The following is a 56,572-nucleotide window of genomic DNA, read 5'->3' on the forward strand; positions in this document are numbered from 1 at the left end:
AGGATCACCGCTATCGGGAATAATGGAGAGAGATTCATCGAGACAAAGAAAATGCTCGAGTTGAAATGACTTCGTCAATTCGACGAGAGTCCGCCGAAGTCCGCCCCTGGCGGACGCAGGCAGAAACGCCGGAAGATTCAACGAGACAATAAACATGGACAGGTATGCCAGCGGAGTGTATTTCTATCGAATCACTGCGATTGGAATCAAAAGTGAGAAGTTCGTCTCGATAAAGAAAATTGTGCTCGCGAAGTAAAACCGAAAAGAGAAGGCTTCCAAAAACAGTCCCACCATGAGCGATCAAGGCGGGACTTTTTTGTTATCGCAGTTTTACATGTCCGATTAATTAGATGAGCGAATCAACCGTAAGAATATTTTCACCTCTCTCAATTTTCTTGCAGATTATGGGAAATTTGAGGATCAAGAAGTTGGTAGAATTGGGTGGACCGAGGACCAAATGGATATAGGTTTCGCCCGACGAATTGCCATGGGTTGTAGGAATCTGGATCGGCCAGACCATTTGTGTTACAGATACGTGGCTTGTCAGAATCGTCTCCCGGTTTCTACTCTTCTCTGACCATCAAGCCCAGAGGTCTGGCACTTGATGCCGGCGGAAGGGTTTCCGGATAAGACAACTTGGACTAAATCCAGTCAATGAAGAGGGCATGGTCTGAGGGAGGGTGGACTTGCTTTTGGGTTAGGCCTTGGGTATAATTTCCGGAAATGTTTTCTCCGGAATGAGTGATTCGTAAGGACCTCATGTGGAGCCAGGTGCTGGCACACAGAAGCAGGGTAAAGCTGGTACACATTCGGACTATGAACCTAAATGCGGTCACGCCTGCCTGTCATGCCCGGAGTTTGTCGTGCGAAACAATCGGACTTCTAAATTGGGAGGCTGTCAATGGTCATAAAGCAGCGGGGCAATCTTACTCTAATAATCCCGGTCGTCTCCTTTCTGGTATTCTCCGTATCAGCTGAGAAGTTTTCGTTCGGGCAGGAGAGAAGCGGATACGTCAGCACCGGCCGCGATTCGCTCTACTACGAAGTCTATGGTCGGGGATTCCCGTTAGTTGTTTTGCACGGCGGCCCCGGGCTGGACCACACTTACCTGCTGCCGCAAATGTTGAGTCTCTCTAAGAAGTGCGAACTCATTTTCTATGACCAGAGAGCGAGTGGCAAGTCCGGCGGAGACGTGGACTCAGCATCGATCACGATAGAGCATTTTGTGAACGACCTCGATCGTCTAAGGGAGGGCCTTCATCTGAAACGGATAAATATCCTCGGCCACTCATGGGGCGGGCTTCTTGCGATGGAGTATGCAATTCGATATCCAGTGAGAGTGCGGAAGATAATTCTTGTCAGCTCGATAGGGCCGACGCCAGAATGGGAAATTCCATTTACGAGCAACAGGGAGGGCAGGAGGACTCCCAACGACAGTGCAGCACTTGCAGGGATCATGGCTTCTGGAGCCTTTATCAACCGGGTCCCTCCTGTCATGGAACAATTCGCCCGACTTTTCTTCCGCAGTTATTTCTACAATCAGAACCTCGCCGACAGTCTCACAATAACTTTCTCCCCTGAAACCTCGAAGAATTTTCTAGCCATCTTCGCCCTAATGTCAAGAGAGTTTGCCCGTTATGACATCAGCTCCGAACTGAGCAAGCTGACCTGTCCTGTTTTGATACTGCACGGCGAGGAAGACCCTATTCCTCTGGAGACTGCGAAGCTGATTCAATCCTCGATACCTGGCTCGAAACTTGTCGCCTTGAAAAAATGCGGCCATTTCCCGTTTGTTGAAGCGCCGGTGCAGTTCTTCAGAAATTGCCAGAAGTTCCTGGTGAACGGGCGGTAATCGACAATGACGGCCGAATGTGAGCATAGGAAAATCAGCCCGGGTCTGTCTTCGCTCCTGTTGGTAATCGCTCTCCAGTGGGCATTTGTCCTTCAGAGGCCGGCGTACGCGGAAGATGCGCATTCTCAGACCTCTGATGCGGCACAACAAATCACTGTCCTTCGTGACGCAAGGAAGCCATATCTAATTGGGCCGCGGCTTGAACTTCTTGAGGACCGTAACGGTCGCCTGACGATTAACGATGTCGCATCCGAAGCGGTATCCAAGCAGTTCCTCCAGGCAAACAGCCCGGTTCCGAACTTCAGCGCTACGAAGTCGGCAATCTGGGTTCGATTTACCGTCGTTGATTCTACTAAAGAATACGACTTATGGCTCCTGGAAGTAGGCTATGCGATGCTGGATCAAGTAATACTTTATAGTGGGTCACTCGCAACCGGATTCACGGAGACTATTTTGAACAGCTCGACGCCGGTTCAAGAAAGAACGATTCGTCATCGACTTCACTACTTTCAACTTCCACTGCAGAAAAATGTCCCGCAGCAATTCTACCTTCGCATCACCGCAAGGACTTCAATACCTTTGTCTCTTACTATCCGGCACGTTCGGGCGTTTATGGAGTACGACCACAACACGCAGATAGTCCTCGGCATCTTCTATGGCGCCATGCTCGTGATGATTCTATACAACCTGTCCCTTTTCTTCTCAATAAGGGATAAGACGTATCTCTACTATGTCCTTTACGTCAGCGGCTACACGATCTATCAGCTGGCTCAGGACGGATTGGTAAAGGAGTACCTTATCACAGAAGGTGAAGTCTTCTTCTATGTGGCCTACGCCGCTATTGGTTTCTTCATTCTTTTCGGTGTGCAGTTCACGCGTACCTATCTGGCGACGGACCGGAGGACTAAGCTGCTCGACCATGTCCTCAAGGTGATCGGCGCAGGTGCATTAGCCAGCTTCATACTCTCACCGGTTCTTGCTGGAGGTCCGATGAATTTCATTGCCGGCATACTTGCCATTTCATATGGTGTCACGGGCTTTACGGCTGCCGTCTTGTGCCGGAAACGGGGATTTCGCCCGGCGACGTTCTATATGATCGCACTTTCCGGTTTCTTCGTGGGGTTCGTATTCAGGGTCTTGCGCGTTGAGGGGCTCGTGCCTATGAATTTTTTCACGCAGAACGCCTTCCAGATGGGGGTCCTGTGGGAGGTAACAATGCTTTCTCTTGCACTGGGAAACCGTGTTAATACCTTGAAGGCTGAGTACGATCGCGAACGCGAGATGACACGGCACCGTATCTCAAATGATCTGCACGACGAGATCGGCAGCAATCTCAGCAGCATTGCAGTCGCTAGCCAGATGATGAAATCGCGGTCTCATCTGAATACAGAAGATAGGGAACAACTTGACGACATCACTTCTGCCGCCCGTAAGACCTCCGAGGCTATGAGGGATATCGTGTGGTTCGTCAACCCGGAACATGATACACCGCATGAGATGGTGGAAAAGATAAGGGAGACTGCGACGATGCTCCTTCAGGACATCGATGTGATATTTGAAATGGACGAAAAAGCAATCGAAGGCGTGAGGGAACTTCAGGCTCGCAGAAACATCTTTCTGATCCTGAAAGAGGCACTTAATAACATTGTCCTTCACGCAAAAGCTACAGCTGTCGAGGTAAATGCGCGGAGAGAGGGAGGTAGTCTTCTCCTTTGCATAAACGACAATGGCGTTGGATTTAACTTGTCTGATGTGAAAGAAGGGAACGGACTCAGGAACATCCGCAATCGGGCCCGGCAAATGGGTGCCCACCTTGAGGTCAAAAGCATTGCAGAGAAGGGGACGGAGATTTGTCTTTCGTACAGAATACCATAAACAAGGTATTGTATCGGCGTATCAGGATGGTGTACTTCTCAAGTGAGTAAAGTTGGGTTTGAGTTATCACGGGCGAAACATGAGAAGGTCAATGTCTGGCTTGTGGAAGACAACGACTATTTCCGCAGGACCATGGAGAAGCTGATTAATGCCACCGTGGAAATGAAATGTGTCGAAGCATTCAGCTCATGCGAGGAGGCGATCGAGGCGTTTCGTGCCGAACCGCCGCCCGAAGTGATCCTCCTCGATATCGGCCTGCCCGGGATGAGTGGACTCCAGGGTATCGCAAAATTCAAGGCGTTAAGCGCATCGACACACATCGTCATCCTAACCGTGCACGACGATGATGCCGACGTGTTCGACGCGATATGCGCAGGGGCATCGGGATATTTGTTGAAGGATTCCCCGCCTGAGAAGGCGATCGCTGCTGTCAAGGAAGTGCTTTCCGGTGGGGCACCCATGAATCCGCGAATTGCCCGACGAGTTCTTGAAATGTTCGCGAGGCAGGGAACTCCAAAGGGAGAGTACGGTCTAAGTGAACGCGAAAAAGAAATCCTGACACTACTGGTAGACGGCTTCACCCAAAAAAAGATAGCGAATGATCTATTCCTCAGTTTTCACACTGTGAACACCCATCTGAAAAATATTTATATTAAACTCCAGGTTCACTCCCGCACTGGAGCCCTCTCAAAAGTCTTCAAGGAAAAGCTGCTTTAGTCTACCCGTCTCTGCCATTTTAACCGTTTCCATCTCCGCAGCCTGAAGATCAGTCATAGTTGCAGTTGTCCATCCTGAACGTGTCGATCTTCAAAATACCGCAAACGCGGGATTGTGCAGGAGATGACTGAGCCTCACATTTGTCATCGTCAATTGGCGTCGCTGTGACTGAAGAGTCATCCGAAGCGCGTTGGCGACCATAAGTGTATCTCACAAAAGCTCGTGCAAAATCAAAGGGAGGCTGAAAGGTGAGGCGTTTGCGCCAATTCCATGTTACAATTCTTTCGATGTCATTCATCTGTAATCTCTCGCTCGTGCAATGGGTACAATGCAATATTGATGTGCCGAACGTTACCGGTGATGCCCTTGCCGTTTCAGCCACGAATGTTTTTGTGGGAACTGCACGTGGCCACTTTCTTTCCACGATCAACGGCGGAAGACTGACAACCGACATTACAGGCATACCAGATACCTACTTAGCTCATGCGTGTAATCGCACAATCATGATGAACCCAGATCAAAATGCAAACGAGAGTCTGACATGTTGTGTAACATTCGTCGTGCGTATACCGGCAATTCCCGACCGACACTTCTTGACGTTTTCCTCTAACAATGAAAAATGGAATGTCGATACCAGGAACCATATTGAAACAGGGGGCAAAACCGAAAAGCCTTACAAGGAAGGAGAAATTAAATGTGTACTTCAATGAATAAGATAATTTCAGGATCATTTGTTGCCTTAATCACTGCAATATTGATCTCAAGCTGCTCATCACCAACATCTTCGACGCCCGCACCCGTAACACCTCCCGTGCCGGTATCTTCATTCAACATTGGTTACCTTTCGTCTTCAGGAGGGGTTTCATTTACGAATACCTCCACAAATGCTTCCTCATATTCATGGGATTTTGGTGATGGAACTACAGACGACTATTTGACTTCACCGACCAAATATTACAGCAAAAACGGAACATACAATGTCATGCTCACTGCGACTGGGAGTGGAGGTTCTGCAAACTCAACTCAAACCGTGACAATTGATAATGTTCCCTTTATGACGGCTGATATCACTGGTAGTGGAACATTTCCGTTCGAGGCAACTTCAGTAGCGGGTAGTAAAAATTCAAATGCAATATCTGTTACGGGTATAGCGTCATCTAATCAAAGCTTAATGATTAATCTCCCACCAAACCCAGTTGCAAATACAAGCTATGATATCAGTTTGGGCTATCCTGTTGGTTTTGTATACACCAGCCCCCAGGGGGTTTTGACGGCGGACTCTCAAACTCCACGCTCAACTGGAAATATTCTGGTAACGTACATTTCATCAACTGAAATACGGGGGACATTTTCTGCTGTAGTAGTCGTTAATTTCGCCAACGGTAGCGGTGGTTCTTATACAATAACAAACGGCACATTCTATTACAGATTTTAGGATGCGATTTCGCAATTTCAGTTCAACTGGGAAAAGGCCTCGGTCTGTATGAGATTATCTTCCCTGGTAATGATTTATTGAAGCAAATAGGAGACAATATGAAGAGCAAGATACGATTATCCATATTATCGCTGGTGTTCGTCCTATTAGTGCCCTCGATCTTGGCTGCTCAATGGGTACTATCCAATTCCAATTACTGCGACGCTTTTGCGGTTTCGGGCACGAATCTCTTTGCGGGAGCCGTCAACGGCGGCAACACCGGCGGTATTCTTCTTTCCACAAACAACGGCACAAGCTGGACTGCGGTCAATACAGGCTTGTCGGTCTATGGTCTCGATGTCCAGGCCCTTGCGGTCTCGGGCACGAATCTCTTTGCCGGCACCTATGGCGGCGGCGTCTATCTTTCCACAAACAACGGGACAAACTGGACTCCGGTCGACAGCGGCTTGGGGCAATATGAGAGTATTTTTGCCCTTGCTTCTTCCGGCACGAATCTCTTCGCCGGGACTTATGATAACGGCGTCTATCTTTCCACGAACAACGGCGCAAACTGGACTCAAGTTGTTTCAGGCATTCCTGTAGCCGGCTACGGATTCTTTGACGAGGCTCTTGCGGTTTCGGGCACGAATCTCTTTGTCGGCACTTATGGCGGTGGTGTTTTTCTTTCCACGGACAACGGCACAAGCTGGACGGCAGCGAGTACTGGCCTGACCGACTGGTCTTTGAATGTTCTTGCTCTTGCCGTCTCGGGCACGAATCTTTTTGCCGGGACGGCAGGCGGTGTTTTTCTTTCCACGAACAACGGCACGACCTGGACTGCAGCGAGTACCGGCTTGACGAATATGAGCCTGACTGTTAATGCGCTTACCATCTTGGGCACGAATCTCTTTGCCGGGACAGATGGCGGCGTTTTTCTTTCCACGGACAACGGCACAAGTTGGACTGAGGTGAGCACCGGCTTGACGGGCTCTTCTTTATATGTCTATGCTTTTGTCGTCTCGGGCACGAATCTTTTTGCAGGGACTCAATACGGCATATGGCGTCGCCCTTTATCAGAGATGACGGGATCGCCAAACTCTTCACCTGGATGGACGGTGCAAACCTCCGGCATCACCACGGGTCTCTATGCGGTGAAGGCTGTTTCAAATTCGGTTGCGTGGGCAGCGGGCGATTCCGGGAAGGTCCTTGTTACGACGGACGGCGGTTCGAGCTGGAAGTCGGTCGGCGGAGGTAATCTCTCCACGAATAACCTCTTTGAGATTGAAGCGCTCGACGCAAGCAATGCCCTCGTATTTTTCAACGAGGTTTCCCCTGGCTGGGGGGCATACATCTGCCGCACAACGGACGCCGGAGGTACGTGGAGCACAGTGTATGGCGGTCTCACCAATATTATTTTCGGAATGAAGATGTGCGATGCGAGCAACGGATTTGCTCTGGGTGAACCCGATGTCGCGGGAGGAAAGTGGATCATCCTGAAAACGACGAACGGGGGCGCAATATGGAATAATGTCGCAAACGGCCCCGCGGAAGGATCGCAACTGGGTTCGGCCATGGCCACTGTCGGGACGTCGAATATCTGGTTTGGAGCCTGCGATGCAACCACAGGATCTATCTATCGCTCCACAGATGGTGGAACTTCCTGGTCATCGAAAGCGATAAGCACCTCTCAGCCGATGTCTCTTGCATTCAGCGACGAACAAAACGGTTTTGCTTCATGCTATGATAGTTCGGTAGTGCGCACAACGGACGGCGGCGCTACGTGGACATCTGTGACGATTCCAGGAAGCGGCGGAACTATGATATACGCTTGTGGTAATGACGTGTTTGCTTCCACCGGTCCCAACATCTATAGAAGCACCGACAGGGGGGCAACATGGACCATCTCCTTCACCGGATCGATCGGTGAGTTCTATACTTGTAGCTTCATTTCCTCGGGATCGACACTCGCAGGATGGGCCGTCAGCACAACCGGCAAGATTGTGCGGTTCGCCGGAACGGCAACCGATATACGGGATAATAACGCAAGCAGGCCGAGCTCATTTGGATTATCTCAAAATTTTCCGAACCCTTTCAACCCCACGACCACGATCAACTATCAACTTCCAAAGAGAAGTCGCATCACGTTGAAAGTTTACGATGCACTCGGAAGAGAAGTGGCGACGCTTGTTGACGGACAGAAGAATGCTGGAGAGTACAAAGTCACATTCGACGGCAGCCGATATGCAAGCGGAGTCTATTTCTATCGCATACAAGCAGGCACGTTCACGGCGGTGAAAAAAATCATGCTGATGAAATAGCATCGGAGACACCGGGTGAACCAACCATAGATTGTGCAGCAGTGTCCCGGAAAAGCAAGCCACGCTTATCCGGATTGTGTCAATAGAGAGCAAAAGAAAGGAACAAAATGAGAAAGACTGGCATGCTTACAGGCTTCATACTTTTCTTCGTATCGCTGGGCAACGTTGTTCACGCACAGGGCTGGCAACAATACGGATATGGAGGAACACTCCCTTCATTCTATTCTTTATCTGCGGTGAACGATTCTGTCTGTTGGTTTGGAGGAGACCTTATGTTAACCGTACTTATGCAGCTTCACTACAATGGCAACTCCTACGGCTGGAGCCAAAATGGCTTAGAGCCGGCAGCATACACTGCGATTTATGGTCGTAGTTCGCTGCTGGCATATACGGGGAGTTCCAACGGTAAGCTTTTCAAAACAACGAATGGAGGAACGTCCTGGACAAAACAGTTCACACAATCGAACGGTGCATTTATCGATGGAATATATTTTTGGACTGACAGCGTCGGTATAGCGTACGGTGATCCTACTGCTTTTCCTAGCACAGGTCCTTTCACCGTAATTCGAACAACCGATGGAGGCACAACGTGGAACGATGTTTCTTCCACCTTGCCTACTGTCATTGCACAATTCGGTTACACTCAAAGTTATGATGTTGTTGGAACTCACCTTTGGTTTCCATCCTTTTCTAATGGTGATACCACAGTGGCCCGCTATCTTTTTCATTCGCGTGATCTTGGCTTGACTTGGGAAGAATTGAATGTCCCGCCGAATTTTGGAGACTTCAGCGTCTCATTTTCGGATTCATCGAATGGACTCATTACAAATCATTACGGCAAAATCGCTCGAACCACCGACGGCGGAAGAACATGGTCTGTAAAACAAAATGGTGTTGGATGGGGACCTCTGCAATTTCAAAAAGGAACAAGCAATGTCTGGATCCAAGGATATTACGATTCTCAAGCTCAGAACAACCCCATATTCTACTCGACAGATTTCGGTTCAACCTGGGGCAAGCAAACGAGGAATTCGCCGGTATCTATTATTGGATTCTCCGTTGCAAGCCAGCATGCGGTATGGGCTTGCGGCTACAATTATCTTGTGCTGCGCAATACAACACCTAACGTTGTAACATCGGTTGTTTCTCAAACGAATGGACCTTCCGTACCCGCTTTATTTGAATTGAGCCAAAACTATCCCAATCCCTTTAACCCAACAACGACAATAAAGTATCACGTTGAAAAAGCCGGAAGCACAAAACTTGTGGTGTATGATGTTTTAGGACGAAACGTCCGGACACTTATCAATGATGTTCAGACGGCCGGATGGCACATGGTCGTCTGGGATGGAACCAACGATGGCCGGCAGAGTGTGTCGACAGGCACATATTTCTATCGGATCGAACAGAACGGACAAACTGAATCAAAGAAAATGTTGCTGCTTAAATAAATATCGTGGACGCTGTGGTGAGCGGGATGCCTGTCGACGCTCGTCCCTTGTAGGAGTTGTTACCCCGTGGTTAACAGCAGTGCTAATTTAGCATGGCAGGAAAAGGAGTCTTTAATGCAAAGGTCAGTTTATGTTTTCGTTTTCTTACTTCTTGGAAGTTCGTTTCTTCACTGTCAACCCGGCAAGTCGAATCGCACAACTGAACGCACCGCAAGCACACGCTCGTTTTCGCGCAGGAATTTCACACCCGTTGGAGAACCCCTACGTCTGTATCAGGGCAGCCTGCGGTCGGAGATGCATTCGTGAATCCATGGTTTGGATGGGGAGTCGTGACGAACGCTACGGCGGACCCCGAGGAAATTGTCTCAGGAACTTGGCGAAGGAATACACTTTCGCAAGGTTATCCATTGATCGGTACTTATGACTCACGGAATAAGATGTGCTTCGATGGCTGTAATATCTCGGACCTTAATGGACAAATCCGAGCTCACTTCAATAGAGACTTTAGTGCCTCGTAAGGTGTCTTTCCCTTTAAGGCACCATGGGTACGAGCGTAGTGACCTGCCCCACGATAAGTGTTCCAATGTTTAGTTAGGAGTCTCGACCAGGGACCATCTTTCCTCGGGCCATTTTCCGGCCAACAACCCGCAACCCGACCTTTAAAAAGTTCGAGTCATCGTTCCGATCTGGAAGCAAACGGATTGATTTTATAGACAGGGGATTTCCCGATGATTCGGGGGTAGTTCACGTTCACCATACCACCTTGTCAATTCTCAACCAGAGTGTTAATCTTACAGTACAATAGTTTCGACCAGCAGAAGGTGAAAGGCGTTCAAATGAGACTACATTTCCGAACAGGTCCAGTTGGGATGAAAATTACAATAATACTCTTGCTCGGATTTGCACTCCGTGCAAAAGCTCAAACTCCGCTGACCGCTCAACAAATAGTAAGACAGATGACGAGAGGGATCAATATAGGAAATTCGCTGGAAGCATATCCGGGTGGGGAGACATCATGGGGCAATCCTCTTATGCAGAAGAGTTTTTTTGCCGATTTGAGGAGAGCCGGGTTCAATGCGGTAAGGATTCCCGTAACATGGGGGTACGACAACCGCACGCTGTGGGCGCCGCCGTATACGATAGACAGCACGTTCATGGCGCGGGTGGACACCGTGGTGAGCTGGGCACTCGATAACGGCCTCTTCGTCATTATGAATGCGCACCATGAAGCGTGGCTTAAAGATACACTTGCAGATAATGCAATTGCCGACACAGCATACGTAGATTCAGCTCTCGCCCGCTTCGACAGCATATGGAGTCAGATAGCCACCCATTTCCATGCGAAGTCAGACAGTTTGACATTTGAAATCCTGAATGAGCCTTATCCTGCACCGGCCGCTGCGGTCAACAAACTGAACGCGCAAGTCCTGAAATTAATTCGCCGCACAAACCCGACGCGCGTCGTTCTGTATTCAGGCTATATGTGGTCGAACTCCGCTCAGCTCGTCACTGCGCAGATACCTGACTCTTCGGACAAATACCTGATCGGATACTATCATTCTTACGATCCCTGGCCATTCGGACTCAATGGGGGCGATACATCGAATGCTGTGATCCTATCCGTCATAGAATCTGAGATGAACCAGGCTGCCAGCTGGTCGCAGAGGACGGGTATCCCGGTCGTACTCGGTGAATACGGATTCATGAAATCATGCTCGTACAATCCGCGGATGTACGCTTATGCTACTATCGTTGACCAGGCTTTGCAGCACGGCATCTCGCCATTCGCATGGGACGACGGGGGTGACTTCACGATATTCTATAGAAACAATGGCACATTCAATGAGATCAAAGACATTCTCGCTCACACCTCTCCTCAATCGCCGACCAACCTGGGGGTCAGCCAGATCAGCGGCGGGGTAAAACTGCAGTGGCACAACAGGAACACCGAGAACGACAGTATCTGGGTACAGCGCGGAGTTGGCGGCGCGCCGCAACTCGGGGTCAGCGGCGTGACCTTTCTAGATTACATGGAAGTGGGGCCAACCGATTCCGTCTTCGTCGATAGCTTCGCAACATCTGCTTCAACGTATTATTATCGGCTGAGCGTTACCATGAAAGATTCCAGTGGGCTTCAGTCATATCCAATCATGATAACGGCGACACCGACCGAGGTCGTCCAGGCAAAGGCCCCGACTAAGTTTCAGTTGATGAACAACTATCCTAACCCCTTTAATCCGACGACAGTGATCAGTTATCAGTTGCCAGTAACCAGTCACGTGACACTGAGAGTCTATGATGTTCTTGGCAGGGAGGTAGCGGCGTTAGTCAGCGAGAACGAGACTGCTGGATACAAATCGGTGACATTTGATGCGAGCAAGCTACCAAGCGGCGTGTATCTCTATCAGCTTCAAGCCGGGAATTTCGCGTCAGTGAAGAAGATGCTTCTGATAAAATAACTGCTCATATAAGTTGATTCGCGCAAGTCTCGTTACGACAAGTCGTGGCGGGATTTCTCTTTCGACGGGAGGGGATTCCATGTTCTCAGATCACGCGGTCAAAGCCAAGTCTCCTGTAATCTCCAACCACAGATGACTTTCTTTGGACAAATTTCCTTGAATCACCATGGATTCTAACTTCTAAGTAGTTCGAGTCATCGTTCGGATCGGGGAGCAAGGCCCACCGGATGTGCAAACCTTCAAGTTGAAAGATCGAATATCGTTTCCTCTTTACGATCATTCTCTGTTACACTCATCGTGGAGGATATTTCCCTCATCTGATTAAAGCGTGTTGCTCACTGAAAGTTTCGGAACTGCCAATGCCTGACGGTATCACTATCTGTGCGCTGGTACGCTAAAATGGGAGCAGGTCGAAACTGATTAGGCTGTCAAAGAAATTCTCCTGGGTTTCCTGACATGAGCGTTTGGCAATTTGCTTTCCTTGTGATCAAGGCTGATTCAATTCGCGGACGATCCGCGGAACCTGCTGAAAACATTTACGCATAACTTGATCACACGGGCAATCTTGGCACTCATTGTCAAAGTCACAGAGCTTGTAAGAGACGAAACCGGCGTCTACCCAAATGCAATTTAGATCGCCTTCTGGTATGACTCGGTTGGAAACCTTTTTCCCTTCCGTAACTCAACTGTGTTTGCTCTAATTAGTGTCCCGCACGAAAAACCTGCTCCGTGCCAGACTTGACATCATCCTCAGTCATCACGATCTCGTAACTTTCAGCATTGACCGAATCTTCCGCGCTCTTCACGACCGGAAAAACAGCAAGATTTTTCGCGGCAAGGGCAAACGCTGCGAATCCGATGGCGACTATCATAACGGTAACCGATACTTCAATCAGACTTGGGAAGTATTTTGCACCATAATAACGCTCGAGGGCGGTAATGCTGATATCCATCCTGTTGAGCACAAAACCGCTCACGACGAGGACGGCGCTGTAGAATAACCCCTGCCTGCTCGACCGTATCCTTCGATTCGTCAGCAGCAGAATCGGTGCGACCACTCCCACCAATATTTCAGTCAAGTACAGGGAGGTTTCCAGGTTGAACGTGGAGAGGTAAGGGAACAGATTGTAGTTAATCACGTCTTCGATCTTGAGTACGAGATAGACTGCAAGCGCCACCACAGTAACCTTTCCGAGTTTCGACAACATGGGCAGCTCGAGCTCACGTCCAAAAGCTCTCGAGCTGAAAAATGATTCGATCGTGACCATAGCTGGCCCGACGGCAACCGCTGACAGAAAGAACAAGAATGGGAGATTTTCCGAATACCACAGAGGATATGTTTTCTCGGGAGTGATCAGGTAAAGAGAACCTAACGAAGACTGATGAAGTGTCGAAAGCATCACGCCTAGAATCACAAGTGGGACTGTGAGAGCGCGTATGGCCCTGTTAGCTCTCTCCAGCTTGAGACGTTCGAACACCATTGGACTGAACTCCAATGCAAGCACGGCGGTATACAGCATTACGCACCACGCTACCTCGAACATCACCGAGTGCGGATTCCACATGACCAGTGGATGCCAAATGTTCCATGGCCTACCCAGATCAAATAACAAGGCAAATACCACAAGCACATAGCCGAGAAACGCAGTGAGCACCGCAGGACGAATCAGGGGTTTAAACGCATCCAGATGGAACACATATACAGCAGCCGCGACGACAAACCCGCCCGCGGCCAGCCCGACGCCACAAAGAACATCGAAGCCGATCCACAATCCCCATGGGAATTTGTCGCTCAAGTTCGTGGCCGCACCGAGACCGAAGACAAATCTTATTGCGGTGGAATAAGCGCCTGCCATGAGAGCCAACAGAAAAACCGATTTCCAGAATGTCATTTGCCTAAACCATTCCCTAAGTGGCCTGTCGGAGCTGATTCTTTTCATTTTTGTTCTCCGGTGTTTTGCCGTTCATTTTCCTGTTCGTCATCAGCGGCTTTGGATCTTCGTAATTTCTCCTTGTATTCGGCAACTCTCTTCTTGCGGTTTGTCAGCCACCAGAAGCCGGTCATCAACGTTCCGCCCCATAGGACGTAATCCGGTATCTTCGACATGATGTTCCAAGTATACTGCGGAAGGGCGGCTTTCGGAAGATCTGTCCTGAAACCGAGTTTCACAAAATCTACGCCGGCCAGATACATGGTCGATGTTCCGCCCACCTCGGCTTCCCCGAAGACATGCTGGATGTAACCATCGGGTTTTTCCTTGATCTTTTCTTTCGCTGTGCTAAGAAGATCATCACGGTAGCCGAAGACACGTGCCTGAACAGGACACACTTCCACACACGCCGGCTGCTTCCCTTCCTCAATGCGGTCGAAACACATGTTACACTTTGTAACCTTCGGGTTCGGCTTGTTCCACTGGTATTTTGGAACTTGGAACGGACAGGCTTGCATGCAGTAGCGGCATCCGATGCATTTTTCCTCGTCGTAAACTACGGGTCCCTCCAAAGTCTTGTGTAAAGCGCCAACGGGACAAACGGATGCACATGCCGGATTCTCACAATGCATGCAGAGCCTCGGGACATAAACCTCTCCCCATTGTTGGACAACTGTGTTCTTCTCGCACGACAGTTCGTGAAGGTCGGTGTGAGGATATCCCCATTTGTCCGCACACGCATCCTCGCACGCCAAACATCCGATGCATTGTGTTGTGTCAACAAGAATTCCGACCAGCTTATTCATGACAGTCCTCCTTTACGACTTCATGGACTATCCTTGGATACTACATCCATATTGTATTATGCAAGTAAATTAAATTCAATCTCTTTCCAGACCTCCTATGAGACATGCAACATGACGGCATCGACCGGAATTTCTCCCTCTAAAAGCGTCGTCATTGAACTGAAGAGGATCCGCTCCGTCTGTCAAAATCGGGGTCATTTCCGCGGTATGATGTTTCTGAATTTCTCAGTTTCTTCCTTCATACAGCGTCCTTCATGCAGCGTCGAGCAACGCTGGAGTATGATAACACTAATGATATCCGGAAAGGAAACCAAGGAGTTTTGCCACGCGGAAAACTGACATTCGATTCGCCTCCAGCAGGATTTTTGTCATCGAACCTGTTCAATTCCCATTCGCAAGACTTCACACTGTCTGAAATGCTTCTCAGGACTTAAGAGTCCGCGTGCAGCTTTTTTACACACCGAGTGGTCGATCAACTCCTCACGCCGTCCCTCTGCTCTATCTTGACATTCAAGGTAATGCTTTCTGAGTCCTGTCTCTCCACAACAACGCTCCTCTTCTCCTTCCTAATCTATCTGAGAACAGTTACCGTTTTCTAGCCTTCTTCCGTCCGGAAAACTTGACAATCGCTGTTAAGAGGGTTACATTTTCACCGAGTCGAGAAAATGGGATGCGGGCTGTGCTTCGAGCTACTTAAGCTCCAATTCTCTTCGCGCACACCTCTTCGGTTCCGCGTCCCGCTTTCTGCCGTCGCCGCTAACATGGTGCAAGGAGCATCCGTGAAACCAGGTGCAATAAAACTCATAACGTCCTTGTCGTAAACGCATTCAGGCCAAACTTAGGTTGCCTGTATATTTGTGTTGATAATTTTCAGAAGGCATGAAGTCGATGGACGGAGAAATGCTTCACTTCGCGGTTTCCGCGGTCATAGAGGGGCTAACAAGATGAACGCAATTGCTGTCCCGGGTTTTGTTGAAGAGGTCCGCAAGTATGGTACTTTCGATGCGAACGCTTGCCTCAATTGCGGGAGTTGCACGGTCGTGTGTAACCTTTCAAATGATAGCGCATCATTCCCAAGAAGACCGCTTCAGCTGGCGCTGCTTGGACTGAAAGAGCCGCTGCTGAGGAGCCTCGAACCGTGGCTCTGTTATGACTGCGGCGAATGTTCGATTGCTTGCCCGCGACAGGCAGAGCCGCGCGAGTCGATGATGACTCTTCGACGGTATCTTGCAGCTGCTTATGATGCGACCCGCATATCGTCGAAGATCCTCACGTCAAAGGGATGGGAAATCGCTTCACTCGTCTTTGTTGGTGTGCTGGTGTTTGCTCTTGCATTCTTTTATCATCTGTATTACGTACAGCTCTCAGTCAACGATCTTGTTTCCACACCCATGGGGTTGGAGCACATGTTCGACACCATCATATATTTTACGTATGCAGTTTTTCTAATTTCAATAGTCGTCTTGACGAGCAAGGCGCTCCGCATGCACCGGTTCACCATGCATAACATGGAGATAAAAGTACCGCTTCGGTTGTACTTCTTTCAAGCAAAGACCATGTTGGTTCACTTGCTGTTTCAGAAGAACATGAAGAGATGCGATGAGCCGGCTCGGAAGAAGAGATGGTTAGAACACTGGTTGATCGGATTTGCGTTTGCACTTAAGTGTTTCATCGTCATTTTTCTTCTGAAGTGGTTCCAAACCGACAGTATTTATCCTCTCTATAATCCTCAGCGATGGGTGGGATATCTTATCGCCGCAATTCTAATCGTTTTTCCGTTTGAGATAATTTTCAGTCGCCTCCGCAAGCGGGAACTGATGCACAAATTCTCTGAGTCCAGCGACTTTATTCTTCCAATTATGCTTTTTCTTGTTGCCGTCAGCGGGATACTAGTCCATATCTTTAGGTACCTCGAGTTCTCGATGTCGTGCCACTATGCGTACGCCTTTCATGTTGCAATTGCAGTTTCACTGGTACTTGTCGAGCTGCCGTTCGGCAAATTGTCTCATGTAATCTTCCGGCCGCTTGCAATGTACTTCCAGGCAGTGAAAGATAGAGCGGAGGCGGAAGTGATGGCGACGGCCGAAGGGAAACCGTCATGAGAGTCTATGCTTGAAGGGATACAACCTGTATGAACATGAATTCGCACGATAAGAAGGTAGGCGCGGCACTCGTTGTAGGCGGCGGTATCGGCGGGATGCAAGCGGCTCTCGACCTTGCGGAGTCCGGTATAAAGGTCTATCTCGCCGAAAACAAGCCTTCCATTGGCGGAGTCATGTCTCAACTCGACAAGACGTTTCCGACCAACGATTGTGCAATGTGTACGATAGCACCCCGTTTAGTATCCATTGGGCGACACAAAGACATAGAGATACTCACGCTTTCTGAGGTTGAAAAAGTAGATGGTGAAGCAGGGAACTTCAGCGTCACACTAAGTCGAAGAGCCAGGTACGTCGACGAGAACAAATGTACGGGATGCGGATTGTGTTTCGCCGGCTGCCCGGTGTTCATAAAAAACGAGTATAATCTCGGATTGTCGGAACGTAAGGCGATCTACACTCTGTTTCCTCAGGCTGTACCCAACAAGGCGTCGATCGACAAACATGAGGACCGTCCTTGCAAGGCTGCATGCATGGATCGATGTCCCGTGCATACAAATGTGCTCGGTTATATCAAACTAATTGCCGAGGGGAAGTTCAAAGAAGCGTATGAACTAAATCGAAATGTCAATCCCTTTCCATCAGTGTGCGGAAGAGTATGCTATGCACCGTGCGAAGAGGCATGCAACAGAGGACAGCTGGACGAACCGGTCGCAATACGCCAGCTGAAAAGATTTGTGGCAGATTTTGTAAACATAGATGAGCTTCCGATTCCACAGATAACTGAATCTGGCAAAAAGGTAGCGATCGTAGGCGCCGGTCCTGCTGGATTAGCGGCCGCCAATGATCTCGCTCTCAGCGGACATCTTGTGACTGTGTTCGAGGCTCAAGATGAAGCTGGCGGAATGCTTCGGTACGGAATTCCCGAATACAGATTGCCCCGTGAGACCTTGCGCAAGGAAATCGACTACATCCGGAAACTTGGAGTTGACATCAAAACCGGTATCAGAGTTGGAAAAGATATATCCATCTCCGATATCCGAAGGGATCATGACGCGGTCTTCATAGGAGTAGGCGCCGAGCTGGGAATGCAGCTTGATGTCGGGGGATCGACACTGTCCGGCGTGATGGATGGAATCAGGTTCCTCAAGGAAGTGAACCCGGGTGTGAAGGTTGAAATCGGGAAGAAGGTAGCGGTCATCGGTGGAGGAAATACCGCAATTGATTGTGCCCGGACGGTGAGGCGTCTTGGTGCGGAAGAAGTCCGGATAGTCTATCGCAGATCGCGGGCCGAGATGCCAGCAGCGAAAGAGGAAATTGATGCGGCGGAGAGAGAAGGCGTCAAGATAGAATACCTCACTTTACCAAAACGGTTTCTCGGTGACCGGGGCACGGTTTCACAAATGGAGTGCATCAGGATGGAGCTTGGTGAGCCTGATGCGAGCGGCCGACGTCGACCGATTCCCGTGCCGGGTTCCGAATTCATCTCACCGGTAGATACTGTCATTACCGGCCTGGGACAGCTGACTCAAGTTGAGTTCTTGAAACAAATGGGATTGTCCGTAAACAGGAATGACACCATCACAATTGAACCAAAGACAGGCGCGACGAACATTGAAGGAGTATTCGCCGGCGGAGACGTCGTCACCGGAGCCGCTTATGTAATCGACGCGATAGCGGCTGGGAAGACGGCTGCTCGCTCAATCAGCCGTTATCTTAAAGGTGAACAGGTTGAATCACAAGAGACAGATAAACTACCAGAGGTACTTTGTAACGAGGAGATTATCGCGCTCAAACAGCGATTTCCTTTCTCAAAACGCGTCGAGATGGATGAGGTCCCGGTTCCAGAGCGGGTGAAGAACTTTCGTGAGGTTGCTCTCGGGTTCACTCCTGATGAAGCGGTAGCGGAGGCCAGGCGATGTCTGGCAGGTCAGATTGAGGGATGCATCGAATGCGGCGAGTGTGAGAAGCGCTGTGATGCAAAGGCGATAGACTTCGACCAACGCGACAGTAAGGTTGAACTGAATGTCGGAGCGATTATTCTCTCGCCCGGTTACGAAATCTTCGACCCGCGTCTCAAAACGGACCTCGGGTACAGTCGCTATTCTAATGTTATTACTGCTCTTCAGTTCGAGAGAATACTATCGCCGTCGGGGCCCTACGAGGGCGGCGTGTTACGCCCGTCGGACGGAAAGCCTCCCAAGCGCATTGCGTTCATCCAATGCGTCGGCTCGCGAGACAACGAGCATGACTACTGTTCATCAGTCTGTTGCATGTATGCAACCAAGGAGGCGATTATCGCCAAAGAACATGCAGGCGGTGATGTTGCCTGCGACATTTTCTTCATGGACGTACGCGCTTTTAGCAAGGGCTTTGAAGCTTACTTTGAGTCCGCTAAGAAACAGGGTGTGAATTATATCCGGTGTCGTGTCCCGGGCGTTGAAGAAATTCCGGAATCCAGGAACCTGAAGATCAAGTATATTGATGAAGATGATCACAAAGTCTCGCGGGAATACGATCTTGTAGTCCTTTCAGTTGGGATGCTTCCGCCGAAAAATTCTGCTGCAATTGCAGAGAAATTTGGAATCGAATTGAATCAGTTCGGTTTCTGCAGGACATCGACTTTCAATCCTGTCGAGACGGCACGCGAGGGTGTCTATGTAGCAGGCCCGTTCATAGAACCGAAGGATATACCTGAGACGGTAATGGACGCCTCGGCGGCCGCGTCGAAGGTTCTGGCACTTTTGAAAGACGAGAGAGGAAGTCAGATTATTCCGAAAGAGTATCCTCCGGAAACCGACGTGTACGGTCAGGAGCCGAGGGTCGGAGTGTTTGTCTGCCATTGTGGGACTAACATAGCGGGTGTCGTGAATGTCCCTGAAGTCGTAGCATATGCCCGAACACTCCCCAACGTAGTTTACGCGGAGAATAATCTCTACACATGTTCCAACGATACTCAGGAACGAATTCGCGAAAAAATAAGAGAGCACAATCTGAATCGTGTTGTAGTAGCCTCGTGTACCCCGAGGACTCATGAACCCTTGTTCCGAAGTACGATACAGGAAGCTGGACTTAATCCGTATCTTTTCGAGATGGCAAATATCAGGGACCAGTGTTCTTGGGTACACATGCATGAGCCGGTGAAAGCGACCGCAAAATCAAAAGATCTTCTTCGGATGGCAGTTGCAAAAGTGAAACTGAATGACTCGCTCTACTCCAAGCCTCTTGACGTTATCCATGAAGCACTCGTCATTGGAGGCGGTCTGGCGGGTATGACGGCTGCACTCGGGTTGGCGAATCAGGGCTATATTGTACATCTCGTCGAAAGAGATCCTGAGCTTGGGGGCTACTTACGGCGGTCTCGCTACCTCTTGAACGGCGAGGATCCTCAATCCGAACTTCGTGAGCTTATCTCTCGAGTAAGGTCGCATCGAGACATTCGCGTGTACGTAAACGCCAGACTTTTGGAAATGAAAGGCTCCATCGGAAGCTTTGCGTCAAAGATATCCATCGGCGGCGATGGCGCGACGATCGACATAAATCATGGTGTTGTGATTGTCGCAACCGGTGCCGAGTCGTCAAAGCCCGACGAATATTTGTATCAAAAGGACCCACGGGTTCTTCTTCATGATGAATTCGAGGAACAGCTGGCATCCGACCGGTTTGAAGGGAAATCAGTAGCCTTCATTCAATGTGTCGGGTCTCGAAATACAGAGCGGCCGTACTGCAGCCGGACTTGTTGCTCTGACACAATCAAGGATGCGTTGCGTCTCAAGCATCGCCGACCCGATGCGCAGGTCTACGTGCTTTATCGGGAGCTCCGTGCCTACGGTTTCAGGGAAGCATATTACTCGCAAGCTCGGAAACTCGGCGTGACATTCATCCGCTTTGGGGATAATAAACCGCCCGCTGTCCTCGGTCATAACGGAAAACTCTCCGTGCTGGTTCACGCTGAAACGCTTCATCAGACAGTGCAGCTACTTGTGGATAATGTTATACTTGCTGCGGCGACGATCCCGCGAGAGAGTAATAAAGAGTTGGCGCAAGTCCTGAAGGTCCCACTGAGCGAAGAAAAATTCTTCCTTGAAGCACATCGTAAACTCCGCCCTGTCGATTTTGCAACCGACGGCATTTTCCTTTGCGGCAATGCGCACTCGCCTCTGGGAATCGAAGAGACTATTTCGCAGGCAATGGCAACGGCAGCCCGTGCGGCGACGATCCTTTCGAAGGAACACATCGACCTCGAACCGACAATTTCACATGTTGTGGAAGAGAACTGCGACGGATGCGCCTACTGTGTTGAACCCTGTCCATACAAGGCAATCACACTAATAGAGTACGAGACGAATGGCGAAATGAAAAAACGCGTGCAGGTGAATGAGTCGCTCTGTAAGGGTTGTGGAACATGCATGGCAACGTGTCCAAAGAACGCAATTTACGTTTGGCACTTCAGGCCCGAGATGCTCTCTGCTGAAGTGAAAGCAGCCCTGGGAGCCGGGGGATGAGTGAAGTTTTGTTATCATGGAACTCCGATCTTGAATTAGGAATGTCAGATTTGGCTGGAGAAAAAAATCCATATGGAATCAGATAATAATTCATTCGAACCGTTGATCATCAACTTTTGCTGCTACTGGTGCTCCTATACCGGCGCCGATTTAGCGGGTACTTCGAGGATTCAGTATCCGGCAAATGCCAGGATCATACGCGTTCAGTGCACCGGCATGATCCATCCAAACTTGGTAATTGAAGCCCTGACCGGAGGCGCTGACGGTGTGCTTGTGTGCGGGTGCCATCCGGGAGACTGCCATTACATCGAGGGCAACCTTCGCGCCAAGTCCCGTGCTGAAGCAATTGAGCTGATGCTTCAGGACTTCGGACTTGAGCCAGAGCGCTTCCGTCTTGAGTGGGTGTCAGCATCGGAGGGACCCCGCTTTGCTCAGGTAGTAACCGAAATGGTTGAGCAGGTGAGGAAAGTCGGGCCAAGTCCGTATCGGGTTCCGGTGCAGACCTGAGATGGTGGCGGGACACAGACAATTGACAACTGGAAACCGGGACTGATGAGTGATTAAGGAAACTCAAATAGACTTCGCGTCATGAAAGGAGAATCATCATGCCTGCTCGATTAGCTCAAGAGTGGTTCGCGATCTGCGGCGGATGTGAAGTGACAATTCTCGATGTCGGTGAAGCACTTCTGGATATACTTCCGAAGCTTGAAATCGTCCACATGCCAGTCATTATGGATCATAAGCTCTACGGTCAGACAGGTGAAAAGACAACGATGGAGATTCCCGAGGCTGATGTGGGCATCATTAGCGGTAGCATTCGCACCGAGGAACATAAACTCATCGCTCAAGAAATGCGAAAAAGATGCAAGACGCTTGTAGCCATGGGATCGTGCGCATGTTACGGCGGCATACCGGCTCTCGCCAATCTCTCCACGCTGGAAGAATTGTACGAAAAAGTCTTTCACGACTCCGTCTCAACAGAATCGAACGGGATCCCAAACGAGCAGATTCCGTCATTGACCGACGGTGTATATGCTATCCATGAAGTTGTCAAAGTGGATGTGAAACTCCCTGGTTGTCCGACCACACCTGAGATTTTCGTAGATGCAGTCACAGCTTTACTGGAAGGCAAGTCATTTACTTTCAGCGCCAAGAGCGTTTGTGACGAGTGTCCGTTTGTTCGTGAAAAGAAAGCGGTTACTTCGATCAAGCGCCCGCTCGAATCGATCGGCTTCAAGCCCGGAGAGCCCATGAACACTGTCCGTTGCATCATGGAACAGGGCTACTTGTGTCTGGGACCCGCAACCAAATCCGGTTGCGGAGGTGCCGAAGGCACACCTCGCTGCATCCGTGCGTATATGCCTTGCCGTGGATGCTTCGGACCTCTCTCCGATAATGCAAATCCGATGGTTGACATGATGGGCGCGCTGGCATCGATAGGTCTTGATCCAAAGCAGATTCCAGACCGGGCTGCCACTTTTAACCGCTTCGCGGGGGCACAGGGCAGATTGCGACCGCTTCCAGGGAAAGGAGGAAAGCCGTCATGACGCAGACAATTGTCATCCAACCTGTGAGCCGCATTGAGGGTCACGCAAAGGTCACGATTCAGCTCGACGATGCGGGCAATGTGAAGGACACTCGCGTCAACGTAATCGAGTTGCGCGGCTTCGAGAAGTTCTGCATCGGCCGGCCTGTCGAGGAAATGCCTCGCATAGTGACTCGAATCTGCGGGGTTTGTCCGTGGTCTCACCATCTCGCTGCGAGTAAGGCGTGCGACGCAGTTTTTGGAGTCGAACCGCCTCCGGCGGGAAGGAAACTCCGGGAGCTCTGCAACAGTATTGCCTACATGGAAGAGCACATCCTCCATTTCTTCATTCTTGCCGGCGCGGATTTCGTGATGGGTCCTGATGCCGATCCCGGTGTCCGCAACATCATCGGCATTATCGGGAAGTTTCCAGATCTCGCAAAGAGAGTTGTCCATGTCCGGCATTTGTGCGCGAGAATGCTTGAGATCATTGCCGGCAAATCGATACACCCCGATGCGTCGGTCCCCGGCGGATTCAGCAAACCTCTGCTTGCAGCCGAACGCGATCAAATTAGAAAAATGGCAGACGAATGTCTCGAGCTGGCAAAATTTTCCATTGATTTTGCCAGGAAGAACATCTTCCCTCAATATCTCGATGTGGTAAAGTCACTCGGGGTTATCGAGACGGGCTTCCTCGGTACGGTGAAGGACAACGGTGCATTGAGTCTTTATGACGGCAAGTTACGCCTGATGTCGAAAGATGGATTGTTCGTCGACTTTCCGTACGACAAGTATACAGATTACATCAGCGAGCACATTGAACCGTGGAGCTATTTGAAGTTCCCGTACGACAAGCGGGCAGGGAAGTTTTCGATGGACCTCGATAGCCCTAATGGCATTTACCGCACGAATACACTTGCACGGATAAATGTCTGCGATTTTATCGATACACCGCTCGCGCAGGCGGAGTTAGAAGAGTTCCGGAAGAACTTCGGCCGGCCGGCACAGCTAACGCTGCTTTATCACTGGGCAAGATTGATCGAGCTGCTGTATAACGCAGAGAACGCAATCCGCGTCCTTGACGATCCGGAGATCACAGGGGTCGAGACGCGCAAGAAGGTCGAGCCGCGCGCGGCACGCGGCATCGGTTGTGTCGAAGCTCCTCGTGGAACACTGATTCATGATTATACCACTGATGCCAACGGCATTCTCACAAACGTGAACCTCATCGTCGGGACAACTCATAACAACGCGCCGATCAACATGTCTGTGAAGCAAGCAGCAAAGGCCCTCATCAAAGACGGTAAATACGATCAAGGGATTCTGAACCGTGTCGAGATGGCGATCCGCGCGTACGACCCTTGCCTCTCGTGTGCCACCCACAAGTTTGACGGCACGCTCGCCGTGAAGATTGACATCTATGACCATAATGGCCGGCTTATTGATTCGATGGCAAACTGAGGACAGCCGAAACCATCAATCCCCATTTCCCCTTCTTCCGCTTCGAGAGGAGGGGGAGGGAATGGAGCGCGCCGGAAAATTCCGCAGTTCTGATGGGAAATGATGCAGGGTATACGCTTCCGAACTTCTGCGCCAAACGCACCCTGATCTTAGGTTGTGGAAATTGGCTGTTTGGCGACGACGGCTTCGGCCCCGCTGTTATCGAGTATTTGCTCAGTCATTATGAGATACCCGATGACGTTTATGTTATGGATGTAGGAACCGGCATAAGGAAATTACTGTTCACGCTTGCCCTCGAACCGGAAAATGCAGGACAGATTGTTATCGTTGACGCTGTCGATAAAGGAAGAACACCTGGAACGATCTTTGAATTATCAACTGAAAACCTTCCGCAAGAAAAATCCGATAATTTTTCCCTCCATCAAATACCGTCATCGAATTTAGCGAACGAGTTGAGAGATGCGGGCGTCAACATTCGCATCTTGGTTTGTCAAATCAGTAACATCCCTGAAAGCGTCGAACCTGGATTGTCCGACACACTTAAAGATGCAGTTCCAAGAATGGGCAGTCTCATCGCAAAAGAATTTTTGCAGTAAGCTATCGAATGCATTAGGTTCGTGTTGTAGAAAAGAATCCTTTGACGCTAGTATGATTAACTCGATTCAGAGAGACAGCGATTTCTAAGTTGCGGAATTCTGCGAAACAAGTGAAAGCCCCCGTCTTCTTTTGAATTCATGCCGGTTGTTTCGTATGCCTTTGCCCTCGCAGAAGGCTGTGCAAAGCTCCCGAGCCTTCACTTAGCAATAGGCATGATTTGCCACTTGGTTTTGAAGACACACAGAGTAGCGCCTGGCGAGCAGATGTCAGCCGTAAACATCGAGGAGCTGAAATCGAGTCGCTCCCAGACGTCGTTCCAGGACCTCAGAGAACCGACGCAGCATCTCGTACCCGAAATCATGGTCCGTTTCGCATTTCTTCCTGAGGCAAGTCCCATCAATTGCGAAAGCTCGAACTCCCTCCACCGCGTACGCATCGAAATGCCAACGGTAGGGAGATATTAGCCACGACCAGCCGAGGACCTCGCCCGGCCCAACGGTCTCTATTCCAATTGATCCTTTCTCGCCAGCTTGAATCTTGAGCGCGACTCTCCCGGTCTTTATGAGGTAAAAGGTCCTGGCTTCCTCACCCTCCTTAAAAACATATGTGTCCTCAGGAATCACCACGTTTGAAGCGCACGAAGTAAGGGTTTTGACCAGGTTTTCGCTCATGTCGCTCAGGAACGGATGATCTCCTAACGATTCCGCCAAGTCACGAACTTCCATGGCTGTTCTCCTTCTTGTAGTGGGGTAGTGGATCCATCGATACGTTATGTGAGAGCAGTGGAGGCTCTCGAAACTCTGACCAACCCAACCAGCCTCGCGCGATAGCGACGTTATTCGCACACAGGCTAACTCGCAAGAGGATTGGCTTACTGGTACGACCACTGAGGACTCGCCTGCTGGGGCCGGACATTCTTCTCACCTTGGGGTATATGGAATTACTCGAAAGCCGCTCGTATGTTCGAATACGCCTCACGAGTAATTTGCGCAATCTGTCGACTGAATGGCACATATCAGGGACCTAAACGGTGCGTTTCCCAAATGTAATTCTGAGACTTACAACGATTAGCGACGCCAACTTGCGAGGCGTGTACATACGCCACGATTAGGAGAGCCAATTTAAGAGAAGTAATCACTGCACCACCTTATCGCACCGACAAAAAGTCGTCGTACTTGATACGATGTTCCGCGAACCGTGCGGCTAAATTTATGCTCGTGACATTTCAAATGCAAATAGTATTCTTGGGATGCGGAATATTCGCCCGACGGAAGGCGCCCAACTCCCCACTCGATGCGACATGGTCTGGCGTACTTTCAGGTAGTGCCCTAGATTGATTCTTGGAGTGATAGATGCGAGATTTGGTTGATCCACAAAAAACGGAGGTATGCAATGACAGACGAGACGCGGGCAATTGTAGCCAGCAATCTGACCTTGGCATTCTTCTATGCAAATCCGGCGGAATTAATTGAGCAACAACGAGATCCAAGGGTTCAATACACGGTTGCCGATCGCCTGCAAAAACTCATAGATTACTATTTGCAGATTTTCAGTACGCTTAAAGAACAGGAAAGTGCCTAGAGAATTTAAGCTGTAGATTCCCGACACGAATTGGCTTGTTTTCTTTAAAGAAGGAATCGGTTGGGCCCATGTTCGTTCGCGTCATTTCGACACTGTCAACTTGCCGCCGTGTGAGGGAGTCCCTTTCCAACGCTTTAAGCGCCGACATGCGATCAAGAATCGATACAGTTCTATAATGGTACGAGCGTTGGACCACTGACCTTGCGTTGTCTCAAACTGTGGGGACAGGTCATTGTCTTTCATCAGTATGAACAACTTCTTAATTTGACATTACAGAATAAATGGAGGCGAGCATCGAATTGGAAGTCCGAAGTACGAGGACCTGCTCAACACAGCGAGATGTCCTGTCGACACTGTAGACTTCCATATAACGACCAAGTGCAGTCAGGATTGCCCATACTGTTGGGGTCCGAAGAATGATAGCACTCCGATTGATACTCGTCTTGCGATCAGGATAATTTCTCATCCGCAAGCTTGGAGCAAAGGCGGAGGTTGAGCGGATGGGGGACAAAAAAGCGTGTCGAGTAAAAGCGCTGATTACCAGATAATCAGAAGAGGACTTACGGCAGTTCGCCCGATCCTCCTCTCTCGATGGTATCTTCCAACTATTATTGCTTTTGGATTTGCAATCCGCCTTTACTGGATACTGGTTTTTCATCCCTATCCCGTGAGCGATTTTGGTTTCTATTTCCATAGTGCTGAGTCCATTGTTAAAGGTTATGGTTATGTAACTGATCATGGTTTCGCCACCGCGTACTTCCCCATCGGTTATCCGTTTTTTCTCGCGATCCTATTCTGGGTCTTTGGGGTCTCGGTTACCGTGGCTGAAACTGCAAACCTTATTCTTTCTGTCGCCTCGCTCGTACTCGCGTACCGGATAGCACGCGCCATCTTTAAGTCGGAAGCGGCAGGATGGTTTTCCCTCCTGTTCCTTGCCATTTATCCGAATAACATCTCATACACATCCCTCGTTTCTACAGAAATTCTTTATCTGTTCTTGCTACTACTGGGGTTAGACCTTTTGTTGCCGTGTGTGTCAGCAAAGGGGGTAGCGCATGTCGGCCGCTTGCTGACTGCAGGATTCGTGTTTGCGTTCGCGACGCTTGTCAAAGTGCAAACACTTTTCTTGCCCGCTTTCCTTCTCCTTTTGTTTCCTAAGTTCTGGCGAGAAAGAGTAAGTCTGGTCAGTCAGTTGAAGAGAGTTGCGGTTCTCTATGTTGCCTTCATTATAGGATTGAGTCCATGGATCATTCGCAATTACGAACTCTTTAACGACATTGTTCTTACAAACACCGGTGGTCTGAACCTATATATAGGCAATGGTCCTGAAGCAAACGGGACTTTTGTTGAAATACCGTGGCTCGGCGCTGTAAACAGTATGCAGGATGAGTACAATGTCAATCAAATTGCGAGAAGAAAAGCAATCGATTATATAGAAAGGCATCCGCGGCGAACCGTTTCGCTTATGCCGAAAAAGCTCGTAGCCCTCTTCGACAGCGGTGATGGTCTGTATTGGAACACAGAAGGCACTGGGAAGGGATCAACATATAGAAGACACGTCTTGTCTTCACTCGATCAACTCAATTCAATTTATGAGTCCATCGTGTACGTCATCTTCGTTGCTTCACTCCTCTTCGGGTGTTGGAAAAGACTGCGATATGGCAAGGATGGCGGTTGGCCGCTATTGGGTATTGCCGTGATATTCTATTTCGTCGGCATCTATCTCGTGTACTATGGCGCGGCGCGTTACAACTTCCCGATAATCCCATGGATGATAATGTACTCCGCCGCGCTGCTGGCCTCTCCATTTGAAAAGCGTGCGCGCGGAAGTTGACCTGGCCAGCGGTACGATCCAGTGTTGTTATCGCGTGAAGGTCGGACCAGTGACTTTGCTGCGGTACATCAATCGGGGGCAGGTCAGCCGGTGACTCTGATAATGGTCGACCTTGAGCCGAGCAAAAATACCTTCTCATATATTGTTTCTTGGGATTCTTTCGAAAGACTTTCAAGGAGATAGTCAAGTTCATCTCGCATTGGTTTACCTCTTGGCTGGATTTTTGTGGGTCGTCAAATGATGTTATTGATTTTTGAATAGCCCGGTGCTTGGCCTAACCCTGAATTCAAATTGTCTTGATCAAGAATAAACTAATCAGTCATTTATTGCCATTTCCATTTTGTACGTCTCCAAAATCAAGCGGACAAATCAGCGGTTTTGCTAAGAGACGGTCGCCGAGTCGTTGTCCGTGATAAGTTGGACCGTTTTCTTGCTCTCAGTGTATTTTCTCTGATTCTGTCCCTCCGTGTTAGTATCTCCTCTCTTCTGCCGCAGTACACATTGGCCAGAGTAAAATTGTCCAATGGTTCAGGGTAACGTTTGTTGTTGTAGTAGTCGATGAACCCTGCGATCTCTTGCTCCAGTTCCCATGGCATATTGTATTTCAGGAGGTTGATCTCATTCACCGTCCATGCAGTTGAACAGAAGAACATGATTCCGACCATGCGTTTCAGTCCTGCTTTGGTTTGGATGTCTTGGGAAATTGGTGCTCAAGGCTTAAATTTCATTCGCAGGTCTTGAACAAATCTTGCACAAATTTTAAAAACCTGCGAAAACGGTCATTGCCCGGTGGTGTAATTGGCAACACGCCTGACTCTGGATCAGGAAAGTCAAGGTTCGAGCCCTTGCCGGGCAGCTTCAAAAAACTAACAACTGAAATCTAACAGCAATTAGTTGCTATGGCGCTATCGTCTAGTGGCCTAGGACGTCGCCCTCTCAAGGCGAAAACACGGGTTCGACTCCCGTTAGCGCTACGCGGATTGGAGAGTTCAAACCACGGGACTCATCTTCCACGGAATTGCAGAGCTTGAACCGGCTCGGATCTCACCCTCACCTCTTTTCTTCTTCACCCGTTTACCGCAGTAATTCTTCCCCCGAACATTCCCCGCCGAACTAATCGAGAAATTTTTTTATCGTCGATTCAAGATAAGTCTTATCACGCTCCCCGAGCCAGCGAGTCGCGATCTTTCCATCTTTGTCCACGATAAATGAAGTCGGTATGACATTGATATTTCCAAATGCGTCGGCGACATCATCGTTGTCTATTACGATCTGATATGTGAGACCGTTATCCGATACGAAACTTGAAACCTGATTCAATAGATCGCTTCCTTTGTCCACCGACACTCCGACTATCACTAGACCTTTTGAAGCATACTCTTTGCTGATCGATTCGATGTCGGGAAGCTCCGCTTTGCATGGACCGCACCATGTCGCCCAGAAGTTTATCAGGACTGTCTTGCCTCTCAGGCTCTTGAGCGACACCAGTTTACCCGAGTTATCGTACCACGAGAAGTCCGATGCGAACTCATTTTGTGAAGGGGCGACACTCGTTGCGAGAGAGACATTGTTCCTGAAGTCCGCCGAGGAAGGAGTTACCTTTGACGCGCTTCCTGCGTTTTGTTGAGCCGGTTGCTTACTGCACGAGGCGAATAGCAGCGCGCATACTAGTACGAGACTCTTACGTTTCATGGATTTTTCGCGCCTGTTCCTGGTTGGAGATAGGCCACAAGATCTTTCTTGTCAAGATTGGCTGTTGCTATGCACACGTTGTTCTGGAAATTCCAGACCGCCTGTACGTCTCCGTCTTCATCCTGTGTCCAGAACCAGTCGTTCTTGTCGATGGTGTCCATGCACTTGGCCGGGAGATGGACGTTTTGTGAGATCATCGCGTCCTTCGGGAAGCAGTAGAGGTAGATATAATTCTCACCCATCTTATAAATGACATGGGCCATCTTGTGTCTTCCCTGGGAGGAAACACTTCCGCCGATCCAGTCCGCGCTCTGGACTCCGGGAAGATCTAGCGTATAGCCCGCGTTCTTTAGAATGAAGGATGCTACATCGGCCGTCGCGATCGCGGTAATTTCGGGTTTGAACTTCCCGCTCAGCACGTCCTGGAAATTGTTTCCCGCTATAGTCAGCCCGTCGAGAGACGCAGCAACCGAAGTTGCCAGCTGGTCCCCCGGTGACGGAGGAAGGACGATGTTATCCTTGTTTGCGAAAAACAAAATAATCGCGAGGACAAAAACAACTCCGACGGCAAGCACCGGCTGGAAAATGCTGTTGCTGACGACCCGGTCTAAGAAGCCGGAGGGGATCGCGGTGCCGCCTTGATTGGATATCTGAGCCATGATCGCAGTTTCAAGATCATAAGGCACATCTACGAAGGTGATCTTGCGCTTGATGTAGGCTTTGGTCAGTCTCTCGAGTTCGAATTCGTCCCTGCAGCTCCCGCAAATCTCGATGTGTTCGTAGAAACTCTGCGATTCACTCTTGGCGAGTTCGTTGTCGACCGCCGCGCTCATCAAGTCGCGGGATTCCCTGCAGTCCACCGTTAGCTTCTCCTCTCACACTCAATCTTCGTCTGCTTCATCATAAACATCTTTGAACCCGCGCTTCAGGGCGTATTCCCTCAGCATAGAACGCAGCATTTTCCTGCCACGATGAAGTCGCGACCTGACGGTACCGATAGGTATCTCGATGAAATCGGCGATCTCTTCGTAAGTGTAACCTTCAATGTCGCACAAGATAACGACCGTCCTGAAATCTTCCGGAAGTTCCTGCAGCGCCTTGGCAACTTCATCCTCGAACAGACCTCCGAATATTTTTTCCTGTAAATCATTTGTATCGACCGCCGAATCCTTAACCGTCGCGTAAAAATCTTTTATATCGTCATAATCAATCTTATCGGGCTCCTTGGATTCTTTCCGATAACGGTTGATGTATGAATTCTTCATTATCCGAAACAACCATGCCTTAGCGTTCGTTCCCTGTGCGTACTTGTCGAAGAACCTGTAAGCCTTCATGAAAGTTTCCTGGACAAGATCCTTTGCATCGTCAGGGTCCCCGGTCATCCGAAGCGCAAAGTTGTACAACGCAGCCATGTGCGGCAGCATTTCGCTTTCGAAATTCTTTCGTCTTACCTGTGCTTGTTCCATTACAAAGAAGGTATGATTCGCTCTCTCAGTTTCAACTGGTCAACTTTGTCAGTATAACACTCGACAAAAACTAAGGCAAGGTTTGCCGCCGTGAAACATGCCGGGAATGACCTTTATCATACGGTATCACCAGGCGAGACCCTTACGTCATACGGAAAGCTCTACTGCTCACAATTGAGAGTAGTGACAATTTGCGACACAACCTCTTGTGAGTTCATTCTGCAGAGATTAAATTTTTTGTAGCTGAATCGAATCTGAACATGTCAGAACTCCGGAGATTTTGGAATTGAAAACTAGAATTTTGGGAAAGAACGGACCTGCGCTTACCGTTGTCGGATTCGGTGCGTGGGCAATAGGAGGACCGTGGGAATTCGGGTGGGGGCCGGTTAATGACGCAGATTCGGTGGCGGCAATAAAACGAGCATTCGATCGGGGGATAAACTGGATCGACACCGCCGCAGTCTACGGGCTCGGACATTCCGAAGAGACAGTCGCAAAGGCGCTCGGGGGGATGAGACACAGTGTTTTCATCGCGACGAAATGCGGGATGATATGGGATTCGAAGGGAAACGTCAGAACTCATCTTGGACCATCCAGCATTAGGAGCGAGATTGAAAACAGCCTTCGGAGGCTGAAGACGGACCATGTGGACCTCTATCAGTTCCACTGGCCAGATCCGCTGACTCCTGTCGAAGATTCGTGGGGAGTGATGCTGAAGTTGCGCGAGGAAGGTAAGGTCAGATTTATAGGCGTGAGCAATTTCGATGTACTGCTCCTGGAGCGATGCATGGCAATAGCACCCGTGCAGTCGCTCCAGCCGCCGTTCAACCTCCTGAAGCGAGAAGTCGAAAACGAAATGCTTCCATATTGCCGGGAAAATGGAATTGGAGTGGTCGCCTACAGCCCGATGATGTCCGGTCTCCTGAGCGGGAAATTCGACGCGACTAGAATGAGCGCCGACGACTGGCGCAGAAAGAACAAGATGTTCCAGGAACCGCTCCTCTCCCGGGAACTCGCTTTCGTCGATAGGCTCAGGCCAATTGCGGCGAAGTATTCAAGGACGGTCGGGCAACTCGCCGTGGCCTGGGTGAACATGAACCCGGCAGTCACGTCCTCCATCGTCGGGGCGAGAACGGCCGAACAAGTCAAGGAGAATGTCACAGCTGACTTCGAGATTGATTCCGGCGACATGAAGATTATTGAGTCGGCACTCGAGGAAACGCTTCAGTGACGGGAGTTGACGCGGTCAATTCAAATCATAGAGACTCCGCTAATTCGCGTGTGTGAATTCAATGACTAAATCAAAAGTTGCTGTCGTTAAGACAAGGCCTGAAAGAGTCCTGCAAGATTACGGGCGCCTTGTGGAGATGGCTGGAGCTGCCGAATGTCTTGACGGGACAGCACCCACGATCCTAAAGGACAACATCAGCTGGCATTTTCCCTACATCTCAGCCAACACGATGCCGTGGCAGCTGGAAGGAACGGTACTGGCACTCAAAAAACTAGGTTTCGGTGAGCTCATTGCTGTACACAACAACACGGTTGTAACGGATCCGAACAAGGGAGAGAAGCTGAACAAGCTTGCTGCTGTTTACCGGAAATACGGCATACTGGAGATATATAACAATGAACCGGACGAGGTCGAGTGGGTCCCATACTCGCCAAAAGCCCGGATGCTTGCTCTTCACAAGATTTTTCCTGACGGATTGAAGATTCCCGGATTCTTCCTCGGCAAAAATATCGTTCATCTCCCGACTATGAAGACCCATATCTACACGACTACCACAGGAGCGATGAAGAACGCCTTCGGCGGACTCCTCAACACGAGACGTCACTATGCCCACTCATGGATACACGAGACACTTGTCGACCTTCTTGCCATCCAGAAGGAGATTCATCCCGGCATTTTCGCTGTCATGGACGGCACTATTGCAGGCAACGGACCCGGTCCTCGCACAATGATACCTGTCGAGACCGATTACATTCTCGCAAGCGCAGACCAGGTGGCGATCGACGCGGTCTCGGCAAAGATGATGGGATTCGACCCGATGTCGATAAAGTATATAAGGCTCGCTCACGAAGCCGGTCTTGGCACCGGCGATCCCAAAGAGATAGAGATCGTCGGAGAAGATATTCGCGGCATCGATCTGCATTTTTCCGTTGGCGACAATTTCGCCAGCCGGGTCGGGGACCTCCTATGGTTCTCGCCGATGAAAGTCATGCAGGGATTCTTCTTCCGTACTCCGATAGTTTACGCATTCGTATTCGGGAGTTTTTTCTATCACGATTATTTCTGGTGGCCGTTCAGGGGAAAGAAGATACAGGACAGAATAAGAAAGTCCTCCGAGTGGGGGAAGCTCTTTCTAAGTTATCCCGAAGTCTGAAGAGGAACTGAAATCAAGAAGCGTCGGATATCCGGGTGCGATAAATCAGGCGGACAAAATCATTTGAAGACGGGTGCATGGAACGATTTGGAGAAACGATAGGACGGAAGAATGAAAACATTTGGAGTTTTGATTACGGTCGCTGCACTATTCGGCGGCTGCGCGTCGGAGAAGATGTTGCTGAATAAATCCGACCGGATAATCTTCCTTGGAGACTCAATCACGGAACTTGGCGGCCAGGAAAACGGATTCGTGACACTAGTGGAGGATTCGCTCGCGGCGAAATTTGGCGCGGACGCGCCCGCTGTAATAAACGCGGGCATCAGCGGCAACAAGGTGACTGACCTCCAGGCGCGGCTCGACCGTGACGTGATATCTAAGAATCCGACTATAGTTGTCATCTATATCGGCATAAATGATGTCTGGCATTTCGCGCTCCCGAGCCACTCGGGGACTCCTGCGGCTAAGTTCGAGTCGGGGCTGAGAGACATTATTACAAGAATTCACGCGGTCGGTTCGAAAGTCATTCTCTGTACGCCAAGTGTGATTGGTGAAAGCAAGAACGGCACCAACCCGCAAGACGAAATGTTAAATCAATACGCTGATATCAGCCGCAAGGTCGCAAAAGACATGGGCGTTCAATTGTGCGACCTCCACAAAGATTTCATCGACTATCTCTCGACTAACAATGCTGAAGACAAACACGAAAGTGTGCTGACAGTTGACGGAGTTCATCTCACGGTTGACGGAAATCGATTTGTCGCAGGACTTATGCTGAAAGCGTTCGGATACTGATTTCGAGATTATCCTGAAGAATTTCATTCGATACCTACTGACAAAATGTCTTATCGGCGGCAAGAATTTTTCGTTTTCTGTCGTGCTGCGTGACTCATTTGTCTAAGTCAAACCTGCGAAGAAACATCTACGCATTCTTCATTTAGAAATCGGGCCTCTCTCCTCCGGCATGCCGATTGATCTATTACCATCATGAAAATCAAAAGGAGGAATGATTTATGGCACTGATTAGATGGAAACCCGAGAATGAAATCTCCACATGGTCGCCGCTCAGAGATCTCGTGAGCATGCAGCGCGAGCTTGGCCGCGTGTTCGACGGTCTTTTCTCGGACTTTGACGGAAACGTCTCAGGTCTGAGTCGTTGGGCACCACACGTGGATGTTTCTGAAAATCATGACGCCTATACGATCAAGGCAGAACTGCCGGGCGTAAGCAAGAACGACGTCAAGATCACTCTCCAGGACAATATTCTGACGCTGAAGGGTGAGAAGAAAAATGAGAACGAAGAGAAGAATGCTGAGTACCATCGCATCGAGCGGTCGTACGGCAGCTTCGAGAGATCGTTCACACTCCCTACCGGCGTCAAGAGTGACAAGATAGATGCGTCATTCAAGGACGGCGTCCTTTCAATCACTTTGCCGAAGGTCGAAGAGGCGAAGCCGAGAGAAATTGAAGTCAAATTGTCGTAATCTTAAGCCTTTGACAAACCAGGGCTCCCTTTTAAAGGGAGCCTTGTTATATTTTTATATGGAGAAGAAGTGCTAGGACAAATGACCGCTGAGCATGCGGAAAAGAGAACGGGCCTGTGGACAAGATTCAGAACACTGACGAAAGAAACGGGCGAGCTCAACAAGGATATCGAGTTTCTTACGGAAGACTACGTGTCGATGTCGAGAATCGCGGCCAATCTTTCTTCGCATACAAAATGGATCCCCTATTCTTTCTTGCAGAACAGGATAAGAAAGCTTGCCGATGAGGTAAGGACGCAATCGGAGGCACTAAGGTCGAAGATAAGCGAGCTTGGCGGACGAGTGCCTCAAGTCCCGGTCGAAAATCGCGAGATCCTGGAATTCAAACAGAACATCAAGCGATTGGTCAGAGATATGGAAGATCACGCGAACCAGAGTGAGGTCTTCGTGCATCATAAGAATAAGATCCGTGACGAAAGCATTGTCAAGCTTATAGACATGATCATCAAGCAGATGCAGCTGCAGAAGAACGAGCTGATGGATATTGTAATGAGGTTGTCATAATCTAATGGATGGTAGTGGGAGAGGAGAATTAAATGCCGACAGTTGAATTGGATAAGAAAGACGAACAGATAGTAATGGAAGATCCCGGTAAGCTCTACAACCAGGAGATCCTTCCGATAATGCCTCTAAGGAATTCAGTTTTCTTCCCGAGGCAGATGATGCCTCTGACAGTCATGAGAAAGAGCACGATACAGCTTGTCGATGAGGCGTTCCGTGACGACCTTCCGATACTTATCGTAGCTCAGAAGGATTCGACTACCGAGCGCCCGACGCCCGATGATATTCACAAACTCGGTACGGTGGCGCGCATACTGAAAGTTTATAACATGCCGGACGGGTCAAGAAGTGTATTCGTACAGGGACTCTATCGCGCACTGATATTTAATCTTGTCCAGCAGGATCCCTACATGAAGGGATTTGTCCAGCGAGTTGAGGAACAGAAGACGGAAAGCATCGAGGCCGAGGCACTCGTAGCGACAATAAAGAACGGGTTCAAGAAAGCTGTCGATCTTGCTCCTGACCTCACACCGGAGCATTTAAGTTTAATAATTAATACCGAGGACCCGAGCCAGGTCGCAGATATGGCGATGTGGCTGATCAATATTCCCGTGAAGGAAAAACAGGAAGTGCTCGAAGAGTTGAACATAGGCGAGAGACTGAAGAAGGCGAACCTTTTCATCAGCAAACTCGTCCAGCGGCTTGAACTTGGAAATAAGATTCAGACCGAAGTTCAGGACGAGATCAATAAGAGTCAGCGCGATTATTTCCTGCGCGAGCAGATGAAGGCGATCAAGCACGAGCTCGGCGAAGATGACGAGAACGTGGAGATAAACGAGGTCCGGAAAAAAATTGAGGACGGAAGTTATCCAGAAGAAGTCAAAAAGACAGCTCTCAAAGAAGTGGACAGGCTCCAGAGGATGCATCCGTCAAGTGCGGAATATACGGTTGCCAGGACTTACCTGGATTGGCTCCTCGAATTGCCGTGGAGTACATCGACGGAGGATAACCTGGATATCAAGGCGGCTGAAAAATCTCTTGAGCGCGATCATTACGGTCTGGAGAAGGTGAAGAAGAGAATCCTCGAGTATCTGGCTGTCCGGAAATTGAAGAACGATATGAGAGGTCCAATCCTCTGCTTCGTCGGCCCTCCAGGAGTTGGAAAGACGAGTCTCGGCAAGTCGATTGCAAATGCGCTCGGAAGAAAATTCGTAAGGATGTCGCTCGGCGGCGTTCACGATGAGGCTGAAATCCGAGGCCACAGGCGGACTTACATCGGAGCTCTTCCCGGCAGAATAATCCAGGGAATCAAGAAAGCCGGGTCGAATAACCCAGTCTTCATGCTGGATGAAGTCGATAAGATCGGAATGGACTTCAGGGGCGATCCTGCAAGCGCGCTTCTGGAAGTTCTCGATCCCGAACAGAATTTTTCTTTCAGCGATCATTATGTCGAGATCCCGTTCGACCTTTCGAAGGTAATGTTCATCGCTACGGGCAATATGATGGAGCCAATTCCACCGGCACTTCGCGACAGGATGGAGATCATCGAGATCCCAAGTTACGTCGAGGACGAAAAGCTTCACATTGCGAAGAATTTTCTTGTCCCGAAACAGGTAGCGGAACACGGCCTGAAGGATGGGAAGATCAAATTCAAGGATGAAGCCCTTCACTTCATAATATCGGGTTACACGAAAGAAGCCGGCGTGCGAAGTCTTGAAAGAAAAATCGCGGACGTTTGTCGCGGCGTTGCAATGGAAGTCGCCGGCGGCTCGAAGAAGGAATTTGTGATAGACAGCGAGTCTGTCGTGAAATATCTGGGCCACCAGAAGTTCTTTCCGGAAGTGTCTGAAAGGATAAACAGGCCCGGTATCGCGACGGGTCTCGCGTGGACGCCGGTCGGCGGAGACATACTCTTCATCGAAGCGACCAGGATGAAAGGAAAAGGTAACCTCATTTTGACTGGACAGCTTGGAGAAGTGATGAAGGAATCCGCCCTGGCAGCTCTGAGTTTCATCGGATCGAACGCCGAGTCGCTCGGGATTGAGCCGGACTTCAGAGAGAAGTACGACATACACGTACACGTTCCGGCTGGCGCGGTCCCGAAAGACGGTCCCTCGGCGGGCGTTACGATGCTGACGGCGATGGTGTCTCTCCTGACTGGAAGACTTGTCAGGAATGATCTTGCGATGACCGGTGAAATAACACTGCGCGGAGCCGTGCTCCCGATCGGAGGCGTGAAGGAAAAAGTCATCGCAGCAGTCCGGTCAGGAATAAAAACAGTCATACTTCCGAAGAAGAACGAGCTTGATCTCGAGGAAGTACCGTCACACGTTCGCGAACAGGTGAAATTCAAATTTGCAGACGAGATGAACGATGTGCTGAGCTTCGCACTGAGGCCGATGAAGAAAGAAGACAGGCCGCCGGCACACGCGCAGCCCGCGATTGCGAACTGATCCACTGAATAAAATTGGAATTAATCATCCGGCGGCCCTCAAAAGCCGCCGCGATGACCCCACTCCCCGAATCTAATCCTTCGTTGTAATTCCCCCCCCTTTTGGTCATATTATCGAACCACGAGGAGAGACTACTGCAAACGATAAAGAAGATCGGCCGGCTAGTTTATAAATGGTGGATGGCATTTGCACGTTGGCTTGGAATAGTAAATGCCACGATACTTCTCACAATCGTCTACATGATCGTTATCGGCCCGATGTTCCTGATTATGAAACTCCTCAGGAAAGACCTGATGGGGCATCGGCCACCCGCGAGCGGTTCTCTCTGGAAACCGAAAGAACAATATCCACACACTATCGACCAGGCCCGCCATCAATTCTGACACATCTAGATGAATATCCTTGGAATCTCCTGCTTCTACCATGATGCCGCGGCGGCTGTGGTCAAAGACGGCGACTTGATCGCGGCTGCCCAGGAGGAGCGATTCACCCGTGAGAAGCACGACCAGAATTTTCCATCACACGCCATTGATTTTTGTTTGAGCCGATCCGGTTTGAAACCACAGGAGCTTGACTACATTGCGTTTTACGACAAGCCCTTCGTCAAATTCGACCGCATACTACAGACATACGTTTCAACCTGGCCGCGAGGACTTTTTTCATTCTTAAAAGCGATGCCGGTCTGGATAAAGGAAAAGATCTGGATACCGCAGATGATCAGGAACCGGCTCGACTACGAAGGAGAGATTCTTTTCTCTGAGCATCACATGTCCCATGCCGCGAGCGCATTTTTGGTTTCGCCCTTCGAAGAGGCGGCAATTCTCACCACTGACGGCGTCGGCGAATGGGACTGTGCCACCTACGGGTACGGCCGGGGAAACGATATTCACCTGTCGAAGTCGATCCCTTTTCCACACTCGCTTGGGTTGTTTTACTCTGCATTTACTTATTATCTCGGATTCAGAGTAAACAGCGCCGAGTACAAAGTGATGGGTCTCGCGCCGTACGGCGAGCCAAGATTTTATGATTTGATCATGAGAGAACTTGTTTCTCTGAGAGATGACGGCAGCTTCAGTCTAAATATGAAATACTTTACGTACGAATACGGCTTAAAAATGGTGGGGAGGAGATTCAGTCAATTGTTTGGCGAACCGGTGCGCGAACCGGAATCGAAGTTGACACAATTTCACAAAGACGTGGCGGCTTCGCTGCAGAAAGCGACCGACACGATTGTCGTCAAAATGGCGCAGCACATTGAAGGCGAGACGGGTATGAAAAAGCTTTGCATGGCAGGCGGCGTCGCGCTCAATTGCGTTTCGAACAGCAAGATTCTGGAAAACACTTCATTCGTTGACGTGTTTGTTCAGCCGGCTGCGGGAGACGCCGGTGGATCGGTGGGAGCGGCTTACTACGTCTATAACACACTTCTCGGAAATCCCAGAACGTATATAATGAATGAAGTTTTTCTCGGACCTGATTTCATGGATGATGATATCGAATCTCTCCTCAGGTCGAAAAATATCAGTTACAGGAAGTGCGGTAGACAGGAGCTCATTGAAGAAACTGCTCGACTGATCGCGGACCAGAAGGTCGTCGGCTGGTTCCAGGGAAGGATGGAGTTCGGGCCGCGCGCCCTCGGGAACAGGAGCATTATCGCCGACGCCCGTAATCCGAAGAACCAATCGGTCGTGAATTTGAAGATAAAATTCCGCGAGAGTTTTCGCCCCTTTGCCCCAACTGTCCTTGAAGAAAGGATGGAAGAGTATTTCAAATTCGATCGTCCGGGACCGTTCATGCTCTTTGTCGCCGACGTCCGGTCCGACAGACGTGTCATCCCGGCGGTGACTCATGTCGATGGATCCGCGAGGTTGCAGACAATCTCGAGAAAGCAAAACGAGCTTTATTACGATCTAATCGCTGAATTCGATAGGCAGACCGGATGTCCGGTCATTATCAACACATCGTTCAACGTCCGTGGCGAGCCGATTGTCTGTACACCTGGCGACGCCTGGCGCTGCTTCATGAGGACTGAAATGGATTGTCTGGTGATCGGAAGCTTCATACTTGAAAAGGGGAAACTCGGCGCGTACAAAGAAGATACTGTCGAGGAGAAATTTGAGCTTGACTAGATTATCTTATGTTGTTACGTGTGTGATTGACAGAATGGAAAACGAGCATGAATCGCGCTAAGAAGATTAAGAATAGTCTTTCGATATTCGGCGAGCTTTGGGCGTTTATGAGGATCCGAAAGAAGTGGTGGCTCGGACCGATCATTCTGGTACTCCTGTTCCTCGGACTCTTTATCGTGCTTACTCAGGGTTCGGCACTCGCGCCGTTCATTTATACGTTGTTCTAGTCCCGGCGATTTTAATTACGATTCGGATCTGCCCATTAACCTGTAGTGGGGATCATTGTGCGGCAAAAGCCAATTAAGGCGCCAGTGGGCCGATTGTTCTTCCGGATTGATTTCATTTGCGCGCTTGATTAATTTCATATCGGTCGATGTTCTGAGAGGATATGACCGGTGTGTGATGGTGAGTTTCCTACCGTGAACCAATGGAGTCCTATTAAATGAGCGATGTAAGTTTCAAGATAGAAAAGCCCAAGACCTATTGCGGGATAGTCGGGGTGTACGGCTCGATGAACGCTTCCGGATACATCTACTACGGCTTGAACGCGCTCCAGCACCGCGGTCAGGAAGCAGCGGGGATAGTTACGCGCGAAAGGACAGGCGAGAAAACTTTCTTCAATGTCCATAAGAATACCGGTCTGGTGGCCGATGTGTTCAAGGACGAAAAGATTCTTAAGGATGTTCTCAAGGGAAACGCGGGAATAGGGCACAACAGATATTCCACAACCGGTTCGGCAGAAAGCAGAAAGAACGTTCAACCGATTGTCGTCAACTACCGGATGGGAAATCTCGCTATAGCGCATAATGGAAACCTGACGAATTCTCATCGCCTACGGGACGAACTTACAGAAGCGGGGACGCTCTTCCAGACAACTACAGATACTGAGATTATTCTTCATCTTATCGCCCGTAGTCAGAAGGAGACGGTTGTAGATCAGGTATACGAGGCGCTGCAGATGATAAAGGGAGCGTTCTCTCTTGTCATTCTGACGGACGACCAGCTTATCGTCGCCAGAGATCCCTACGGATTTCGTCCGCTCGCGCTGGGGAAATTGGGCGACGCATTCGTCGCAGCTTCCGAGACTTGCGCGTTCGATGTGATCGGAGCGCAATACATCCGTGATATTGCGCCGGGCGAGATCGTCGTCATCGACGATGAGGCTATCGAGACCGGAAGTGTTCGTACTTTGATGCTCCCCGATTTACCGAAAACGTCTCGCCATTGCATTTTCGAGTACATTTATTTTTCGCGGCCCGACAGCAGGATATTTGAAGAAAGCGTGGACAAGGTCAGAAGGAAGATCGGGAAAGGGCTGGCGGAGGAATCGCCCGTACTCAATCAGGAAGACGAGAAGCTCGTCGTCATAAGCGTACCGGACTCGTCGAATACTGCGACGCTTGGATTTGTCTCGCAAAGCACGAAGATGGGCATAAAGGCCCGGTTCGAAATTGGACTCATAAGAAGTCATTATATCGGGAGAACATTCATCCAGCCGAACCAGGACACCAGGAATCTGAAGGTAAAGATGAAATTCAATACTGTGAAGGGAGTGTTGAAGGGAAGAAAAGTCGTCATAGTTGACGATTCGATAGTGAGGGGAACGACCAGCAAGCAGCTTGTAAAATTGATCCGCGAGGCGGAACCGGCAGAAGTGCATTTCCGGGTAAGTTCGCCGCCGATCATGCATCCCTGCCACTACGGCATGGACTTCCCGTCAGAGCGGGAGCTGTTTGCGAACCAATGTGACGGCGACATTGACCGGATGACAAGAGAGCTCAATGTAGACTCACTCGCCTACCTTTCACTTGAAAAACTTCTCGACTCTGTTCCGACGGATGAAAAGCGGGGATATTGCACAGCGTGTTTCAGCGGCGAGTATCCTACGGAGATAGAACTCAACAGCAAGCATGAGTTTGAAGCCAATATTCACGAAACGAGACTTTGAAACCGGATCAACGCGGGCACGCCGGGCGAGTCGCCACATTCAATTAGAACCGGACTTCACGAAGATTTCCTGAACTAGTCGGAGTTTCGATCGATTGTTTGAAGAACTGAGGGTCGAGAAACGCTGGACCGTATCGAACCTCTTGAGTCTGAGCCGGATCGTCCTCCTTGTCCCCGTCGTGGTATTGATAATGATGCCGGGAAACGAGCATCGTCTTGCCGTGCTCGCGCTGATGCTCGCCGCCGCAGCGACGGATTTTTTCGACGGGCTTCTCGCGCGAATGCTCAACCAGGTGACGGATTTCGGAAGACTCCTCGATCCCGCGGCAGACAAGATCTGCATCATTGTCGCTTCGGTCGCACTCGTCATCGCTGGCGACGTGCCGTTGTGGTTCGTCGTCGTAGTTGCTCTGAGGGATGTGGCGATCGTGATCGGCAGCTCGCTTATCATGACTCGCCGCAAAGTCGTGGTCCAGTCGGTCTGGGCAGGCAAGATTACCACGACTTTGCTTGCGTCGTATATAATCCTCGCGACAATCCGGGTCGAGTCGCTTGGTGAGGTGAAGAGCGTGTTCCTTTATCTGAGTGTGATCTTCGTTTGTTTCTCCTTCGGAGTCTATCTAAGGATCTACCAGAAACTTATGGCACAAGATGGGATTGCTTGATCGTTTCAGAAAAATAAAAGACGGACTTGCGAGGACCCGCACGAACCTCGTGGACCGAGTTGCGAAGGTGATGTCGGGGCGGATGAAGATAGACGACGAGATGCTCGGTGAAATTGAAGAAGTGCTTATCTCGAGCGACATCGGAGTCAGCGCGTCAGAGAAGATTATAGGAGACATCCGTGCAAGAGTGAAAGCGGAAGGTTATGAAGATTCGAAAATGCTGACCGGTCTTCTCAAAGAAGAAATCTCAAAATATCTTATCGGGTTCAATGGAACGGGGCAGCCGAATCACAAACCGTACGTCATCATGGTGGTCGGCGTCAACGGTGCAGGAAAGACCACTACAGTTGGGAAACTCGCTTTCAATTTCAGGAACGACGGCAAGAAAGTCTTGATAGCTGCGGCGGACACTTTCAGGGCGGCTGCTAACGAGCAACTGAAGATCTGGGCGGAGAGGGCTGAAGTAGAAATGATACAGCAGCAGCCGGGGACTGATCCTGCCGCGGTCGCGTTCGACGCGGTCAGCTCCGCAAAAGCGCGAGGGATCGATGTGGTTCTCGTGGATACCGCCGGCCGGCTCCATACAAAAACAAACCTAATGGAGGAGCTCAGAAAGATCGGGCGCGTCATGAAGAAAGTAATTCCGGATGCCCCGCACGAAGTGCTCCTGGTGCTCGACGCGGTGACAGGTCAGAACGGGCTCGTGCAGGCCAGGCAGTTCCTCGATGCCGCAGGAGTAACCGGGATCGTCCTCACCAAACTTGACGGTACGGCAAAAGGAGGGATAGTGGTTGCTATCAGTCAAGAGCTTAAATTACCTGTGAAATACATCGGCGTGGGCGAAGGCATCGACGATCTGCAGCCGTTCGACCGGGTTGCATTTGTGAACGCTTTATTTTCCGAGTCGGATTCGCCGGAGACTCAATCGAAGGAATCATAATGGCAAAAATCAGAATTCTCTCCGAAGAAATAGCGAGCAAGATCGCGGCGGGAGAAGTCGTACAACGTCCGGAATCTGTCGTCAAGGAGCTGATTGAAAACTCCATCGATGCCGGTGCTAAGTCGATTGAAATAGAGCTCAAAGAAGCGGGTAAAAGTTTTATTCGAGTCACGGACAACGGTTCCGGGATGGCAGAGGAGGACGCTGTTATTGCGTTCGGGCGGCACGCAACGAGCAAAATAGAGACTTACAACGATCTTGAAAATGTTTCTACACTCGGCTTCAGGGGTGAAGCTTTGTATTCCATCGCAGCGGTCGCGCAGGTGGAGCTGAAGACCAAGGTTGAATCGGAAGACGCTGCCGTGTTGCTGCGGATCAATGGCGGAAAGCAGGAAGAACTATCGCGGACAGCTCACGCGACGGGGACAACGATAATCGTGAAGAATTTATTCTACAACACGCCCGCGCGCAGAAATTTCATGAAAGCGAACCCTACCGAATTCAGACACGTGTACCAGACCGTCTCGAGATATGCGATCGCGTTCCCTGAAATAGAGTTCACCTTCATGTCCGAAGGAGACAACGTCCTTACTGCGAAGGCAAACTCGATTCGGGGAAGACTGGATGAAGTCTTCGGAGAGAGGTTTACCGATTCGCTTGTCACTTTCGAACAGGATTACGATCGTCTCAAAGTAAGCGGTTTCCTCGGAAAGCCGGAGTATACAAAACGAACACGGGGCGAGCAGTTCCTTTTCCTCAACAAGAGATATGTAATCAGCAAGGCGATAAATTATGCCGCATTTTCCGCTTACGAGAACCTGATCGACAAGGGCGACTTTCCATTCTTCGTGATTTTCATCGAGATACCGCCGAACGAAGTGGACGTGAATGTCCATCCATCGAAGCTCGAGGTTAAATTCAGAGACGAGCGAAGCATTTACGGCGCGATAAGGTCGGCCACCCGAAGCGCACTTGTCAAAAGCGATCTCGTCCCAGAGATGGCGATTTCATCGGAGACGGGGCGGTTCGTGAGCCGGCCGACAACTGAATCGTCCCGCGGCGGAATAGTGCCCGTCATGTTCAACTCGAGACCCGCACAGCGGTACCTGGAAGATGAGAGGATTGCGGACGCGGTTGACCCGCTCTTCGCGTTCAGGCTCCCGCAGTCGCGCGCGACCGATGAAAGCGGTGAATCGAAAGATACGAGCTCCGCAGAAGATTTCGCGAATATCATTTACCAGCTTCATAACAAATATATTATCTCACAGATCTCGACCGGTTTGCTCGTCGTCGACCAGCATGCGGCTCATGAACGCGTCATTTACGAAAGAACATTGAAGAGGTTCAACGAGCAGGGACAAAATACGCAGCAGCTTCTTTTCCCGATAAGCTTGAATCTCGATCCCGCCGACCTCGCCGTCGTGCAGGAGATTATGCCCGATCTCAACGTGATGGGGTTCAGCATAAAACTGTTCAGCGGATCGACGGTCGTGCTCGATGGCGTGCCGGTTGATTTAAAACCGGGCAGGGAGAGCACCATTCTTACCGAGATCATTGAAGATTACAAGCGGGACAACGATTTGAGATTGACTCCCCGCGAGAAGTTGTGTAAGACTTACGCTTGCAAAGCCGCCGTGAAGGCAGGGGATTACCTGACAGTTGAGGAGATGGAATCGTTGATGGATCAGCTCTTCGACGCAGAAGTGCCTTACGTTTGTCCGCACGGTCGACCGGTGCTGGTGAAGATACCACTCCTCGAGCTCGACAAGAAATTCGGAAGAATTTAGCCGGAACTCGTCCAGCCTGCTCCTTATCCAATCAGAAAAACTCGAGCCACATTCTTGTGCTGTGCGACAGTTGATCGGTCACATTGTAGACGTGAAAAGGATCGGCCTGCAGGAGTAAGCGGAAAGTTCGACACCGGGACGACGAATCAATGTGGTTCAAATCTGACAAAACACGAACTTGGTCAGCCTCGGCAACAGTACGGAGTCACTTGAAGGCGACTTGAAAGCTAAATAGATTACCGTAAAGCAGGACGGGCTGAAATGGGCATGACGACATTTAGGTCCCTCATCTTTTTTGGTTCGCTGCTATCGATCTTGTCGGAGGAGGCAGGCGGGAATCTCAGGAGCAGCTCTAATCAAGCCGACTATATCATCATAACTCCCCTTTCGTATCAATCGATTTCGGAAAGGCTGGCGGCATTTCGCCGCGTCAAGAACGGATTCACCGTTGTGGTTGTCACGACCGACAGCATCATGGCACAGTTCGGAAGATCTGTTTCTCCCGACACCTCACTGAAGGTGTTTATCCAATTCACATTGAGCTCGTGGCACGATCCCAAGCCGCGGTACTTTTTGCTTTCGGGAAATATCAACACCGTTGCATCGCATCCTGAACGCGAGGTGATAGAAAATCCGGGCAGCGCTTCCGTAGATTCGATCCTGATGATCGACCAGTGGTTCGTCCAGGTCGTCGGGAACGACGGTGTCGAGCGGATGAACGCTTGCATCGCCCGTCTCCCGGCATGGGACTCGGCCAGCCTTTCGATAATGATCGACAAGACGATAGAATACGAGACCGATTCCACGGGGTCATGGCAGAACCGTGCCATCTCACTTTCGGATTACAGCGAAGCTGACGGAGACATCTTCGAGCACGACTCAAAATATTTGCAGACGTTTCTCGATTCACTCTGGACCGATACGGTTTCGGTCCATATATGCTGTGAGTCCTGCTGTCATCTCTGCTCCACCCAGTTCCTGGAGCTATGGAACCGGGGAGCATCCATCGTCACTTATATGGGTCACGCAAAACAGACACAGCTTTCCGCGACACAGTTTTTCACAACGTGCAGCATAGATTCGCTCACGAACGGGAGTCGCTTGCCTGTCTGTCTCCTCGGCGGCTGCGATCTGACCTTTGACACGGGCCCGGCGCGCTCGATCCCCACGCACCTCCTGGACCGGCAGGCCGGAGGCGCAGTGGCGGTCATTTCTTGCGAAGGTCTTATGTACGAGGCGGAAACCGTGCTGTTCTTCAGATCCGTGATCCAATCCATGATTAAAAATCCTCATACTCCTATCGGGGAGTCGTTCGAGGCTGCAATGCCAGGGCTCGTTGGCGACATTTGCAAGAGGTTCACTTTTCTCGGCGATCCGGCATTGACGGTGAGAATATCTACTTCAGGCACCTTCGTGTTGCCGCCGGTCGAAACTCCACGCGCATTGACGCTTGAACAGAACTTTCCAAACCCGTTCAACCCGAGTACAGTAATCAGCTATCAGTTGTCAGCGATCAGTCATGTGACGTTGAGAGTGTACGACGTTCTCGGAAGATTTGTGGCAGCCCTGGTAGACGAGAAGCAGAATCCGGGGGAGCATTTCTCGACATTTGACGGGAGCCGATTGCCGAGCGGAATATACTTTTACAGAATTCAGGCGGGGAGTTATACATCCGTCAAGAAAATGATATTAATGAAGTAGAGGCGTTACGTGGCTCCCTTGAATATCCCAGGGCCTCCCGTTAGATTCTCGTGGGCAATAGAAGTCAGGAGGGCTAAATGCTTCAAGAAATTCCGGAAGCTCATGAATCGCGCCACCGCAGCCTGACAATGCATGCGGGCAGGTTGGTCACAATCGTATTCTTTGCTCAACTTGTCCTCCCGGAATACGCTTCATCGCAAGGTGCGTATCTTGAATATGGAAAAGCGGGTTCGGAATCGAGGGCATATACAATTTGACTCAAGATTTGGACGCATTCGGCGGTGCCGCAGGATATTCTTTCTTTGGTGTCGTCGATCTCGACTTCTCCATCTTTAAAGCCTCGCCCCGTGAAGACATCGCCGGCAATGGACTGAAGGTTTTTTCATACTCGCCGGAAATAACTGTATATCTCCTGAAACAGAATGAGACAAGTATTCCGCTTTCGTTTGCGGTTTCGGCAAACTACGAACGGGATTCATATTCGTCCGCTCAACTCGCCAAATTCAATCAGACATTGGTCGGCGATTATTTTTGGTATTCGGGAACGATCTATGAGAACATTAAGATATCTCCCGCCGCGTACATTCAGCCGGCCGCTGTCGTTGGCTACTCGGCAGGAACGAACAAACTCAGGTATACCGGTGGCTACACTGAGACTAGAAACAATGATGCACTACTTTATGGAGTTGGAGTTTCGGTAGTGGGACGAAATTCGCCTTCAGGTCAGGTGGCCTTCACGCCGGCGTTCCTCTTTACCAAGAAAGTCACGATATTTTCTCTCGATCTCGATTTCATCATAGAAACAAGTCATTGAGTGTTAACTGACATTCTTAACTGAATTCCGAATAATGGAGGAAATCGCATGAAAAAGTTGAACCGGTCTATCATGGTCACGTTCTTTTTCTGGTTTGCGCTCGTCGCAGGTGCACAGACGAAGAAATACGACATCAAGTCGGGAATCGTGACATACGACCTTACAATGAAGATGGGGACGATGAACGTCAAGACGAAAGTAATCGTATACTTCGACGATTACGGAATGAAGGAATGTAAAGAGACGTATTACAATGAAAAACTGAGCAATTCATACTTCAGCGATGGGAAGGAGCTATATTTGCTTCAGCACAAGGAGAAGCTGGCAATCAAGCGTGGAACCGCATACAGTGGTACAGAGTTTCGCGTGGAGTGGACCGAATTCGGATCCGAGAAAGACCGCCAGTCCGGGACGGCGAAAAAGCTTCCTAACATGACAATACTTGGTAAGAGCTGTGTCACGTTCGGAACCGACGACGGTAAGGGATCTGTCGCTACATACGCCGGGTGGGACAAGATCCTGTTGTATCTCAATGTTAAGAGCCAGGGTACTGAAACCACTCAGCAAGCAGTTAAGCTCGAAGAGAACGCGAAGGTTCCGGCAGACAAATTCATGGTGCCGAAGGATTATACGCTTCAACCTGGTTAACCCCAGGTCAGTTCCGTTTTCCGGTGGAGATCGGTTCCCTGTCAATATGAGGTAGCCCGAGTTCTACTCAACTCGGGCATATCCCATCTATCCTCGTAACAAGTAGTTACCATGCAGAAGTCGACGTAGACAGTCAGTAACTTGAAAGTCTTTTACCGCTGTAACGTTTGATGAGCAGTCACACTCTTAATCGCTGGGCCAATTACAGACACTTTGCGCGATGACAACTGAAAGGGACCGGCTGCACGTTTGGTCGTTTCAGCCTTACCCGGCATGATGGGCGACGTCCCGTTGAGGAATGTTGAGCTGGCTCCCGCTCAATCCGAGGACGACGATAAGATTCGATTTGAACCGGTCGTCGACTGTAAGACTTGAGATATATGACGTGTCGGCACTCATGCCGCTTCTCTCACCTTGCACAACATGAACGAATAAAATAGATTGCCTTCAGTCAGGAGGCTGCTCCATGAATCAGGGAAAGGATTCCCAGAAGAGAGTTTGTAGAGATGAAGTGTGCGAAACGGTAGAGGGAATGCCGGGCGAACGCGCTATGATCATGTATACTCCATTCTTCATTCTATTATCCATTTCTACACTTACCGTGCTCTCACTTGTGAGCTTCGCGAAGGATCTCACGGATACTTCAAATCGCGCCGACTACGTAATTATCACTTCATCTGGTTACGCTCTTGTCGCAGAAAAGCTGGCGGATTTCAGACATCGGAAAAACGGATTCACTACAATGATTGTCGATGTGGATTCTGTTATGGCTCAATTCGGAAAAGGATTGTCGCCTGACACGGCATTGAAATCATTCATGCAATTTGCAGTGAAAAACTGGAGCGAGCCTAAGCCGCAGTTCTTCGTTCTTGCGGGTAATATAAATGTGATCCCTTCCCACCCACAACCGGAAACGCTACTAGGACTCGGAGTCGCGCCTGCGGACTCGATCCTTATGATAGACCAGTGGTTCGTCGACGACCCGGTGTCTGGCGGCATGATAACTGCGGACGCTTGCATCGGCCGCCTTCCAGCATGGGACTCATCAGGCCTTTCCATAATGGTCGATAAGATTATTGCATACGAGTCAGACACATCTGCCGCATGGTGCAACCGCGCAATTTCCCTCGCCGACTACCGGCAAGAAGACGGAAGCGTTTTCGAGGAGGATGCGGCTCGGTTGCGCTTATTTCTCGATTCGTTATGGACGGACACTGTTTCCGTTCACGTTCGGAGCGATTCGCCCTCTCATCTGGATTCCACCGGATTCGTGAATCTTTGGAGCGAGGGAGCGGCGATAGTCGCTTACACAGGCCACGCGGACCCGATTCTCTTTTCGTACTCTCACTACTTTACGACTTGGAGCATCGACTCTCTGAAGAATGGCGGTCGCCTTCCTGTGTGCTTCCTGGGCGGATGTGATTTGACTTTCGATACGGGCCCGGAGGTCTCAATACCGACGCACCTCCTCGATCATGAGGGCGGCGGGGCGGTCGCCGTGATATCATCCGAAGGCCTCATGTTTGAGAACACTGCGGTCATGTTCTACACTTCTCTGATTCAGACAATGATAAAAGAACCTGATGAACCGTTGGGGAAAGTCTATGAAGCGACAATGCCCGCTTGGGAATCTGATATTGCTCACAGGTTTACGTTACTCGGTGATCCGGCATTGATAGCAAAGCACTCCCTCGTATCAACCAGGGTGACGCCTCCGTCTCTTGCTCCACGCTCATTTGCCCTTAAGCAGAATTATCCGAATCCGTTCAATCCGACGACAGTGATCAGTTATCAGATATCGGCAGTCAGCCATGTAACATTGAAAGTGTACGACGTGATTGGCAGACTCGTGGCGACACTCGTGGATGAGAAACAGAACACCGGAACGCATTCGGTCACGTTTACCGCCGACAGACTTCCGAGCGGAGTGTACTTCTACAGGCTCGAGGCAGGCTCTTATATGGATACGAAAAAGCTGGTGGTACTCAAGTGACTCGAGTACGAACGTAAGCTGGAATGTTTTCGTAAGTGTTTCTTGTGTAGGAGTTGACCGTTCACAGTAGTCGGTAATCAGAGGTTTGCTGTCACTTCACATTCCGATACAGAGGAGCAACGACAGAGTAATCCGGACAGAATACTGACCACCGTCCCCCTGGTACCGATGTCTTGACACAGATACTTCCTCTTTTTGAAACTCTCCCCCCACCACCTTATATTAAATTTCACGCATTTTGAACTAATCGATAGACTTTTCAGATGTCCGTGTCTCTAAAAGGCAAGACGAGAACTCATACCTGCGGCGAGTTGAGAGCAGCTAATATTGGTAAGTCAGTCACGCTAAACGGCTGGGTCGACGGCAGACGCGACCTCGGAGGCGTAATTTTTGTAGACCTCCGGGACAGATACGGAAAAACTCAGGTCGTGTTCGCACCACAACATAATCAAGCCGTCTACCAGGTGGCCAAACAACTCCGAAGCGAAGACGTCATCGCTGTCGTTGGCAAGATCGAACGCCGACCGGAGGGGACCGTCAACAAATCTCTCCCAACGGGCGAGATTGAATTGATTGCGGACGAGCTCGTTATCTTGAATGAAGCTGAGACGCCCCCGTTCCCCGTGGCAGACGACGTCGACACCAGTGAGGAGCTCAGACTCAAATACCGTTTCCTCGACCTGCGCCGCGAATTAATGCAGAAGAACCTCCTAGTGCGACACAGGATGGCGCAGTCGGTCAGACGATATCTGGACTCCCTCGGGTTTCTTGAAATCGAGACCCCGTTCCTCATGAGAAGCACGCCCGAAGGCGCACGGGATTATCTAGTGCCGAGCAGAATCCACCACGGGAAATTCTATGCGCTCCCGCAATCGCCGCAGACATACAAGCAAATCCTCATGGTCGCCGGTTTCGACAAGTATTTTCAGATTGTAAAGTGCTTCAGGGACGAAGACCTTCGCGCGGACAGACAGCCGGAGTTCACACAGATCGATATCGAAATGTCCTTCGTGCTGGAAGAAGATATTTATAAGATGTCGGAAGGGCTTGTAGTACAGCTCTTCAAGGAAATCAAAGGGATCGACATAAAGACGCCGCTCCAGCGGATGAGTTACGACGAGGCGATGACGAAATACGGAAGCGACAAGCCGGACCTGAGATTCGGTCTTCAGATCGAAAACGTGACCGAAATCCTTCGCGGCTCGGAGTTCAAGATATTTCAATCGGCTATCGAAAGCGGCGACCTTGTCAGCGGTATGAATCTTAAAGGCCAGGGCGGACTCAGCCGAAAGCAGGTCGATGAGTTGACTGATACTGCGAAGTCGTGCGGTGCCGCCGGTCTCGCAAATTTCAAAGTCGGAGCCGACACGCTCGACTCATCTATATCCAAATTCTTTAAGCCCGAACAGCTGAAGAACCTGCGCGAGAAATTCTCTGCACAAAACGGCGACATGATTCTCCTCGTGACTCAGTCGAGGAAACAGATCTACACGACACTAGGCGCGTTCCGACTGGAGCTCGGGAGGAAATTCAATCTGATAGATGAGAAAGCCAACTCGCTCCTCTGGGTTACAGAGTTTCCGCTCCTTGAATGGTCGGATGATGACCATAGGTTCGCGGCGATGCATCATCCATTCACGTCGCCGAGGGATGAAGATGTTTCGCTCCTCGATGAAGGGATGGAGGAGTTCAAGAAGAAGAAACGCTGGCTTCCCGACAACGCTGTTGGCCGCGCGCATGCGAGAGCCTATGATCTTGTCTGGAATGGCAACGAGATCGCGGGCGGGAGCATAAGAATCTTCCAGCAGGAAATGCAGCAGAAGATGTTCAACTGTCTCGGCATAACGGAAGAAGAAGCGAAAAAGAAATTCGGTCATTTGCTCGAAGCGTTCCGGTATGGTGCGCCGCCGCATGGCGGGATAGCGTTCGGATTCGATCGGCTCGCAATGCTCTTTACCGGCAGCAAGTCGATTCGCGATGTCATCGCATTTCCAAAGACGAGCAGCGCGATGTCTCTCATGGACGAGGCACCAAGCGAAGTCAGCAGGGAGCAGCTGATGGAACTCCACCTGAAGATAATCTAAGAAAGAATTAAACCACGAGAGACACAGAGCCACCCCTCCGTGCCTGCGCGTCGTAGCGCTTTCGCCTGCACTTCGTTTCGGCGGACAAGTCGGCGCGTAGACGCGCCTCTGTGGTTATATTTGAGTTATAAGCACTCTCTCATTCGTCAATCGAAGTTCACTTAACTGAAATCTGATATGCACACATTGAGCTTAATACTTCTCTTAGCTTCACTCTCCCTGCACACAAATTCGAACGGGACTATGAACACACTTGGAAACCTTTCCAAACTGGAACAAACACCCAAAGCCATTTTCGCACATTATGATTCCGGCGAAGCGAGGATTGAAGTGTTCAAATCTGGAATCGTCCATCTCACAGTCATGCGCGGCAAAGACGAAATGAAATCGTTTGCAGTTATTGACTCCCCGGTGGCTATTCCGGCTTCATCCATGAAGATCGGCAAGGCGGACGTCGAGTTGGCGGGTCCTGGCGGCACTTTCAATTTCCATCTCGAAAATCTCGAGTTTTCCTTCATACCAAAATCAGGAGTTAATTCGCTGGATTTGAAAGGCGTCCAATTCAGCGATACAGGGCTTGTGGCGGAATTCGATATTCACGGAGCACGGAACTTCTACGGGCTTGGTGAGAAAACGCTCCCATTCAACAAATACGGCACTCGTGCCACCATGTGGAACTCTGATTTTCCGGCTTATACGGTCAGGTTCGACCCACTGTACGAGAGCATACCGTTTCTCCTCAAATCAGACCCGCAAGGCACATACGGAATATTCCTTGACAATACATCGCGCACGACGTTCGATGTCTGCGCAACGGACAGCGATCAGATCGTATATACCGCGAAAGAGGGGGCATTCGAGCTTTACGTCATCCCCGGGAAAAACCCGGCGGAAGTTGTGGGTAAATTCAGTGAGCTTACAGGCAAAATGCATATGCCTCCCCTCTGGGCACTCGGGTACCAGCAGTCGAGATGGAGCTATTATCCGGAAGCAAGAGTCCTAGAACTCGCCCGCGGGTTCAGGGAAAACAATATCCCATGTGACGTGATCTATCTCGATATCGACTACATGAATGGGTATAAATGTTTTACGTGGAGCCCGAAAAATTTTCCGACACCGAAGGAAATGCTCGACACGCTGCACGGACTAGGATTCAAGGTGGTCACGATTATCGATCCGGGGATCAAAGATGAAAAAGGATATGACGTATTTGAGAGCGGGATGAAGGACAGTGTGTTTGTAAAAAAGCCCGACGGCAGTCATTTCACCGGTCAGGTGTGGCCCGGTAAGTGTGTTTTCCCGGACTTCTTCAATGAAAAAACCAGAAAGTGGTGGGGAAGTCAGTACAAGTTCCTGCTCGACTACGGTGTCGACGGATTCTGGAACGACATGAATGAGCCGAGTGTGTTTGATTCGCCGAACAAAACATTCGATCTGGATGTGGTGCATTTGGTGGATGAAGGTCAGAGCGTGGAAAATGAAGAGCAGATCTCAGAGAGTAAAACCCAAACGGAAAAGTTTGCCAGGCATGTTGCGGTTCACAACGCGTATGGTATGCAGATGGCCCGGGCGACCCGTGAAGGATTGGAGAGATTGGAGCCCAACTTGAGGCCTCTTGTGCTTACCCGCGCGAATTACGCCGGAGGACAGAGATACGCCGCAATGTGGACGGGCGATAATTTTGCAAGCTTCGCGCACTTGAGATTGGCGCTCTCAATGTTTCTGAATATCGGACTTTCGGGCCAGCCGTTTGTCGGGAGCGACGTAGGCGGATTCATTGGTGATCCGAGTCCGGAACTTTTCTCTCGCTGGCTCGAGCTCGGCGTATTCAGCCCGTTCTTCAGGACGCATAGTGTCATTAACTCGAAGCCGCGAGAGCCATGGGCATTCGGCGAGCCGTATACGGGGATCAACAGGAATATCATCGATCGGAGATACGAACTCATCCCTGAACTTTATTCTGAATTCAAGAATGCTCATGACACCGGACTTCCGATGGTGCGGCCACTCTTCCTCAACTATCCGGAAGATCAAAAGTCTTATGAATTGTCAGATGAATTTTTGTTCGGCGACAAGTTTCTCGTAGCGCCTGTTCTCGATTCGGGGAAAGTGAAGAGGAATGTGTATTTACCTTCAGGGAACTGGATGAGCTTCTACGACGGAAAGTTAATTTCGGAGGGATGGCACGAGTTCGACGCCCCGCTGGGCATGACTCCTATCTTTGTGAAAGATGGAGGAGTTGTGTTCACACAGAGTTTGGTTCAGAGTACTTCGGATCAAGCCGACACATTGATCCTGAAAGTGTTTTCAATGAAGAGAGGGAAGGGTTCAGCTTATTTCGATGATGGTGTTACTCGTGACTATCGTGATGGAAAATATCTGGCTATGGATGTTACGTTTGGAGCTGAAGACAAAACAGATGTTCTAGATTTTGGTTTGAATGGGGATTACGTACCCGGTTATAAATTCATTGCCGTCGAAATCCCATTTACTGAAAGGATCCCGTACCATGACGGTGTCCTTGAGACAGTCAGTGGAAACCAAACATTCGCGCCTGTCAGAGACGAGCGAAATGGATTCATGCGAGTGACTTTTCCATTTAGCCCTAAGATTAAGAGGATAGTACTGAAATAAGCGGGCGAATTCGCACCTCAAGGTCCGCGTTGCGCTCTAGGTGCGTCTCAAGAGACCCGGGTCGCCTTTAGATGCCGAGCTGAATTCGGCATGGCAAGCCCTCTCCATGACTCTCTAAATATGCTGCTAGTTGCAGCTGACTAATCTTGGATACAGAATTCAGCTCCCCCACGACGTAGACCGCAGTCACTCGCTGCGTCGACTTCAACCTGAAAGAAGAAAACCTTGCCCATTGTCTCATCCGCGAACGGAAACCGATTTTAGCTTACCTAACCCGCTGAATTATCCCGGTTTAGAAACCTTTCATTTAGGGGCATTACGCTGGTTACACGAAAATCTGAAAGCGTTACGCATTTGTAACGGTTTCAAGCGACCTGTCCATCGAGCTCCTGTTCTAGCATAAATTTGAGGGTCAATTCCGGCATGAAGCTTGAGCTTATGAGTCTAGTTATGAAAAAGATGATTCTAAAGAGTTTCGAGAAAAATAACGTTTCACAAACTAAAACCTACAGGAGGTCTATTATGAAACGGGCAATGTTAGTCGCAGCAATGATCCTCGGGATCGCAGGGATGTCACTCGCACAAAACAGTGCAAACACCAACGTCACCGTCAGTACCACGGTGATCCAGGGAATCACTCTCACAGTAAGTGGTACGCTTAATTTCGGAACAGTGGTCGCAGGTACAACCCCGGCGGCCCTGAGCGCCAACACCAACGGCAGTGCACCCCTCTTCACAGCCACCGCCAATGGCGCGACTTCTCTC

General features: G+C 50.0%; 44 protein-coding genes and 2 tRNA genes. 39 read left to right on the top strand and 7 right to left on the bottom strand.

What is annotated here, in order from left to right:
* Positions 1 to 901: 901 nt before the first annotated feature.
* The 8 genes from VIS48_00515 (at position 902) to VIS48_00550 (ending at position 12,086) form a co-directional block, all read left to right on the top strand.
* Complete coding sequence (locus VIS48_00515) at positions 902 to 1,852, top strand: alpha/beta fold hydrolase (GenBank protein ID HEY9164623.1); 951 nt, start codon at positions 902 to 904, stop codon at positions 1,850 to 1,852.
* 6 nt (positions 1,853 to 1,858) lie between these two features.
* On the top strand, positions 1,859 to 3,727 hold the full coding sequence (locus VIS48_00520) for a 7TM diverse intracellular signaling domain-containing protein (GenBank protein ID HEY9164624.1): 1,869 nt from the start codon (positions 1,859 to 1,861) through the stop codon (positions 3,725 to 3,727).
* 42 nt (positions 3,728 to 3,769) lie between these two features.
* Entirely contained in the window at positions 3,770 to 4,444 is a 675-nt protein-coding gene (locus VIS48_00525; protein ID HEY9164625.1) for a response regulator transcription factor, read from the top strand.
* Between the two features lie 248 nt (positions 4,445 to 4,692).
* Complete coding sequence (locus VIS48_00530) at positions 4,693 to 5,154, top strand: hypothetical protein (GenBank protein HEY9164626.1); 462 nt, start codon at positions 4,693 to 4,695, stop codon at positions 5,152 to 5,154.
* Positions 5,139 to 5,879 (top strand): PKD domain-containing protein, encoded by a 741-nt coding sequence (locus VIS48_00535; protein ID HEY9164627.1) that lies wholly within the window; start codon positions 5,139 to 5,141, stop codon positions 5,877 to 5,879. The genes VIS48_00530 and VIS48_00535 overlap by 16 nt, the downstream gene beginning before the upstream one ends.
* A gap of 98 nt (positions 5,880 to 5,977) precedes the next feature.
* Entirely contained in the window at positions 5,978 to 8,176 is a 2,199-nt protein-coding gene (locus VIS48_00540; protein HEY9164628.1) for a YCF48-related protein, read from the top strand.
* A gap of 107 nt (positions 8,177 to 8,283) precedes the next feature.
* The gene (locus VIS48_00545) at positions 8,284 to 9,627 is read left to right on the top strand and encodes a T9SS type A sorting domain-containing protein (protein HEY9164629.1); all 1,344 of its coding nucleotides are present in this window, start codon (positions 8,284 to 8,286) and stop codon (positions 9,625 to 9,627) included.
* An 869-nt stretch (positions 9,628 to 10,496) separates the two neighbouring features.
* Positions 10,497 to 12,086 carry a cellulase family glycosylhydrolase gene (locus tag VIS48_00550; protein HEY9164630.1) on the top strand — a complete coding sequence of 530 codons (1,590 nt, stop codon included), beginning with the start codon at positions 10,497 to 10,499 and terminating at the stop codon, positions 12,084 to 12,086.
* A 701-nt stretch (positions 12,087 to 12,787) separates the two neighbouring features.
* Here the strand turns inward: VIS48_00550 and hybB are convergent.
* The gene (gene hybB / locus VIS48_00555; GenBank protein ID HEY9164631.1) at positions 12,788 to 14,026 is read right to left on the bottom strand and encodes a Ni/Fe-hydrogenase cytochrome b subunit; all 1,239 of its coding nucleotides are present in this window, start codon (positions 14,024 to 14,026) and stop codon (positions 12,788 to 12,790) included.
* Positions 14,023 to 14,823, bottom strand: a complete 801-nt coding sequence (locus VIS48_00560) for a 4Fe-4S dicluster domain-containing protein (protein HEY9164632.1) — start codon at positions 14,821 to 14,823, stop codon at positions 14,023 to 14,025. The genes hybB and VIS48_00560 overlap by 4 nt, the downstream gene beginning before the upstream one ends.
* Before the next feature lie 944 nt (positions 14,824 to 15,767).
* Here VIS48_00560 and VIS48_00565 point away from each other — a divergent pair.
* From VIS48_00565 to VIS48_00590, 6 genes are all read left to right on the top strand, one after another.
* On the top strand, positions 15,768 to 16,925 hold the full coding sequence (locus VIS48_00565) for a 4Fe-4S dicluster domain-containing protein (GenBank protein ID HEY9164633.1): 1,158 nt from the start codon (positions 15,768 to 15,770) through the stop codon (positions 16,923 to 16,925).
* A 29-nt stretch (positions 16,926 to 16,954) separates the two neighbouring features.
* On the top strand, positions 16,955 to 21,427 hold the full coding sequence (locus VIS48_00570; GenBank protein HEY9164634.1) for an NAD(P)-binding protein: 4,473 nt from the start codon (positions 16,955 to 16,957) through the stop codon (positions 21,425 to 21,427).
* 72 nt (positions 21,428 to 21,499) lie between these two features.
* Positions 21,500 to 21,934, top strand: a complete 435-nt coding sequence (locus VIS48_00575) for a hydrogenase iron-sulfur subunit (protein HEY9164635.1) — start codon at positions 21,500 to 21,502, stop codon at positions 21,932 to 21,934.
* Positions 21,935 to 22,032: 98 nt separating this feature from the next.
* The gene (locus VIS48_00580) at positions 22,033 to 22,974 is read left to right on the top strand and encodes a methyl viologen-reducing hydrogenase (GenBank protein ID HEY9164636.1); all 942 of its coding nucleotides are present in this window, start codon (positions 22,033 to 22,035) and stop codon (positions 22,972 to 22,974) included.
* Positions 22,971 to 24,413: a Ni/Fe hydrogenase subunit alpha gene (locus VIS48_00585; protein HEY9164637.1), complete on the top strand. Its 1,443-nt coding sequence runs from the start codon at positions 22,971 to 22,973 to the stop codon at positions 24,411 to 24,413. Before VIS48_00580 ends, VIS48_00585 begins: the two co-directional genes overlap by 4 nt.
* A gap of 92 nt (positions 24,414 to 24,505) precedes the next feature.
* Positions 24,506 to 25,009: a hydrogenase maturation protease gene (locus VIS48_00590; protein HEY9164638.1), complete on the top strand. Its 504-nt coding sequence runs from the start codon at positions 24,506 to 24,508 to the stop codon at positions 25,007 to 25,009.
* Positions 25,010 to 25,276: 267 nt separating this feature from the next.
* Here the strand turns inward: VIS48_00590 and VIS48_00595 are convergent, their stop codons facing one another.
* Positions 25,277 to 25,735 carry a cyclic nucleotide-binding domain-containing protein gene (locus tag VIS48_00595; GenBank protein ID HEY9164639.1) on the bottom strand — a complete coding sequence of 153 codons (459 nt, stop codon included), beginning with the start codon at positions 25,733 to 25,735 and terminating at the stop codon, positions 25,277 to 25,279.
* Positions 25,736 to 26,402: 667 nt separating this feature from the next.
* Here VIS48_00595 and VIS48_00600 point away from each other — a divergent pair.
* The 4 genes from VIS48_00600 (at position 26,403) to VIS48_00615 (ending at position 29,399) form a co-directional block, all read left to right on the top strand.
* Positions 26,403 to 26,591 carry a hypothetical protein gene (locus VIS48_00600; GenBank protein ID HEY9164640.1) on the top strand — a complete coding sequence of 63 codons (189 nt, stop codon included), beginning with the start codon at positions 26,403 to 26,405 and terminating at the stop codon, positions 26,589 to 26,591.
* Positions 26,592 to 27,108: 517 nt separating this feature from the next.
* A complete protein-coding gene (locus VIS48_00605; protein HEY9164641.1) occupies positions 27,109 to 28,425 on the top strand; it encodes a glycosyltransferase family 39 protein in 1,317 nt (438 codons plus the stop codon).
* Positions 28,426 to 29,208: 783 nt separating this feature from the next.
* A tRNA-Gln gene (locus VIS48_00610) sits at positions 29,209 to 29,281 on the top strand.
* A 45-nt stretch (positions 29,282 to 29,326) separates the two neighbouring features.
* A tRNA-Glu gene (locus VIS48_00615) sits at positions 29,327 to 29,399 on the top strand.
* A 139-nt stretch (positions 29,400 to 29,538) separates the two neighbouring features.
* On the opposite strand, the gene VIS48_00620 is transcribed toward VIS48_00615, so the two are convergent.
* The 3 genes from VIS48_00620 to VIS48_00630 are packed head-to-tail and all read right to left on the bottom strand — an operon-like array spanning position 29,539 to position 31,541.
* Positions 29,539 to 30,117: a TlpA disulfide reductase family protein gene (locus VIS48_00620; GenBank protein ID HEY9164642.1), complete on the bottom strand. Its 579-nt coding sequence runs from the start codon at positions 30,115 to 30,117 to the stop codon at positions 29,539 to 29,541.
* Positions 30,114 to 30,977, bottom strand: coding sequence for a zf-HC2 domain-containing protein (locus tag VIS48_00625; protein ID HEY9164643.1), 864 nt, complete (start codon positions 30,975 to 30,977; stop codon positions 30,114 to 30,116). The genes VIS48_00620 and VIS48_00625 overlap by 4 nt, the downstream gene beginning before the upstream one ends.
* A gap of 21 nt (positions 30,978 to 30,998) precedes the next feature.
* The gene (locus VIS48_00630; protein ID HEY9164644.1) at positions 30,999 to 31,541 is read right to left on the bottom strand and encodes a sigma-70 family RNA polymerase sigma factor; all 543 of its coding nucleotides are present in this window, start codon (positions 31,539 to 31,541) and stop codon (positions 30,999 to 31,001) included.
* 328 nt (positions 31,542 to 31,869) lie between these two features.
* Between VIS48_00630 and VIS48_00635 the strand changes: the two genes are divergently transcribed.
* From VIS48_00635 to VIS48_00715, 17 genes are all read left to right on the top strand, one after another.
* Positions 31,870 to 32,814: an aldo/keto reductase gene (locus VIS48_00635; GenBank protein HEY9164645.1), complete on the top strand. Its 945-nt coding sequence runs from the start codon at positions 31,870 to 31,872 to the stop codon at positions 32,812 to 32,814.
* A gap of 61 nt (positions 32,815 to 32,875) precedes the next feature.
* Entirely contained in the window at positions 32,876 to 33,967 is a 1,092-nt protein-coding gene (locus tag VIS48_00640) for a DUF362 domain-containing protein (protein ID HEY9164646.1), read from the top strand.
* 111 nt (positions 33,968 to 34,078) lie between these two features.
* Positions 34,079 to 34,762, top strand: coding sequence for an SGNH/GDSL hydrolase family protein (locus VIS48_00645; protein ID HEY9164647.1), 684 nt, complete (start codon positions 34,079 to 34,081; stop codon positions 34,760 to 34,762).
* A gap of 218 nt (positions 34,763 to 34,980) precedes the next feature.
* Positions 34,981 to 35,451: an Hsp20/alpha crystallin family protein gene (locus tag VIS48_00650; protein HEY9164648.1), complete on the top strand. Its 471-nt coding sequence runs from the start codon at positions 34,981 to 34,983 to the stop codon at positions 35,449 to 35,451.
* Between the two features lie 69 nt (positions 35,452 to 35,520).
* Positions 35,521 to 36,015, top strand: a complete 495-nt coding sequence (locus VIS48_00655) for a hypothetical protein (GenBank protein HEY9164649.1) — start codon at positions 35,521 to 35,523, stop codon at positions 36,013 to 36,015.
* 32 nt (positions 36,016 to 36,047) lie between these two features.
* Positions 36,048 to 38,465, top strand: coding sequence for an endopeptidase La (gene lon / locus VIS48_00660; protein ID HEY9164650.1), 2,418 nt, complete (start codon positions 36,048 to 36,050; stop codon positions 38,463 to 38,465).
* 101 nt (positions 38,466 to 38,566) lie between these two features.
* The gene (locus VIS48_00665; protein HEY9164651.1) at positions 38,567 to 38,848 is read left to right on the top strand and encodes an SxtJ family membrane protein; all 282 of its coding nucleotides are present in this window, start codon (positions 38,567 to 38,569) and stop codon (positions 38,846 to 38,848) included.
* A 9-nt stretch (positions 38,849 to 38,857) separates the two neighbouring features.
* A complete protein-coding gene (locus tag VIS48_00670) occupies positions 38,858 to 40,594 on the top strand; it encodes a carbamoyltransferase (protein HEY9164652.1) in 1,737 nt (578 codons plus the stop codon).
* A 47-nt stretch (positions 40,595 to 40,641) separates the two neighbouring features.
* Positions 40,642 to 40,821 (top strand): DUF5989 family protein, encoded by a 180-nt coding sequence (locus tag VIS48_00675; protein ID HEY9164653.1) that lies wholly within the window; start codon positions 40,642 to 40,644, stop codon positions 40,819 to 40,821.
* A 215-nt stretch (positions 40,822 to 41,036) separates the two neighbouring features.
* Complete coding sequence (purF, locus tag VIS48_00680; protein HEY9164654.1) at positions 41,037 to 42,542, top strand: amidophosphoribosyltransferase; 1,506 nt, start codon at positions 41,037 to 41,039, stop codon at positions 42,540 to 42,542.
* 94 nt (positions 42,543 to 42,636) lie between these two features.
* Positions 42,637 to 43,206: a CDP-alcohol phosphatidyltransferase family protein gene (locus VIS48_00685; GenBank protein HEY9164655.1), complete on the top strand. Its 570-nt coding sequence runs from the start codon at positions 42,637 to 42,639 to the stop codon at positions 43,204 to 43,206.
* A complete protein-coding gene (gene ftsY, locus VIS48_00690; GenBank protein ID HEY9164656.1) occupies positions 43,193 to 44,146 on the top strand; it encodes a signal recognition particle-docking protein FtsY in 954 nt (317 codons plus the stop codon). The genes VIS48_00685 and ftsY overlap by 14 nt, the downstream gene beginning before the upstream one ends.
* Positions 44,146 to 45,933, top strand: coding sequence for a DNA mismatch repair endonuclease MutL (gene mutL / locus VIS48_00695; GenBank protein ID HEY9164657.1), 1,788 nt, complete (start codon positions 44,146 to 44,148; stop codon positions 45,931 to 45,933). The genes ftsY and mutL overlap by 1 nt, the downstream gene beginning before the upstream one ends.
* 267 nt (positions 45,934 to 46,200) lie before the next feature.
* Positions 46,201 to 47,634, top strand: a complete 1,434-nt coding sequence (locus VIS48_00700) for a C25 family cysteine peptidase (protein ID HEY9164658.1) — start codon at positions 46,201 to 46,203, stop codon at positions 47,632 to 47,634.
* 77 nt (positions 47,635 to 47,711) lie between these two features.
* Complete coding sequence (locus tag VIS48_00705) at positions 47,712 to 47,891, top strand: hypothetical protein (protein HEY9164659.1); 180 nt, start codon at positions 47,712 to 47,714, stop codon at positions 47,889 to 47,891.
* The gene (locus VIS48_00710) at positions 47,888 to 48,448 is read left to right on the top strand and encodes a hypothetical protein (GenBank protein ID HEY9164660.1); all 561 of its coding nucleotides are present in this window, start codon (positions 47,888 to 47,890) and stop codon (positions 48,446 to 48,448) included. Before VIS48_00705 ends, VIS48_00710 begins: the two co-directional genes overlap by 4 nt.
* 48 nt (positions 48,449 to 48,496) lie before the next feature.
* Entirely contained in the window at positions 48,497 to 49,096 is a 600-nt protein-coding gene (locus VIS48_00715) for a hypothetical protein (protein ID HEY9164661.1), read from the top strand.
* Positions 49,097 to 49,360: 264 nt separating this feature from the next.
* On the opposite strand, the gene VIS48_00720 is transcribed toward VIS48_00715, so the two are convergent.
* Positions 49,361 to 49,495 (bottom strand): hypothetical protein, encoded by a 135-nt coding sequence (locus VIS48_00720; protein ID HEY9164662.1) that lies wholly within the window; start codon positions 49,493 to 49,495, stop codon positions 49,361 to 49,363.
* 67 nt (positions 49,496 to 49,562) lie between these two features.
* On the opposite strand from VIS48_00720, the gene VIS48_00725 reads away from it, so the two are divergent.
* From VIS48_00725 to VIS48_00740, 4 genes are all read left to right on the top strand, one after another.
* The gene (locus tag VIS48_00725) at positions 49,563 to 51,089 is read left to right on the top strand and encodes a C25 family cysteine peptidase (GenBank protein ID HEY9164663.1); all 1,527 of its coding nucleotides are present in this window, start codon (positions 49,563 to 49,565) and stop codon (positions 51,087 to 51,089) included.
* Between the two features lie 263 nt (positions 51,090 to 51,352).
* Entirely contained in the window at positions 51,353 to 53,173 is a 1,821-nt protein-coding gene (aspS, locus tag VIS48_00730; GenBank protein HEY9164664.1) for an aspartate--tRNA ligase, read from the top strand.
* A gap of 243 nt (positions 53,174 to 53,416) precedes the next feature.
* Positions 53,417 to 55,807, top strand: a complete 2,391-nt coding sequence (locus tag VIS48_00735; protein ID HEY9164665.1) for a TIM-barrel domain-containing protein — start codon at positions 53,417 to 53,419, stop codon at positions 55,805 to 55,807.
* Between the two features lie 450 nt (positions 55,808 to 56,257).
* Positions 56,258 to 56,572, top strand: a 315-nt coding sequence (locus tag VIS48_00740; GenBank protein ID HEY9164666.1) for a hypothetical protein, incomplete at its 3' end; no start/stop codon positions are given.

Source organism: Candidatus Kryptoniota bacterium (genome assembly GCA_036567965.1).
In the GTDB taxonomy this organism is placed as follows: domain Bacteria; phylum Bacteroidota; class Ignavibacteria; order Kryptoniales; family JAKASW01; genus JAKASW01.

Coding starts and splice junctions, on each gene's coding strand:
- VIS48_00515 (HEY9164623.1), top strand. CDS start 902: ATGGTCATAAAGCAGCGGGGCAATCTTACTCTAATAATCCCGGTCGTC.
- VIS48_00520 (HEY9164624.1), top strand. CDS start 1,859: ATGACGGCCGAATGTGAGCATAGGAAAATCAGCCCGGGTCTGTCTTCG.
- VIS48_00535 (HEY9164627.1), top strand. CDS start 5,139: ATGTGTACTTCAATGAATAAGATAATTTCAGGATCATTTGTTGCCTTA.
- VIS48_00540 (HEY9164628.1), top strand. CDS start 5,978: ATGAAGAGCAAGATACGATTATCCATATTATCGCTGGTGTTCGTCCTA.
- VIS48_00545 (HEY9164629.1), top strand. CDS start 8,284: ATGAGAAAGACTGGCATGCTTACAGGCTTCATACTTTTCTTCGTATCG.
- VIS48_00550 (HEY9164630.1), top strand. CDS start 10,497: ATGAAAATTACAATAATACTCTTGCTCGGATTTGCACTCCGTGCAAAA.
- hybB (HEY9164631.1), bottom strand. CDS start 14,026: ATGAAAAGAATCAGCTCCGACAGGCCACTTAGGGAATGGTTTAGGCAA.
- VIS48_00560 (HEY9164632.1), bottom strand. CDS start 14,823: ATGAATAAGCTGGTCGGAATTCTTGTTGACACAACACAATGCATCGGA.
- VIS48_00565 (HEY9164633.1), top strand. CDS start 15,768: ATGAACGCAATTGCTGTCCCGGGTTTTGTTGAAGAGGTCCGCAAGTAT.
- VIS48_00570 (HEY9164634.1), top strand. CDS start 16,955: ATGAACATGAATTCGCACGATAAGAAGGTAGGCGCGGCACTCGTTGTA.
- VIS48_00575 (HEY9164635.1), top strand. CDS start 21,500: ATGGAATCAGATAATAATTCATTCGAACCGTTGATCATCAACTTTTGC.
- VIS48_00580 (HEY9164636.1), top strand. CDS start 22,033: ATGCCTGCTCGATTAGCTCAAGAGTGGTTCGCGATCTGCGGCGGATGT.
- VIS48_00585 (HEY9164637.1), top strand. CDS start 22,971: ATGACGCAGACAATTGTCATCCAACCTGTGAGCCGCATTGAGGGTCAC.
- VIS48_00590 (HEY9164638.1), top strand. CDS start 24,506: ATGGGAAATGATGCAGGGTATACGCTTCCGAACTTCTGCGCCAAACGC.
- VIS48_00595 (HEY9164639.1), bottom strand. CDS start 25,735: ATGGAAGTTCGTGACTTGGCGGAATCGTTAGGAGATCATCCGTTCCTG.
- VIS48_00600 (HEY9164640.1), top strand. CDS start 26,403: ATGACAGACGAGACGCGGGCAATTGTAGCCAGCAATCTGACCTTGGCA.
- VIS48_00620 (HEY9164642.1), bottom strand. CDS start 30,117: ATGAAACGTAAGAGTCTCGTACTAGTATGCGCGCTGCTATTCGCCTCG.
- VIS48_00630 (HEY9164644.1), bottom strand. CDS start 31,541: ATGCTGCCGCACATGGCTGCGTTGTACAACTTTGCGCTTCGGATGACC.
- VIS48_00640 (HEY9164646.1), top strand. CDS start 32,876: ATGACTAAATCAAAAGTTGCTGTCGTTAAGACAAGGCCTGAAAGAGTC.
- VIS48_00645 (HEY9164647.1), top strand. CDS start 34,079: ATGAAAACATTTGGAGTTTTGATTACGGTCGCTGCACTATTCGGCGGC.
- VIS48_00650 (HEY9164648.1), top strand. CDS start 34,981: ATGGCACTGATTAGATGGAAACCCGAGAATGAAATCTCCACATGGTCG.
- lon (HEY9164650.1), top strand. CDS start 36,048: ATGCCGACAGTTGAATTGGATAAGAAAGACGAACAGATAGTAATGGAA.
- VIS48_00670 (HEY9164652.1), top strand. CDS start 38,858: ATGAATATCCTTGGAATCTCCTGCTTCTACCATGATGCCGCGGCGGCT.
- VIS48_00675 (HEY9164653.1), top strand. CDS start 40,642: ATGAATCGCGCTAAGAAGATTAAGAATAGTCTTTCGATATTCGGCGAG.
- purF (HEY9164654.1), top strand. CDS start 41,037: ATGAGCGATGTAAGTTTCAAGATAGAAAAGCCCAAGACCTATTGCGGG.
- ftsY (HEY9164656.1), top strand. CDS start 43,193: ATGGGATTGCTTGATCGTTTCAGAAAAATAAAAGACGGACTTGCGAGG.
- mutL (HEY9164657.1), top strand. CDS start 44,146: ATGGCAAAAATCAGAATTCTCTCCGAAGAAATAGCGAGCAAGATCGCG.
- VIS48_00700 (HEY9164658.1), top strand. CDS start 46,201: ATGACGACATTTAGGTCCCTCATCTTTTTTGGTTCGCTGCTATCGATC.
- VIS48_00705 (HEY9164659.1), top strand. CDS start 47,712: ATGCTTCAAGAAATTCCGGAAGCTCATGAATCGCGCCACCGCAGCCTG.
- VIS48_00715 (HEY9164661.1), top strand. CDS start 48,497: ATGAAAAAGTTGAACCGGTCTATCATGGTCACGTTCTTTTTCTGGTTT.
- VIS48_00720 (HEY9164662.1), bottom strand. CDS start 49,495: ATGAGTGCCGACACGTCATATATCTCAAGTCTTACAGTCGACGACCGG.
- VIS48_00725 (HEY9164663.1), top strand. CDS start 49,563: ATGAATCAGGGAAAGGATTCCCAGAAGAGAGTTTGTAGAGATGAAGTG.
- aspS (HEY9164664.1), top strand. CDS start 51,353: ATGTCCGTGTCTCTAAAAGGCAAGACGAGAACTCATACCTGCGGCGAG.
- VIS48_00735 (HEY9164665.1), top strand. CDS start 53,417: ATGAACACACTTGGAAACCTTTCCAAACTGGAACAAACACCCAAAGCC.